The 57671-nt window shown below is 71.3% G+C and carries 49 protein-coding genes (1 of these 49 running past the window's edge); 18 read left to right on the forward strand and 31 right to left on the reverse strand.

Annotated features, from left to right (window positions below; translation table 11 throughout):
* The 3 genes from dnaG to dusB all read right to left on the reverse strand — a co-directional run.
* A partial coding sequence (gene dnaG / locus MR1_RS01170; RefSeq protein ID WP_067242633.1) for a DNA primase occupies window positions 1–1352 on the reverse strand: 1352 nt, incomplete at its 3' end.
* Window positions 1352–2740, reverse strand: coding sequence for a deoxyguanosinetriphosphate triphosphohydrolase (locus MR1_RS01175; protein ID WP_231820700.1), 1389 nt, complete (start codon window positions 2738–2740; stop codon window positions 1352–1354). The genes MR1_RS01175 and dnaG, both read right to left, overlap by 1 nt.
* A gap of 4 nt (window positions 2741–2744) precedes the next feature.
* On the reverse strand, window positions 2745–3905 hold the full coding sequence (gene dusB, locus MR1_RS01180; RefSeq protein WP_067242637.1) for a tRNA dihydrouridine synthase DusB: 1161 nt from the start codon (window positions 3903–3905) through the stop codon (window positions 2745–2747).
* A gap of 109 nt (window positions 3906–4014) precedes the next feature.
* Between dusB and MR1_RS01185 the strand changes: the two genes are divergently transcribed.
* Window positions 4015–4509: a glutathione peroxidase gene (locus MR1_RS01185; protein WP_067242639.1), complete on the forward strand. Its 495-nt coding sequence runs from the start codon at window positions 4015–4017 to the stop codon at window positions 4507–4509.
* Window positions 4510–4722: 213 nt separating this feature from the next.
* Here the strand turns inward: MR1_RS01185 and MR1_RS01190 are convergent, their stop codons facing one another.
* Window positions 4723–5430 carry a DsbA family oxidoreductase gene (locus MR1_RS01190; RefSeq protein ID WP_067242641.1) on the reverse strand — a complete coding sequence of 236 codons (708 nt, stop codon included), beginning with the start codon at window positions 5428–5430 and terminating at the stop codon, window positions 4723–4725.
* Window positions 5431–5483: 53 nt separating this feature from the next.
* Here MR1_RS01190 and MR1_RS01195 point away from each other — a divergent pair, with 53 nt between their 5' ends.
* Window positions 5484–6056: a P-loop NTPase family protein gene (locus tag MR1_RS01195; RefSeq protein WP_067242643.1), complete on the forward strand. Its 573-nt coding sequence runs from the start codon at window positions 5484–5486 to the stop codon at window positions 6054–6056.
* 2 nt (window positions 6057–6058) lie between these two features.
* Here the strand turns inward: MR1_RS01195 and MR1_RS01200 are convergent, their stop codons facing one another.
* Window positions 6059–6898 carry an isoprenyl transferase gene (locus MR1_RS01200; protein ID WP_067242645.1) on the reverse strand — a complete coding sequence of 280 codons (840 nt, stop codon included), beginning with the start codon at window positions 6896–6898 and terminating at the stop codon, window positions 6059–6061.
* On the reverse strand, window positions 6895–7623 hold the full coding sequence (gene recO, locus MR1_RS01205) for a DNA repair protein RecO (protein ID WP_067242647.1): 729 nt from the start codon (window positions 7621–7623) through the stop codon (window positions 6895–6897). Before recO ends, MR1_RS01200 begins: the two co-directional genes overlap by 4 nt.
* A gap of 36 nt (window positions 7624–7659) precedes the next feature.
* Here recO and MR1_RS01210 point away from each other — a divergent pair, with 36 nt between their 5' ends.
* Window positions 7660–8355: a trimeric intracellular cation channel family protein gene (locus MR1_RS01210; protein ID WP_067242649.1), complete on the forward strand. Its 696-nt coding sequence runs from the start codon at window positions 7660–7662 to the stop codon at window positions 8353–8355.
* A 135-nt stretch (window positions 8356–8490) separates the two neighbouring features.
* Here the strand turns inward: MR1_RS01210 and leuA are convergent, their stop codons facing one another.
* Window positions 8491–10245 carry a 2-isopropylmalate synthase gene (gene leuA / locus MR1_RS01215; RefSeq protein ID WP_067242651.1) on the reverse strand — a complete coding sequence of 585 codons (1755 nt, stop codon included), beginning with the start codon at window positions 10243–10245 and terminating at the stop codon, window positions 8491–8493.
* A 256-nt stretch (window positions 10246–10501) separates the two neighbouring features.
* Here leuA and thrC point away from each other — a divergent pair, with 256 nt between their 5' ends.
* Together thrC and MR1_RS01225 are read left to right on the forward strand one after the other, a co-directional pair.
* The gene (thrC, locus tag MR1_RS01220) at window positions 10502–11923 is read left to right on the forward strand and encodes a threonine synthase (protein WP_067242653.1); all 1422 of its coding nucleotides are present in this window, start codon (window positions 10502–10504) and stop codon (window positions 11921–11923) included.
* Window positions 11924–11960: 37 nt separating this feature from the next.
* Complete coding sequence (locus MR1_RS01225; protein ID WP_067242654.1) at window positions 11961–13739, forward strand: DUF2207 domain-containing protein; 1779 nt, start codon at window positions 11961–11963, stop codon at window positions 13737–13739.
* A gap of 16 nt (window positions 13740–13755) precedes the next feature.
* Here the strand turns inward: MR1_RS01225 and MR1_RS01230 are convergent, their stop codons facing one another.
* The 10 genes from MR1_RS01230 to MR1_RS01275 are packed head-to-tail and all read right to left on the reverse strand — an operon-like array spanning window position 13756 to window position 23148.
* Window positions 13756–14736, reverse strand: coding sequence for an NADP-dependent oxidoreductase (locus MR1_RS01230; RefSeq protein ID WP_067242656.1), 981 nt, complete (start codon window positions 14734–14736; stop codon window positions 13756–13758).
* 1 nt (window position 14737) lies between these two features.
* Window positions 14738–15703, reverse strand: a complete 966-nt coding sequence (era, locus tag MR1_RS01235) for a GTPase Era (RefSeq protein WP_084344268.1) — start codon at window positions 15701–15703, stop codon at window positions 14738–14740.
* Complete coding sequence (locus MR1_RS01240) at window positions 15693–17000, reverse strand: hemolysin family protein (RefSeq protein ID WP_067242658.1); 1308 nt, start codon at window positions 16998–17000, stop codon at window positions 15693–15695. Before MR1_RS01240 ends, era begins: the two co-directional genes overlap by 11 nt.
* Window positions 16997–17458 carry an rRNA maturation RNase YbeY gene (gene ybeY / locus MR1_RS01245; protein ID WP_067242660.1) on the reverse strand — a complete coding sequence of 154 codons (462 nt, stop codon included), beginning with the start codon at window positions 17456–17458 and terminating at the stop codon, window positions 16997–16999. The genes MR1_RS01240 and ybeY overlap by 4 nt, the downstream gene beginning before the upstream one ends.
* Window positions 17455–18495, reverse strand: a complete 1041-nt coding sequence (locus MR1_RS01250; protein ID WP_255218062.1) for a PhoH family protein — start codon at window positions 18493–18495, stop codon at window positions 17455–17457. Before MR1_RS01250 ends, ybeY begins: the two co-directional genes overlap by 4 nt.
* Window positions 18496–18547: 52 nt before the next feature.
* Entirely contained in the window at window positions 18548–18895 is a 348-nt protein-coding gene (locus MR1_RS01255; protein ID WP_067242665.1) for an HIT domain-containing protein, read from the reverse strand.
* A gap of 55 nt (window positions 18896–18950) precedes the next feature.
* Window positions 18951–19679: a 16S rRNA (uracil(1498)-N(3))-methyltransferase gene (locus tag MR1_RS01260; protein ID WP_067242667.1), complete on the reverse strand. Its 729-nt coding sequence runs from the start codon at window positions 19677–19679 to the stop codon at window positions 18951–18953.
* A gap of 12 nt (window positions 19680–19691) precedes the next feature.
* Window positions 19692–20792: a molecular chaperone DnaJ gene (gene dnaJ, locus MR1_RS01265; protein WP_067242669.1), complete on the reverse strand. Its 1101-nt coding sequence runs from the start codon at window positions 20790–20792 to the stop codon at window positions 19692–19694.
* A gap of 48 nt (window positions 20793–20840) precedes the next feature.
* Window positions 20841–21875: a heat-inducible transcriptional repressor HrcA gene (gene hrcA / locus MR1_RS01270; protein WP_067242670.1), complete on the reverse strand. Its 1035-nt coding sequence runs from the start codon at window positions 21873–21875 to the stop codon at window positions 20841–20843.
* Between the two features lie 43 nt (window positions 21876–21918).
* Window positions 21919–23148 carry a PucR family transcriptional regulator gene (locus tag MR1_RS01275; protein WP_157517847.1) on the reverse strand — a complete coding sequence of 410 codons (1230 nt, stop codon included), beginning with the start codon at window positions 23146–23148 and terminating at the stop codon, window positions 21919–21921.
* A 98-nt stretch (window positions 23149–23246) separates the two neighbouring features.
* Between MR1_RS01275 and MR1_RS01280 the strand changes: the two genes are divergently transcribed.
* From MR1_RS01280 to MR1_RS01290, 3 genes are read left to right on the forward strand one after another with little or no spacing between them, the layout of a single operon-like run.
* Window positions 23247–24611, forward strand: coding sequence for an MFS transporter (locus MR1_RS01280; protein WP_067242674.1), 1365 nt, complete (start codon window positions 23247–23249; stop codon window positions 24609–24611).
* Window positions 24608–27028 (forward strand): alpha-L-rhamnosidase-related protein, encoded by a 2421-nt coding sequence (locus MR1_RS01285; protein ID WP_067242676.1) that lies wholly within the window; start codon window positions 24608–24610, stop codon window positions 27026–27028. Before MR1_RS01280 ends, MR1_RS01285 begins: the two co-directional genes overlap by 4 nt.
* On the forward strand, window positions 27025–28449 hold the full coding sequence (locus MR1_RS01290; protein ID WP_067242678.1) for a carboxylesterase/lipase family protein: 1425 nt from the start codon (window positions 27025–27027) through the stop codon (window positions 28447–28449). Before MR1_RS01285 ends, MR1_RS01290 begins: the two co-directional genes overlap by 4 nt.
* Before the next feature lie 93 nt (window positions 28450–28542).
* On the opposite strand, the gene hemW is transcribed toward MR1_RS01290, so the two are convergent.
* The 5 genes from hemW to lepA all read right to left on the reverse strand — a co-directional run bounded on the left by hemW (window position 28543) and on the right by lepA (window position 34646).
* Complete coding sequence (gene hemW / locus MR1_RS01295; protein ID WP_067242680.1) at window positions 28543–29760, reverse strand: radical SAM family heme chaperone HemW; 1218 nt, start codon at window positions 29758–29760, stop codon at window positions 28543–28545.
* A 27-nt stretch (window positions 29761–29787) separates the two neighbouring features.
* On the reverse strand, window positions 29788–30441 hold the full coding sequence (locus MR1_RS01300) for a DUF1990 family protein (RefSeq protein WP_067242682.1): 654 nt from the start codon (window positions 30439–30441) through the stop codon (window positions 29788–29790).
* 175 nt (window positions 30442–30616) lie between these two features.
* Window positions 30617–32044: an HNH endonuclease signature motif containing protein gene (locus MR1_RS01305; protein WP_067242684.1), complete on the reverse strand. Its 1428-nt coding sequence runs from the start codon at window positions 32042–32044 to the stop codon at window positions 30617–30619.
* Window positions 32045–32299: 255 nt separating this feature from the next.
* Window positions 32300–32791, reverse strand: a complete 492-nt coding sequence (locus MR1_RS01310; RefSeq protein ID WP_067242686.1) for a DUF1990 family protein — start codon at window positions 32789–32791, stop codon at window positions 32300–32302.
* Window positions 32792–32795: 4 nt separating this feature from the next.
* Window positions 32796–34646 (reverse strand): translation elongation factor 4, encoded by a 1851-nt coding sequence (gene lepA, locus MR1_RS01315; protein ID WP_067242688.1) that lies wholly within the window; start codon window positions 34644–34646, stop codon window positions 32796–32798.
* A gap of 246 nt (window positions 34647–34892) precedes the next feature.
* On the opposite strand from lepA, the gene MR1_RS01320 reads away from it, so the two are divergent.
* From MR1_RS01320 to MR1_RS01340, 6 genes are all read left to right on the forward strand, one after another.
* On the forward strand, window positions 34893–35876 hold the full coding sequence (locus tag MR1_RS01320) for an ABC transporter permease (RefSeq protein ID WP_067242690.1): 984 nt from the start codon (window positions 34893–34895) through the stop codon (window positions 35874–35876).
* A gap of 1 nt (window position 35877) precedes the next feature.
* A complete protein-coding gene (locus MR1_RS01325) occupies window positions 35878–36798 on the forward strand; it encodes an ABC transporter permease (protein ID WP_067242692.1) in 921 nt (306 codons plus the stop codon).
* Window positions 36795–38852, forward strand: coding sequence for an ABC transporter ATP-binding protein (locus MR1_RS01330; protein WP_067242694.1), 2058 nt, complete (start codon window positions 36795–36797; stop codon window positions 38850–38852). The genes MR1_RS01325 and MR1_RS01330 overlap by 4 nt, the downstream gene beginning before the upstream one ends.
* Before the next feature lie 106 nt (window positions 38853–38958).
* Window positions 38959–40674, forward strand: coding sequence for an ABC transporter family substrate-binding protein (locus MR1_RS01335; protein WP_067242695.1), 1716 nt, complete (start codon window positions 38959–38961; stop codon window positions 40672–40674).
* A 207-nt stretch (window positions 40675–40881) separates the two neighbouring features.
* On the forward strand, window positions 40882–41034 hold the full coding sequence (locus MR1_RS19605) for a hypothetical protein (RefSeq protein ID WP_157517848.1): 153 nt from the start codon (window positions 40882–40884) through the stop codon (window positions 41032–41034).
* Between the two features lie 92 nt (window positions 41035–41126).
* Window positions 41127–41876 (forward strand): alpha/beta fold hydrolase, encoded by a 750-nt coding sequence (locus tag MR1_RS01340; RefSeq protein ID WP_067242697.1) that lies wholly within the window; start codon window positions 41127–41129, stop codon window positions 41874–41876.
* Here MR1_RS01340 and MR1_RS01345 read toward each other — a convergent pair.
* Window positions 41800–43080, reverse strand: coding sequence for an MFS transporter (locus tag MR1_RS01345; protein ID WP_067242699.1), 1281 nt, complete (start codon window positions 43078–43080; stop codon window positions 41800–41802). The genes MR1_RS01340 and MR1_RS01345 overlap by 77 nt on opposite strands.
* Window positions 43081–43300: 220 nt before the next feature.
* Between MR1_RS01345 and rpsT the strand changes: the two genes are divergently transcribed.
* A complete protein-coding gene (rpsT, locus tag MR1_RS01350; protein WP_067242701.1) occupies window positions 43301–43561 on the forward strand; it encodes a 30S ribosomal protein S20 in 261 nt (86 codons plus the stop codon).
* Between the two features lie 83 nt (window positions 43562–43644).
* Here the strand turns inward: rpsT and holA are convergent, their stop codons facing one another.
* From holA to leuS, 6 genes are all read right to left on the reverse strand, one after another.
* Window positions 43645–44694, reverse strand: a complete 1050-nt coding sequence (gene holA, locus MR1_RS01355; RefSeq protein ID WP_067242703.1) for a DNA polymerase III subunit delta — start codon at window positions 44692–44694, stop codon at window positions 43645–43647.
* A gap of 67 nt (window positions 44695–44761) precedes the next feature.
* On the reverse strand, window positions 44762–45427 hold the full coding sequence (locus MR1_RS01360; RefSeq protein ID WP_067242705.1) for a DsbA family protein: 666 nt from the start codon (window positions 45425–45427) through the stop codon (window positions 44762–44764).
* A gap of 145 nt (window positions 45428–45572) precedes the next feature.
* Window positions 45573–47852 carry a ComEC/Rec2 family competence protein gene (locus MR1_RS01365; protein ID WP_255218060.1) on the reverse strand — a complete coding sequence of 760 codons (2280 nt, stop codon included), beginning with the start codon at window positions 47850–47852 and terminating at the stop codon, window positions 45573–45575.
* A 104-nt stretch (window positions 47853–47956) separates the two neighbouring features.
* Window positions 47957–48607: a ComEA family DNA-binding protein gene (locus MR1_RS01370; protein ID WP_255218061.1), complete on the reverse strand. Its 651-nt coding sequence runs from the start codon at window positions 48605–48607 to the stop codon at window positions 47957–47959.
* Between the two features lie 118 nt (window positions 48608–48725).
* A complete protein-coding gene (locus MR1_RS01375) occupies window positions 48726–50516 on the reverse strand; it encodes a GDSL-type esterase/lipase family protein (protein ID WP_157517849.1) in 1791 nt (596 codons plus the stop codon).
* 4 nt (window positions 50517–50520) lie between these two features.
* Window positions 50521–53103 (reverse strand): leucine--tRNA ligase, encoded by a 2583-nt coding sequence (gene leuS, locus MR1_RS01380; RefSeq protein ID WP_067242708.1) that lies wholly within the window; start codon window positions 53101–53103, stop codon window positions 50521–50523.
* A 96-nt stretch (window positions 53104–53199) separates the two neighbouring features.
* On the opposite strand from leuS, the gene MR1_RS01385 reads away from it, so the two are divergent.
* From MR1_RS01385 to MR1_RS01395, 3 genes are all read left to right on the forward strand, one after another.
* On the forward strand, window positions 53200–53847 hold the full coding sequence (locus tag MR1_RS01385; protein ID WP_067242710.1) for a DedA family protein: 648 nt from the start codon (window positions 53200–53202) through the stop codon (window positions 53845–53847).
* A 225-nt stretch (window positions 53848–54072) separates the two neighbouring features.
* The gene (locus MR1_RS01390; protein ID WP_067242712.1) at window positions 54073–55101 is read left to right on the forward strand and encodes an App1 family protein; all 1029 of its coding nucleotides are present in this window, start codon (window positions 54073–54075) and stop codon (window positions 55099–55101) included.
* A 46-nt stretch (window positions 55102–55147) separates the two neighbouring features.
* On the forward strand, window positions 55148–56089 hold the full coding sequence (locus tag MR1_RS01395; RefSeq protein ID WP_067242714.1) for a 3-methyladenine DNA glycosylase: 942 nt from the start codon (window positions 55148–55150) through the stop codon (window positions 56087–56089).
* On the opposite strand, the gene MR1_RS01400 is transcribed toward MR1_RS01395, so the two are convergent.
* Window positions 56029–57222, reverse strand: a complete 1194-nt coding sequence (locus MR1_RS01400; RefSeq protein ID WP_067242716.1) for a glycoside hydrolase family 3 N-terminal domain-containing protein — start codon at window positions 57220–57222, stop codon at window positions 56029–56031. The genes MR1_RS01395 and MR1_RS01400 overlap by 61 nt on opposite strands.
* Window positions 57223–57254: 32 nt before the next feature.
* Window positions 57255–57671, reverse strand: the 3' portion of a protein-coding gene (locus tag MR1_RS01405; protein ID WP_067242718.1) for a hypothetical protein. It continues 111 nt past the right edge of the window; 417 of the gene's 528 nt are visible here — the last part of the coding sequence; the start codon falls outside the window, past its right edge — the gene reads right to left on this strand; it ends in the stop codon at window positions 57255–57257.

Genomic DNA, 57671 nt, shown 5'->3' on the forward strand with positions numbered 1-57671 from the left:
GGGCGCGCCCCCTGCTCGCGCCCCTCCGCCGCCCGGGGGGTCTGCCTGCGCACCTCCGCGTGGACGTCGTCCGGGTCCATCCCGAGGCGGCGCGCGAGAACGCGCTCGTACTCCGGGCGAAGGAGCCGATCGCGGATCTCCGCCACGATCGGCGCGGCGGCACGGAGAGCCCCGACACGCCCCTCGACGGTCGCGAGGTCGTAGGACGCGAGCCTCCGGTCGATGACGAACTCGAACATCGGCACCTTCGCAGAGAGGAGGGACCGCACCGCCGCGTCACCGCGCTGCAGGCGCAGGTCGCAGGGATCCAGGCCGTCCGGCGCCACCGCCACGAACGTCTGCGCAGTGAAGCGGTTGTCCTCGGCGAAGGCGCGCAGCGCCGCCTTCTGTCCGGCCTCGTCGCCGTCGAACGTGAAGACGACCTCACCGTGCGCGGAGTCGTCGCCCATCACCCGGCGCAGCACCTTGATGTGCTCCGCGCCGAACGCCGTGCCACAGGTGGCGATCGCGGTGGTCACCCCGGCCAGGTGGCAGGCCATGACATCGGTGTAGCCCTCAACGACCACGACCCGTCTCGGATCGCCACGGGAGATGTCGCGCTTGGCGAGATCGAGCCCGTAGAGCACCTGGGCCTTCTTGTAGATCGGCGTCTCCGGCGTGTTCAGGTACTTGGGGCCCTTGTCGTCCTCGTACAGACGCCGGGCGCCGAAGCCGATGGTCTGCCCGGTGACGTCGCGGATCGGCCATACGACGCGGCCGCGGAATCGATCGTAGACGCCCCGCTGCCCGGTCGACACCAACCCGGCCGCGCTCAGCTCGTCACGGGTGAAGCCCTGGGCGGTCAACGCCTTGAGCAGCCCGTCCCAGCCGCGCGGGGCGTATCCCACGCCGAAGTGCGCCGCGGCGCCCGCGTCGAACCCGCGCTCGCCGAGGAAGCGGCGGGCCGACTCCGCCTCGGCGCTGAGCAGCTGGCCGCGGAAGAACTCCGCGGCCGCGGTGTTCGCGGCGTACAGCCTGCTGCGCCCGCTCGTCTCCGGCGCAGCGCCGCCGTCCTCGTAGTGCAGGGTGTAGCCGATGCGCGCGGCCAGCCGCTCCACCGCCTCGGTGAAGCTGACGTGGTCCATCTCCCGCAGGAACGAGTAGACGTCTCCGGAGGCGCCGCAGCCGAAGCAGTGGTAGAAGCCCACCTGCGGCCGCACGTGGAAGCTGGGGCTCTTCTCGTCGTGGAACGGGCACAGGCCCTTCATGGAGCCCACGCCCGCGGACTTGAGCGAGACCCGTTCGCCCACGATGTCCGCGATGTTGGTGCGCGCCTTGACCTCGTCGATGTCGGCCTGGCTGATGCGCGGCATCAGTGCACCTCGACGGCGTCCGCGCCGCGTGCGGCGTGCGCCCGGCCCGCCGGCCGTGCATGCCGCGGCGTCCAGATGCCGACCTCGGCGGGATCGATGTCCCCCACCAGGCGGTTGTGCCAGTCGACCGCGGTCTGGTCCGTCAGGCTCGCGATCTGGTCCACGACCACCCGCGCTCGCTCCGCATCCGTCTCGGCCGCGAGGAAGTCCGCGGCGAACGCCGGCTCCAGCACGTCGGCGCCCGCACGCCAGAGAGTGTCCGTGGACCACAGTGCATCGGCCAGCCGCTTGAGAACGCGGCGCTGCTCCTTGTACACGCCGCGGCGCGCGTCGATCGTGACGATCGCCTGGCCCATGATCCCCTTCAGCACGGCGATCTCGGCCTCGATCACCGGAGGCACCACGACGTGCGCGCTGTACCGCGCCAGCCTCGGCCCCTCGTAGGCCTCCCGGGTCGCGGAGACCGCCGCGCGGGCGAAGCGCCCGATGAGGTCGCTGGTGAGGTTCTTCAGCCGCGCCAGGTCCCGGCGCGAGCGGTCGAAGGACTTCAGCCACATCGGCTGGCAGGTCAGCCGGTACAGAGCGTCGGCCAGGTCCTCGCGGGTGAAGTCGTAGCCCACCCACTGCTGGATGCGACCGATGAGCGCGTGGTGCTCGGCGGGATCGGCGAGCTTGGCCACATCCAGGTAGCCGTTGACGATCGCGTCCTCGAAGTCGTGGACCGAGTAGGCGATGTCGTCGGAGAGGTCCATGATCTCGGCCTCGATGCAGCGCAACCGCCCCGGGGCGCCCTCCCGCATCCAGCGGAAGACCGCCTCGTCCTCGGGGTACACCCCGAACTTGAGACGCCCTCCCGGATCCGGGAGCGGGTTGTCCACCGTCCAGGGGTATTTGCACGTGGCGTCCAGGCTCGCCCGAGTGAGGTTGAGCCCGACCGAGTGCTCGTCGTCGTCGAGCACCTTCGCCTCGAGGCGGGTCAGGATGCGGAGCGACTGGGCGTTCCCCTCGAAGCCGCCGATGGGCTCGGCCCACTCGTTCAGCGCGCGCTCGCCGTTGTGCCCGAACGGCGGATGGCCGAGGTCGTGGCTCAGGCAGGCCGTGTCCACCACATCCGCCGAGACGCCGAGCGCGATCGCCAGCTCTCGGCCCACCTGCGCGACCTCGAGCGAGTGCGTGAGCCGGTTCCGAGCGAAGTCGGCGGTGCTGGCGGGACTGAGCACCTGCGTCTTCGCAGCCAGCCGACGAAGCGCTGCGGAGTGCAGCACCCGCGCGCGGTCCCGCGCGAAGTCGTCGCGTTCGGAGCGGTGCGTCTCGGCGAAGAACCGGGCGGCGTCGTGGGCGTCGTAGCCGTCGCCGCGGGCCGCGCCCGCACGGACTGCGCCGCTCACCGTCTCAGCCGCCACTGTTCTCGATCTCCGCTCCGCGCATCATCGCCCCGGTCTCCGCAGCGATCTCGCGGGACTCCAGCCAGCCGTCCGGAAGAGCCGTCCGCTTCGGCGACCCCGCACGGCCGCGCTGCCCCTCGGCGGCAGCGCCCGGATAGGGCGCGTCCTCCAGCGTGCCGAGAAGGTCGTCGATCTCCGCGAGCGTGGAGACCCGGGCGAGCGCGGCCCGCAGATCCCCGCCGACCGGGTAGCCCTTGAAGTACCACGCGACATGCTTGCGGATGTCCTTGCACCCGCGGTCCTCGTCCTCGAAGAAGTCGACGAGCAGCTCGGCGTGCCTCCGGAACGCCTCGGACACGAAACGGAGGGTCGCGTCGACCGGCGGACCCGCGGAGCCCTCGGGACCGAGAGCCGCCGCGAGCTCGCCGAACAGCCACGGCCGCCCGAGGCAGCCCCGGCCCACGACGACGCCGTCGCAACCGGTCTCGGCCATCATCCGGACCGCGTCGTCGGCGGACCAGATGTCGCCGTTGCCGAGGACCGGGATCGAGGTCACCGCCTCCTTGAGCTCTCCGATGGCGCTCCAGTCCGCGTGGCCCGAGTAGTACTCGGAGGCGGTGCGCGCGTGCAGCGCCACCGCGGCCGCCCCGGCGTCCTCCGCCGCGCGCCCCGCGTCGAGGAAGGTCAGGTGGTCGCGGTCGATCCCCTTGCGCATCTTCACCGTCAGCGGCACGGAGCCCGCGGCCTTGACCGCCCGCTGCACGATGTCCGCGAACAGCGACCGCTTCCACGGCAGCGCCGCTCCCCCGCCCTTGCGCGTGACCTTCGGCACCGGGCATCCGAAGTTCAGGTCGATGTGATCGGCGCGGTCCTCGGCGACGAGGATGGTCACGGCCTCGGCGATCGTCGCAGGATCGACGCCGTACAGCTGCACCGACCGAGGAGTCTCGCTCTCGTGATGCTGGATGAGACGCATCGTGATGGCGTTGCGCTCGACCAGCGCGCGTGAGGTGATCATCTCGCTGACGTACAGTCCCGCACCGTACTCCCGGCACAGGCGCCGGAAGGCCGTGTTCGTGATCCCCGCCATCGGGGCGAGGACGACGGGCGCCTCGATCCGGATCGGACCGATCTGCAGCGGGCGGGCGGGAGCGGGAGCAAGAGTCATGGCCCCTCCATTCTCCCAGATGAGCGACCCCGGTGGCGGCGAGCGGCCGCCGCCGGGGAACCGCGCAGGATCGGGCCTCGAACACCGCCGCGCGCGTAGGCTGAGGAGCATGACGAGTGCCGATGTCCGCAGCATCCCGTTCACCGACGCCTCGGGCGCCCAGACGACCCTGCAGGATCTCGACGCCGATGTCGTCCTGGTCGTGAACGTCGCGTCGAAATGCGGTCTCACTCCTCAGTACGCGCAGCTCGAAGAGCTGCAGCGCACATATGCCGACCGCGGCTTCACGGTGCTCGGCTTCCCCTGCAACCAGTTCTTCGGCCAGGAGCCCGGCTCGATGGACCAGATCCTGGAGTTCTGCTCCACGACGTACGGCGTCACGTTCCCCGTCAACGACAAGGTCAAGGTGAACGGCCGCAACGCCGCCGAGCTCTACAAGGCGCTCACCCGGACTCCCGACGCGAACGGCAAGGCCGGTCGCGTGGAGTGGAACTTCGAGAAGTTCCTCGTCGGCGCGGACGGCTCGATCCAGCGCTTCCGGCCGAAGCAGCGACCGGATGACCCGGCAATCGTGTCGGCGATCGAGGCCGCGCTCACGCGCTGACCCCGTCCTCTCGGCCCCGCGAGGGGCCCGCCACGGGCAAGCCGAACGCGCGGGCGTCCGTCGTGCGGTTCCAGCCTGAGGGGACGTTCACGATCGTCCCCTTCAACGACACGCCCGCGCAGGAGGCCGTCTGGCCGGCGGGGCGGATCCTGCGCAGGCGTGAGCCCGGAGATCCGCGCCCACGCCGGCGTCATCCGGCGTCGGGACCGCGCGTCAGGCCGTCTCCGGCTCGCGCGCTCCGTCCGCAGTCGCTCCGTCCGCACGCTGAGCCCACAGGTCGCGGAGCAGGTTCTCGAACGCGGCAGGCGGCTGCGCCCCGCTGACGCCGTACTTGCCGTCGATGACGAAGAACGGCACGCCCTGGATGCCGTAGGCCCTCGCCTGCTCCTGATCCTGCCGCACGTCCGCGAGGTGACGCTCGGACTCCAGAGCGAGGCGGGTCTCGTCGGCGTCCAACCCGACCTCGGCGGCGAGGTCGACCAGATCGTCGATCCGCCCGACGTGGCGCCCCTCGGTGAAGTACGCCGCCATGAGCCGCTCCTCCATCTCGTGCTGGCGGCCGTGCGCCTTCGCGTGGTGGAGCAGCTCGTGCGCCTTCACCGTGTTCGTGTGCTGGAGCAGGTCGAAGCAGTACTCCAGACCCGCTTCACGCGCGACCCCGGTCACGCGCTCGAGCATCTGCTGGACCTGTTCGCGCGGCATCCCCTTGTGACCGGAGAGGAAGTCGATCTCGTCGCCGTCGAAGTCCACCGGCGTGTCCGGCGAGAGCTCGAACGAGTGGAACGTGATCTCCACCTCGGGGCTCTGGTCCCCCTCCGCGTCGCGGAGCGCCGCGAGGCCCTTCTCCAGGTTGCGCTTGCCGATGTAGCACCAGGGGCAGGCGATGTCGGACCAGATGTCGATCGAGATGGGGTTGCTCACATCTTCATGCAACCGCATCGAATCAGGATGTATTCCGTTGGTAGCATCCTCGGATGCCCTCGCCCCCGGACGCCTCGCCCGTCCCCCTGCGTATTCTGGTCGCCGGGATCACCGGCGCCGGGAAGACGACGTTCGCGCGGCGGGTGGCCGCCGCGGCCGGAGTGCGACACGTCGAGATCGACGCGCTCTTCCACGGCGCCGGGTGGACGCCGCGTCCCTCCTTCCTCGACGACGTCCGTGCGTTCGCCGCCGAGGAGCGCTGGGTGACGGAGTGGCAGTACACGTCCCAGGGCACGGACGCCGTTCTCGTGCCCCGAGCCGATCTTGTCGTCTGGCTCGACTATCCGTGGCGCATCGTGCGGGCACGGCTGATCCGCCGGACCCTCGCCCGCCGCATCCTCCGCACGCGACTGTGGAACGGGAACACCGAGCCGGCGATCTGGACCCGCGCCGCATGGACGGGCGAGGACGACATCCTCCGCTGGCAGCGGCGCACCCGTCACAAGTGGGACGAGCGGATGCCCGAGATCATGCGTGCGCACCCCGATCTGCCGATCGTGCGCCTGCGGCATCCGCGAGAGGCGCGACGCTGGCTGCGCGCTCTCTCCGCCGCCCGTCCGCGCTGAGATCAGGCCGGTGGGTCCGCCGTGTCCGGGGCGTCCACCGCGCCGCCGAAGCGACGATCGCGGGACAGATACACCTCGATCGCCCGCCACAGCTCGCGGCGCGAGAAGTCCGGCCACAGGGTGTCCAGGAACACCATCTCGGCGTAGGCGGATTGCCACAGCAGGAAGTTGGACGTCCGCTGCTCGCCCGAGCTGCGCAGGAACAGGTCGACGTCGGGCATGTCGGGCACGTAGAGGTGGCGGCGGATCGCCTTCTCCGTCACGGCGCTGGGCTTCATCCGCCCGGCCTTGACCTCGTCGGCGATGGCGCGGACCGCGTCCACGAGCTCCACCCGACCCCCGTAGTTGACGCACATGGTCAGCGTGAGCACGTCGTTTCCGCGGGTGAGCTCCTCGGCGAACTGCAGCTCCTTGATGACGCTCCCCCACAGCCGCGGCTTGCGACCGGCCCACCGCACCCGCACGCCCCACTCGTTGAGCTGATCGCGGCGCCGGTGCAGCACGTCCCGGTTGTAGCCCATGAGAAAACGCACCTCCTCCGGGGAGCGCGCCCAGTTCTCGGTGGAGAACGCGTAGACCGACAGGTGTCGTACGCCCGCCTGGATCGCACCGGCGACGACGTCGAGCAGGACCTCCTCACCGGCCTTGTGCCCCTCGATGCGGCTGAGCCCGCGGCGATTCGCCCACCGCCCGTTGCCGTCCATGACGATCGCGACGTGGTTCGGGACGGCGGGGAAGGCCGGCGGCTGCTCGCCGGTCCAGTCCAGAGGGCGGTACGGCACCGCATCACGGTGCGTGTACGGCTTGGGGGAACGGGGGTGCTGCTGCGCGCGAGGGGTCACCGCGCTCCTTCCACGTGGGCGAGCGAGCGGATGCCGCGCTCGAGGTGCCATTGCGCGTACGCGGCGATCAGACCGGACGCGGCGGACGCGTCGGCGGCGGCGGCCGCATCGACGCGGCTCCAGTCACCGGCCATCAGGGAGCGCAGCAGATCGAGCGCCGACGCCGCGATCCGGGCGCTGCCCGCCGGCGCGCAGTCCTCGCACACGAGCCCGCCCATCTGCGCGACGAACGTGGTGTGCGGGCCGGGTCGCGAGCACCGGGCGCAGTCGCCGAACGAGGGCGCCCATCCCGACAGCGCCATGACGCGGAGCAGATAGGAGTCGAGGATGCTGCGCGCGGCGTGCTCGCCGCGCGCCAGCGCCCGAAGGCCGCCCACGAGCAGCAGGTACTGCTCCGGCGTGGCCTCGGCGTCGTTGAGCCGGTCGGCGGTCTCGACCATGGCGTTCGCCGCCGTGAACCGTTCGTAGTGCAGCGCGATGTCGGCGCCGTAGGAGCCGAGTGACTCGGCCTGCTGCACGATGTCGAGCGAACGCCCTTCGTACAGCTGCACGTCCGCGACCATGAACGGCTCCAGGCGCGAGCCGAACTTCGAGGAGGTGCGCCGGACCCCCTTCGCGACCGCACGGAGCTTGCCGTGCCGTCGCGAGAGCATCGTGACGATGCGGTCCGCCTCACCGAGCTTGTGGGTGCGCAGGACCACCGCTTCGTCTCGGTAGGTCGGCATTGTTCGATTATCCCTCGCGGCGGGGACAATGGAGGGGTGACCGATCCGCTCTTCTCCATTCCCCTCTGGGCCGACCTGCTGGGCGTCGGCCTCGGCGGCGTCCAGGGCGCGATGTTCGCCTCGGGGTTCCAGGGACAGCGACGGCTCGATCTGCTCGGAGTGGCGATCATCGGCATCATGATCGGCATGGGCGGCGGTCTCATCCGCGACATCCTGATCGGCCAGCCGCCCGCGACGCTGCAGAGCAACTGGTATCTGCTCACCGCCGCCGGTGCCGCGCTCGTCGGGATGCTGCTGGCGGGCGTCTTCCAGCGGCTCAACGCGGTGATCGTCGGCCTGGACGCGGTCGTCATCGGGATGTTCGGAGCCTTCGGCACGAGCAAGGCGATCGCCTTCGGGATCCCGCCGGTGCCCGCGGTCTTCATCGGGGTGTGCGCGGCGGCGGGCGGCGGCATGCTCCGCGACGTGCTGATGGGCCTTCCGGTGGCCATCATGCACGTCGGCTCGCTGTACGCGGTGGCGGCCGGCGCCGGCTGCGCCTTCATCGTCGTGGCCCACGGGCTCGGGATGGGCATCGTCCCCGCGGCCGTCGTCGGCATCGCCGTCACGGCCGTCATCCGGGTGCTGGCGGTCGTCTTCGACCTCTCCCTCCCGGAGCAGCGACGCCTGCACCGCCGCAAGGTGGCGGCGGAGACCGGGCTCATCCCGATCATCAAGCCGTCCGCGGACTGATCCGAGCGACGCGCCGAGACCCCCTTTCCACGCCGAGACCCCCCGCACGCGCGCTTCCCCGGAGGGGTTTCGGCGGGCGGAGGGGGTCTCGCGAGAGAAGGATCGGATCAGAGGGACCGGATCGGACGGATCGGGTCAGACCGCGGCGAGCTCCGCCGCACGGGCCCGGATCGACCGGTTGACGCCCGACACGATCGCCTTGAGCGACGCGGTCGAGATGTCGCCGTCGATCCCCACGCCCCACAGGCGCTGGTCTCCCACCTGCAGCTCCACGTACGCGGCGGCCTGCGCGTCGCCGCCGGAGCTGAGAGCGTGCTCGACGTAGTCGTAGACGGTGATGTCGAAGCCTTGCGCGCGCAGCACCTCCACGAACGCCGCGACGGGCCCGTTGCCGGAGCCGGACACGGCGAGCTCCTGCTCGTCGTCGCGGAGCACGACGTCGAGCACCACCTCGCCGGACATGTCGCTGCGGGTCTGCGTCGCGAGGAGCTCGAACCGCCCCCACTTGTCCTCGGACGAGGCCGCCGGCAGATACTCGTCGGAGAAGATCGACCAGATCTGCTCGCTCGTGACCTCGCCGCCCTCCGCGTCCGTCTTCGCCTGGACGACGCCCGAGAACTCGATCTGGAGCTTGCGGGGCAGGTCGATCGCGTGGTCGGCCTTCAGGAGGTAGGCGACCCCGCCCTTGCCGGACTGCGAGTTCACCCGGATCACGGCCTCGTAGGAGCGCCCGAGGTCCTTCGGGTCCACCGGCAGGTACGGCACCGCCCACTCGATCTCGTCGACGGAGACGCCCTCGGCGTCGGCCCGGGCGGCCATCGCCTCGAAGCCCTTCTTGATCGCGTCCTGGTGCGATCCGCTGAAGGCGGTGAAGACCAGGTCCCCCGCCCACGGGCTGCGCTCGGGCACCGGGAGCTGGTTGCAGTACTCGACGGTCCGCTTGACCTGGTCGATGTCGCTGAAGTCGATCTGCGGATCGATCCCCTGCGTGAACAGGTTGATCCCGAGCGCGACGAGGTCCACGTTCCCGGTGCGCTCCCCGTTGCCGAACAGGCAGCCCTCGATGCGGTCGGCGCCCGCCATGTAGCCCAGCTCCGCGGCGGCGACCGCGGTGCCGCGGTCGTTGTGCGGGTGCAGCGAGAGGATGACGTTCTCGCGGTGGTTCAGATGACGGCTCATCCATTCGATCGAGTCGGCGTAGACGTTCGGGGTCGCCATCTCCACGGTCGCCGGGAGGTTGATGATCACCTTGCGCTCCGGCGTGGGCTCGAAGACCTCGAGCACCTGGTTGCAGATGTCCGCCGCGAACTCGAGCTCGGTGCCGGTGTAGCTCTCCGGCGAGTACTCGTAGTACACCGCGGTCTCGGGAATGCGCTTCTCGTACTCGCGGCACAGCCGGGCCCCGTTCAGGGCGATGTCGATGATCCCCTGCCGGTCGGAGCGGAAGACGACCTCCCGCTGGAGGACGCTCGTGGAGTTGTAGAGGTGCACGATGGCCTGCTTGGCTCCCGCGATCGCCTCGTAGGTCCGCTCGATCAGGTGCTCGCGCGCCTGGGTCAGCACCTGGATGGTGACGTCGTCGGGGATCAGGCCCTCGTCGATCAGCTGGCGGACGAAGTCGAAGTCCGTCTGGCTCGCCGACGGGAACCCGACCTCGATCTCCTTGTAGCCCATCTGCACGAGGAGTTCGAACATCACGCGCTTGCGCTCGGGCGACATCGGGTCGATGAGGGCCTGGTTGCCGTCCCGCAGGTCGACCGCGCACCAGCGCGGAGCCTGCGTGATGCGATTCGACGGCCAGGTGCGATCCGGGAGGTCGACCCGGATCTGCTCGTGGAAGGGCCGGTACTTGTGGACCGGCATGGACGAGGGGCGCTGCGTGTTCTTCATGAGGGGCGTTCTCTTCTCGGGTCTCGCGGGAGTCGGGCCAACGCGAACACCGCGACGAGGTGGGCCCTTAGAACGAGGACTCGTCGCGGCGGATAAGGAGAAGCAGAACGCCCGCGCGCATGCGGCCATGCTAGCACCGACGTTCCGCCGGGCGCACACTCCGCGTCATGGAGGCCCGGAGCGGGCGCGGTTCCTGCGAGAATCGAAGGGCGCGCCCGTCGCGCGGCCCGACACCCCGAACGATCGAGGAGCATCCGTGCACTACATCTCCACCCGCGGCGGCGGGGAGCCGAGGACGTACGTCGAGACGCTGCTGGAGGGTCTGGCCTCGGACGGCGGGCTGTCGGTGCCCGCTTCGCTGCCGACGGTGTCCGCCGAGGAGCTCGAGTCCTGGCGCGGGCTGGACTACGCCGAGCTGGCGACCGAGGTCCTGGGCCGCTTCGCGACGGACATCCCCCGCGAGGACCTGGCGGCGCTGTGCCGCGCCGCATATGCGCCCGAGGTGTTCCCGACCCCCGTGCCGCTGCGGGCGATCGACGGCGGGATCACGCTGGTCGGCCTCTCCGAGGGCCCGACCCTGGCGTTCAAGGACATGGCGATGCAGTTCCTCGGACACGCGCTGGAGTACGCGCTGGAGCGCACCGACGGCGTGCTGAACATCCTCGGCGCGACGTCGGGCGACACGGGCTCCGCCGCCGAGCACGCGCTGCGCGGCAAGGACAGGATCGGCGTCTTCATGCTCTCCCCGCAGGGCCGGATGAGTCCGTTCCAGCGCGCCCAGATGTACTCGCTCCAGGACGACAACGTCCACAACATCGCGGTCGAGGGGGTCTTCGACGACTGCCAGGACCTCGTCAAGCGCCTCTCCGGCGATCTGGCGTTCAAGCAGGCGCAGCATCTGGGCGCGGTGAACTCGATCAATCTGGCGCGCATCACGGCGCAGGTGGTCTATTACTTCTGGGCCTGGCTGCGTGCCACCGACGCCGTGCCCGCGCCGCACCGTGCCGACAGCGCGGTCTCCGTCACGGTTCCCTCCGGCAACTTCGGCAACATCCTCTCCGGGTACTACGCGAAGGGGATGGGCGTGCCGATCCGGCGGCTCGTCCTCGCGGCGAACGAGAACAACGTCCTGGACGAGTTCTTCCGCACCGGTGTGTATCGTCCGCGGTCGGCCGCAGAGACCCTCGCGACGTCCAGCCCGTCGATGGACATCTCCAAGGCCTCCAACTTCGAGCGCTTCGTCTACGACCTGTTGGACCGCGACCCCTCCCGGGTGCGCGCCGCGTGGGCCGAGCTCGCCGAGACCGGTGCGATCGACCTCTCCGCAGAGCTGTCGCGCCTCGACGGCGAGTTCGGCTTCGCCAGCGGGACGAGCACGCACGAGGACCGTGTCGCCACCATCCGAGCGGTCCACGCCGCCTCGGGCGAGGTCATCGACCCGCACACCGCCGACGGGGTGGCCGTCGCACGCCGCTTCGTCGAGGACGGGGTGCCGATGCTGGTGCTGGAGACGGCGAAGCCGGAGAAGTTCGCCGACACGATCCACGAGGCCCTGGGGATCGACCTGGACTACTCCCCCGAGCTGCGCGCCATGCTCGACGCCCCGCAGCGGGTGACCGAGATGCCGAACGACGAGCAGGCGCTGCGGACGTACATCGCCGAGCACGCCCGGCACTGACCCGGACGCGCCGCCCGACCGGGTTAGCCTGGCCGACATGGCGAAACGACTCCGAACCATCGTCCTGGCCGTCGCCGCCCTGGTGCTCGCCGCGGTCGCGGTCGCCGTGCCGTCGGCGGCGACGGCGGATGTGAACGACTTCCGCTATTCGTCGTGGGACGCGCGCTACGAGCTCGGCATCGACGACGCGGGTCGCGCCTCGCTGCGGGTGACGGAGACGGTGGTCGCCGAGTTCCCCGAAACCGACCAGAACCGCGGCATCGTCCGGGGCCTGCCGGAGAAGTACCGCGGCGTGCCGATCTTCCCCACCGTCGTCTCCGTGCGGGACGCCGACGGCGCGTCGGTGCCGTATGAGACCGACTCGGAGGACGACGTCCTCTTCATCGCGATCGGGGACGACTCCTTCCAGCACGGCTCGACGACGTACGTCATCGAGTACACGATGCGCGATGTGGTGCACCGGCCGGACGACGCGGACGTCGACGAGTTCTACTGGGATCTGCTCCCGCTCGACAGCACGCAGCCGGTCGACGCGTTCCAGGCCACGATCCAGTTCTCGGACGCGCTGGCGGGCCGCCTGACCGGCGATCGTTCGTGCTATCGGGGCGGCTACGGCTCGCGGGACACTTGCGAGATCGCCCCGGACGGAGCGGGCGGCTTCCGCGTCGGTGCCCGGGATCTGCCCGCGGGTGCCGGGATCACGGTCGCGTTCGCGATGGAGCCCGGGACGGTGGAGCCGTCGCCGGCGAGCAGGCCGGACGCGGTGACCGACGTCGTGCCGTACGCGGTCGCCGGCGGTGGAGCGCTCCTGGTTCCGGTCCTGGGGGCCGTCGCGCGCGGCGCGGTCCGCCGTCGCCACCGCGCGCAGGGACGCGGTGTCGTCGTCGCGCAGTACGAGGTGCCGGCGGCCCTTCCGCCGCTGCTGGCCGGCGAGCTCCTCGGTGCCGCCTCGCGGGCGACCGCCGCCGAGATCGTGCATCTCGGCGTGCACGGCGCCCTCCGGATCGAAGAGGGCGGGAAGAAGCCGACGCTCACGCTCCAGGATCCCGCGCGCATCCCTGACCCGCTGGACGGTGCGGCCCTCGCCGCGCTGTTCCCCGCTCGCGTCGCCGGGACGCGCCTCGACCTCGCCGAGCCCGACAACGCCGTGGCCGGACGCCTCTCCCGGCTGCCGAAGGCGGGCCGCGACGCCGCCGAGCGACGCGGCCTGATCCGTCGGGCGCGCTCGCGCACGGCCGTCGTCATCGGCATCGCGGGCGTCCTCGCCGGGCTGGTAGCGATCGGGCTGAGCGTCCCGGGCCTCGTCGTCCAGCGCGACGCCGCCATCGCCGCCTTCGTGATCTCGATCCTTCTCACGGCGGTGCTGATCGTCATGGCCGTGGTGATGTCGCAGCGCATGAGCCTGCTGACCCCGGCGGGAGCGGAGGCCTGGGAGCACCTCCAGGGCGCACGCGAGTACATCCGCCTCGCCGAGGCGGATCGGATCCGGATGCTCCAGTCCTACACGGGTGCCGAGCGGCGCCGGGACGGCCAGGCGGACGTGATCGTGCTGTACGAGCGCCTGCTCCCGTACGCCATGCTCTTCGGGATGGAGAAGGAGTGGGGCCGCGTGCTGGCCGTGCACTACGAGAGCGAGGACGCCGCCCCGTCCTGGTACACGGGGTACGCCATCGGGTCGCTGGGGTCCTCGCTGTCGCGCATGGGATCCTCGCTCCACGCCACGCCGGTCGCGTCCTCCTCGTCCTCCTCCAGCGGATCGTTCGGCGGAGGCTTCTCCGGCGGCGGAGGAGGCGGCGGCTTCTCCGGCGGACGCTGACCGCCCGAGGGCGGAGCTAGGGGGTCAGGGCGAAGGCACCGCCCGGGTGCCCCTGGGCGAGCAGGCGCAGCGCCGCCGGCGCCTCGGCCAGGGGGAAGGTGCGCGACACCGGCACCTCCAGCTCGCCGCGTTCGGCGAGCTCCACGAGGCGCCCCCGCGCGTCGTCGCGGAACCGGGCGCTGTCCGGCCGGGATCCGGCGATCCACCGGAACCCCTCCGCCGACGCGCGATCCGCGGCGGCGATGGTGACGATCCGCGCCCGATCCTGCACGAGCGCGAGCGACGCCTCCACGGCCTCGTCCGTGCCGACGGCATCCCACGCGGCGGACAGGGGGCGTCCGATCTCGGCGGCGATCGTCCGCACCCGGTCGATCAGGCCCGGCCCGTAGACGACGGGATGCCCGCCGAACCGGCGCACCCGGTCCGCTCCCGCAGCGCTCGAGGTCCCGATGACGACGGCGCCGATCCGCCGGGCCTGCTGCAGCGCGCTCATCCCGACCGAGCCGGACGCGCCGTGCAGGAGCACGAGGTCGCCGGCCGAGACCTCCGTCACCGCCAGCATCTCGGCCGCCGTCGTCCCCGCCAGCAGCAGGTTCGCCGCCGCGGGATGGTCCATCCCCGCCGGCTTCCGGAAGGCCTTCTCGGCCGGGATCGTGAGCGCCGAGGCGTAGCCGCCCCGGACCCGGAAGGCGATGACCTCGTCCCCCTGCGCCGCCGGGCCGGAGCCGATCCGGGTGACGGGCTCTCCGGCCGTCCCCGGACCGAGGGCGACGATCTCTCCCGAGACCTCGTAGCCGATCGGCACCGGCCACTCGACAGCGGGACCGGTGGAGCGCGGTGCCGCGACGTGCTTCGCGTCCGCGGGGTTGACCCCCGCGGCGCGGACCCGGATGGTCACCTCGCCGGGTCCGGGGTCGCGCACCGGGGTCTCGATGAATCGCCAGGTCTCCGGAGCTCCCCAGGACGGGGCGACCCACTGTCGCGCCGTGCCCGCCATGTCAGAACCCGAGCCGGCCGAGCTGCTTCGGATCGCGCTGCCACTCCTTGGCCACACGCACGTGCAGCCCCAGGAACACCCGCGTCCCGAGCATCTCCTCGATCCCGACCCGCGCGCGCGAGCCGACGTCCCGCAGACGCGCGCCCTTGTGCCCGATGATGATCCCCTTCTGGCTGTCCCGTTCCACGACGATGCTGGCGTGCACGTCGAGGATGTCCGAGTCCTCGCGCGGGGCGACGTCGTCGATCGTGACGGCGATCGAGTGCGGCAGCTCATCCCGCACGCCCTCCAGGGCCGCCTCCCGGATGATCTCGGCCATGCGGTCCTCGTCGGACTCGTCGGTCACCGTGTCCTCCGCGTACAGCGCGGGCCCCTCCGGCATGAGGGCGAGAAGCTCGTCGGCCAGCACGTCCAGCTGCAGACGGGTGAGCGCGGAGAGCGGGATCACCGCCGCCCAGTCCTCGCGGAGGGAATCGACCTCCATGAGCCGCTCGGTGATCTCGTCCCTCGCGGCGGCATCCGCCTTGGTGACGATCGCGACCTTCTTCGCGCGCGGGTAGCCGTCGAGCGATGCCGCGATGCGGCGGTCCCCGGGCCCGACCTTCTGGTCCGCGGGCACACAGAAGCCGATGACGTCCACGTCTCCCAGGACCTGCTCGACGAGATCGTTCAGCCGCTCCCCGAGCAGGGTGCGCGGGCGATGGATCCCCGGGGTGTCCACGATGACGAGCTGGCCGTCCGGGCGCGTCACGACCCCTCGGATCGCACGGCGCGTGGTCTGCGGCTTCTCGCTGGTGATCGCGATCTTCTCGCCCACCAAGGCGTTGGTGAGCGTGGACTTGCCGACGTTGGGCCTGCCGACGAACGTGACGAACCCGCTGCGGTGCGGCGATTCCAGGCCGGCTCCCTCCGGGCGGGCCTGCTCGAGACCGGCCGGCTCAGCCCCCGCGTCGTGCTCAATGTCCATGCTGGTCCTCCTCCTGCTGCTGCGCCTCTTCGCCCGGGGGCTCCTCCGCGCGCTCGACGAACACCGTCGCGAGCCCGCGGCCCCGTCCTCGGGACGTCCCCCCGGTGAGGACCAGCCCCCGAACGTTCGCGGTCGAGCCGGGTTGCGGGATCCGGCCCAGCTCCTTGGCGAGGAGACCCGCGATGGAATCGACGTCGTCGTCCTCGAGCTCCACGCCGAACAGGTCGCCCACATCCTCCAGGCTCGTGCGCGCGCTCACCCGGTATCGTCCGGGCGCGACGGCCACGACCTCCGCGATCGGCTGGTCGTACTCGTCGGCGATCTCCCCGACGAGCTCCTCGATGAGATCCTCCAGCGTGATGAGCCCGGAGATGCCGCCGTGCTCGTCGACCACCAGGCACACGTGCACGGCATCCCGCTTCATCTGCTGCAGCAGCGTCTCCGCGCGCATGGACTCCGGCACGAAGGCCGGCGGGCGGGCGATCTCGCGCATCGTGGCGTTGCGCCACCCGGTCTCGTCGCGGAAGGCGAACTGGACGAGATCCTTCAGGTACAGCACGCCGACGACGTCGTCGGCATCATCGTCGACGACCGGCACCCGGGAGACGCCGCGGTCCAGGAACAGCGACATCGCCTCCGTCGGCGTGGCATCCGCATCCACGGTGACCATGTCGGTGCGCGGCACCATCACCGCCCGCACGAACTGATCGGTGAAGTCGAACACGGAGTGGATGAGCGCGCGGTCGTCGGCCTCGATGAGGTCATGGGACGCGGCCTCGTCGACCATGCTCAGCAGCTGCTCCTCGGAGGCGAAGCTCGTCCGCCCTCCGCCGGGGGTCACGCGCGCACCGAGCACGGCCAGCCCCTGCGCGAGCGGCCCCATGATGATCCGCAGGCCGCGGATCACCGGCGCGCACCCGCGCAGCATGGTGTCGGCGTGCCGCCGCCCGAAGGAGCGCGGGCTGGCGCCCACGAGCACGAAGGTGATGCCGGTCATCAGCACCGCGGCTGCCAGCATGGCCCACCAGATCTCGTCCAGCAGCAGCACGAACGCGACGGTCACGAGGACCGCGGCGGTGGTCTCGGACAGCACGCGGATGAAGGCGACGGCGTTCGCGTGCGGATCCGGATCCTGCGCGATGCGCTGGAGGGCCACGGCGTTTCGCCCTTCGCCGCTCATCTCGACCAGGTCCGAGCGAGAGGTCACGGAGAACGCGGCGTCGATGGCCGCCATCAGCCCGCCGAAGCCCACGAGCAGCACGGCGCCGGCGAGGAGGAGGAGCGCGGTGACGGTCATCGGCGGCGACGTTCGGCGGCCGCGAAGCCGACGATCAGCTCCTTCTGGAGCCCGAACATCTCCCGCTCCTCATCCGGCTCGGCATGGTCGAAACCGAGAAGGTGCAGGAGACCGTGCGTGGTCAGCAGGATCAGCTCGTCCATGAGACTGTGGCCGGCGGTGACGGCCTGTCCCTCCGCGACCTGGGGACACAGCACGATGTCGCCGAGCAGCCCCGGGGGCGTCGGGCGGTCCACGGTGCCCGGCCGCAGCTCGTCCATCGGGAAGCTCAGCACATCGGTGGGACCGGGCTCGTCCATCCACTGCACGTGGAGGGCCTCCATGGCGCCCTCGTCCACGAGCACGATCGCGACGTCGGCGTCCGGGCTCACGTTGAGCTGGGCGAGGTTGTGCTCCGTCAGCCGCAGCAGCACCGTCTCGTCGACGTCGATGGCGGACTCGTTGTTGATCTCGATCATGAGCGTCCTCGTTTCGGCATGCGGTCCCGCGGCCCGCCCTGTGTCCCGTGCGCCCGCAGGGAGGATCGCCGCTCCGCGCGATTGGCGAACTCCGCGGCCTGCTCACGCTCGGTCCGCGCCGCCAGGCGCTGCTCGTCGTACTCGCTGTACGCGTCCACGATGCGGCCCACGAGCGTGTGCCGGACGACGTCGTCGCTGGTGAGCCGGGAGAAGTGGATGTCGTCGATGTCCTTGAGGACGCGCGTGACGAGCCGCAGACCGGAGGCGCCCTGCGGCAGGTCGACCTGCGTGATGTCGCCGGTGACCACCATCTTCGTGCCGAAGCCCAGCCGGGTCAGGAACATCTTCATCTGCTCCGGCGTGGTGTTCTGCGCCTCGTCGAGCACGACGAAGGAGTCGTTGAGCGTGCGGCCGCGCATGTACGCGAGCGGAGCCACCTCGATCGTCCCCGTGGCCATCAGCCGCGGCACGATCTCGGGGTCCATCATCTCGTTGAGCGCGTCGTAGAGCGGGCGCAGGTACGGATCGATCTTGTCGGTGAGCGTACCCGGGAGGAACCCGAGCCGCTCCCCCGCCTCCACCGCGGGGCGCGTGAGGATGATCCGCTCGACCTCCTTGCGCTGCAGCGCCTGCACGGCCTTCGCCATCGCGAGGTAGGTCTTCCCCGTGCCGGCGGGTCCGATGCCGAAGACGATCGTGTTCTCCTCGATCGCGTCGACGTACTCCTTCTGTCCGAGCGTCTTCGGGCGGATCACGCGTCCTCGAGAGGACAGGATGGCCTCGCCGAGCACCTCGCTCGGGCGCGGACCGTCGCCGCGGCCCAGGATGCGGGCGGACTGCGTCACGTCGGCGGGACCGAGATCGTGCCCGGACCTCGTCATCGCGATCAGCTCCTCCACGAGGGCGCGGGCCGCTGCCACGGCCTCCGAAGCGCCGGTGAGCGTGATCTCGTTCCCGCGCACGAGCACCTCCACCTCCGGGTGCTCCTTCTCCAGCACGCGCAGGAGCCGGTCCTGGGGTCCGAGCAGCTGGACCATCGCGATGCCGTCCGCCTCGATGCGCGCGGTGATGCGGCGCTCTGCCGATTCGTCAGAAGCCAACGAGCTTGTTCTCCTCGATGTTGCCGAGCACATGGGCGTGCACGTGGAAGACGGACTGGGCGGCGCTCGCGCCGTTGTTGAAGATCAGGCGGTACTCGCCGTTCGCGTGCTCATCGGCGATGCGCTTCGCGGCCGCGACGAGCTCGGCGAGCAGACCGGGGTCGCCCGCCGCCAGCTCCGTGACGTCGCGGTACTCCTCGGTCTTCGGGATGACGAGCGCGTGCAGCGGCGCCTGCGGGTTGATGTCCCGGATCACGAACACGCGGCCGGTGTCGAGCAGGATCTCGCCGGGGATCTCGCCGTTCAGGATGCGTGTGAAGATCGAGGGCTCGGTCATGCGTGCCAGTCTATCCGCGCCGGTGGGCCCGCGTCCGTCGTCGCGGCGCCTCTCCTCACCAGCGTCCGAGCGCGGACGAGAGCAGGGCGATCGCGGCCGGACCCGCCGTGGAGGTGCGCAGCACGGTGTCGCCGAGCCGGACGCGCTCGGCTCCCGCGTCGCTGAGCCGCTCGAGCTCCTCCGGTGCGATTCCGCCCTCCGGGCCGACGACGAGGACGAGGTCGCGGTCATCGACCTCGATGGCCGAGAGCCGTCCGGGCGCGGTGGGGTCGAGGAGCAGCACGCGCTGGGCGGCCGCCCGCGCGACGAGGTCGGCGGTGCGCTCCGGGGCGGCGACGTCCGGGATCCAGGCGCGATGCGCCTGCTTCGCGGCCTCGCGCACGATGCTGCTCCAGCGCTCGCGCCCCTTGACCGCCTTGGCGCCCTCCCAGCGGGACACGCTGCGCGCGGCCTGCCACGGCACGATCTCGTCGGCCCCGAGCTCGCACGCGGCCTGCACGGCGAGCTCGTCCCTGTCCCCCTTCGCGAGCGCCTGCGCCAGCACGATCCGCGGAGCCGGACGGGGCACCTCCTGTCGCCCGGTGATGCGCACGTCGACCCGCCCGGGCTCGACGTGCTCGGCGCGGCCTTCGAGCCAGACGCCCTGCCCGTCGCCGAGGGTCACGACCTCGTCGGGACGCACGCGGCGGACCACCGCCGCGTGCTTGGCCTCCGCCCCGGTGAGCGAGACGACCGCGCCCGGTTCGGCGCCCGCGGCGTCGTCGGTGAGGAAGTGCAGCGCCATGGCCAGCCCCGATCAGCCGTTGCGGAAACGGTCGCGAAGCTTGGAGAAGAGCCCCTGATGGAACTCCGACAGCCGCGGGGACGGCGCCTTGGCGCGCTTGGCGAAGTCCTCGATCAGCGCGCGCTGCTTGCCGTCGAGCTTCGTCGGGGTGAGCACCTGGACGCCGACGCGCAGGTCTCCGCGCTGGCTGCCGCGCAGCGGGGTGATCCCCCGCCCCTTGATCGTCAGCACGTCGCCGGACTGGACGCCCGGGCGGATCTCCAGATCCACCGGCCCGTCCAGGCCGTCGATCGTCGTCGTGGTCCCGAGGATCGCATCGGTCATCGCGACCTCGAGCGTGGCGAGCAGATCGTCGCCCTCCCGGCTGAACGTCGGATGCGGCGTGACGGTGACCTCGATGTACAGGTCGCCGTTCGGCCCGCCCGCGCGCCCGACCTCGCCGGACCCGGGAAGCTGCAGCCGGAGCCCGGTCTCGACGCCGGCGGGGATGTCGAGGCCGACGGTGCGCCGCGAACGGACACGGCCCTGGCCGTTGCAGGTGGCGCAGGGATACGGGATGGTCGTGCCGTAGCCCTCGCAGGATCCACACGGCGCCGTCGTCAGCACCGTGCCCAGCAGACCGCGGACCTGCTGCTGCACGTGGCCGGTGCCGCGGCAGATGTCGCAGGTGACCGGAGAGGTCCCCTCCTGGCAGCACGAGCCCTGGCAGGTCTCGCAGAGGACCGCAGTGTCGACCTCGATGTCCCGGTGGACGCCGAACACGACGTCGCCGAGGTCGAGGGTGATCCGCACGAGCGCGTCCTGTCCCCGCTCGCGCCGGGAACGCGGACGTGCGGAGCGCCCGCCGCCGGCCGCTCCGAAGAAGGTCTCGAAGATGTCGCCGAACCCGCCGAATCCGCCGCCGTTCTCGTCGCCGCCCATGTCGTAGCGGCGCCGCGCATCGGCGTCGCTGAGCACGTCGTACGCGTGCGTCACGAGCTTGAACCGCTCGGCGGCCTCTTCGCTCGGGTTGACGTCCGGGTGGAGCTGGCGCGCCAGCCTCCGGTACGCCTTCTTGATCTCCTCCTCGCTCGCGTCACGGGACACGCCGAGGACCTCGTAGTGGTCAGCCACAGTCACCTTTCCGGACGGGCGTGCTCCGCCTCGTCCCCCGCGCGTCGCTCAGCGACCCGCCTCATCCTCGTCGAGCAGCCGCGACAGATAGCGGGCCACGGCCCGCGCCGCCGCGAGGTTGCTCGGATAGTCCATGCGCGTCGGGCCCATGACGCCGACGCGCGCCGTCCCGCCCGGCGACATGTAGTTGCTCGCCACGATCGACGCCTCGGGCAGCCCGAAGGCCTCGTTCTCCGCGCCGATGCTCGCGGCGAGCCCCTGCTCGTCCGTGACCATCTCGCTCATCAGACGCAGCAGGGTCACCTGCTCCTCGATCGCCTCCAGGAGCGGGTGGATGCTGCCGCGGAAGTCGTGCTCCCGGCGGGCGAGGGTCGCCGCGCCCGCCATCACCAGCCGTTCCTGGCGGAACTCCTCCAGCTCCTCGGACACGGCACGGACCAGCGCGGCCTGCGCGATCCCGAGCGGAGTGGTCTCGGGGGCGTCCTGGAGGGCCGCGATCCCTTCGAGGCCCCGACGCACCGAACGGCCCGTGAGCAGGACCGTGAGACGTGCCCGCACGACGGCGATCTCGGCGTCGTCGAGGTCGGCGGGAAGGGTCACGATGCGCTGCGAGACCCCACCGGCATCCGTGACGAGCACGGTCAGCAGGCGGTTCGGCGCGAGGGCGACCAGCTCCACGTGCGTGACGTGCGCCCGTGCGAACGACGGGTATTGCGCGAGCGCCACCTGGCCGGTCAGCCGCGTCAGCACCCGCACCGTCCGCACCATGAGGTCGTCGAGATCGGCGGGATCCGTGAGGAACGCGGTGATCGCGGAGCGCTGCGCGCTCGAGAGCGGGCGCAGCTGCGCCAGGTGGTCGACGAAGACCCGGTACCCCTTGTCGGTCGGCACCCGGCCCGACGACGTGTGGGGCGCGACGATCAGGTCCTCGTCCTCCAGCTGCGCCATGTCGTTGCGGATCGTGGCCGCGGACACGCCGAAGGCATGCCGCTCGACGATCGACTTGCTGCCGACCGGCTCGTTCGTCTCGACGAAGTCCTCCACGATGGCGCGAAGGACCTGGAGGCCCCGTTCACTGACCATCCCGCCCTCCTTCGCTGGCACTCGCCCGTACTGAGTGCCAATTCTACTCGGTTCCGCCGGAAACGCTCCCCGCCGCACCGCCGCGGGCGTCCTCCTCCCGCCGCGCCGCGATCAGCGCTGCCCGCAGCTGCGCGGCCCCGGTGGGCGTGGTCGCGTCCCATCCGCACAGGACGGCGATGCGGCCGAGACGGTAGTCGACCGTGTTCGGGTGCACGTGCAGAGCCGCCGCCGTCCTCCTCCTGTCCCCCTCCAGCGCCAGATAGCGCCGCGCCGTGAGGACGAGATCCTCGCTCAGGGGATCCAGGGAGCGAGCAAGGGCCTGCCGCGCAGGCCCGGGACGGGAGTTCTGGTAGTCGAGCAGCATCGCGTCCAAGGTCGCGACGCGACCGGTCCCGCCGACGTCGTCCCGGACGAGCGCGAGGGCGAGCAGCTCCTCCGCGACGCCGACCGCGTCGGCCACCCCGGCCGGCGACGCGTCGCTCCAGCCTGCTGCGGACCGGTCTCCGAATGCCGCCGCCAGACTCTCGCCGATCCGCTCAGCCACGCCCGGTCCCCGCACCGGAACGAGGGCCGTGCCGCCCGCGGACGTGAGCACCGCGAGCACTTCCTCGCCCGGGACCGCGGCGTCGATCGCCGCGCGGAGCCGTTGGACGTCCCGTCGCGCGGCGACGCCGTCCGGCGCCCCGCCGGGCTCTCCCACGATCCGCACCGCCAGCACGCCGTACCGATCGGCGAGCGGCCGCCCGGACCGGTGCGCCGCGGAGACCGCGTCCCCACCCTGGGTCAGCGCGGTGAACAGGGCGAACCGCCCCTCCCTCTCCCCCGCATGCACGACGGTCCAGACGCGTTCCTGGTCCTCCGCGAGAGCGCCGCCGATCCGCTCCAGCAGGCGCATCAGCCGCTCGCCGGCGTCCGCCACCGCCGACGCCTCGTCCGACGCTGCGCGCTCGCGCACGAGCGCCCAGACCTCCTGGATCCCGCGGTGGTACGCGGTCATGACCGAGGCGAGGGAGGCGCCCTCTTCGAACCGGCGGATCGCGGAGGCGCGGATCAGCTCCAGGTCCGCCTCGCGCCCGGCGAGGACATCGGCGACCGCCCGGAGGCTCTGCGCCACGGACCACCGGATGTCCGCGGCGATCGACGTCGCGCCCATGCCGTGGGCCGCCGGGTCGGTCGGCGCGATCGCTGCGATCACCCGGTCGACGAGCTCCCGGGAATCCCTGACCTCGGCAGAGAGGTCGCGCCCGGAGAGTCGGATAGCGGATGTTGTCATACATCACAAACTACGCCCCGCGAGTTCCGGGAGTCGCCCACTGGTCCGAGGGAGGGCTGTGACCGACCATGAGAGAAACCCCCGAAGAAAGGTCGACGATGACCGCCTCCGCGCTTCCCACGGCCCCGGCCGCCGCCGACGTCCGACTCTCCGAGAAGGCGGGCTATCTCGCCGCCAACCTCGGCAACATCGTGCTGTCCACCGTGATCGGGTCCTTCCTGCTGATCTACCTGACCGACCACGTCGGCATCGGCGCCGCCGCGGTCGGCACGCTCCTGCTGGTCGCGCGCGTCGTCGACGGGGCCACCGACCCGCTCATGGGGTACCTCGTCGACCACCTGCCGCGGACGCGCTGGGGCCGCTTCCGGACGTATCTCCTCCTCGGGGGCGGGGTCGCCGCGGTGAGCTTCGCGGCGCTGTTCCTCGTGCCGGGGTGGGCCGGCGGCGCGCTCCTGGCGGCCTGGATCACGTATCTCGTCTGGGGCATCGCCTTCGATCTCATGGACATCCCCTTGAACGCGCTCCTGCCGACCATGAGCGCGTCCCCGCGCACCCGAGGTCGTCTCGCGGCGATCAAGGGCGCGACCTACCTGCTCGGCACCGTACTGGTGATCGGCGTGTCCCTCCCCCTCGTCTCGCTGCTCGGCGGAGGTGCTGCGGGGTGGCAGGTCTACGCCGTCGTCGTCGCCGTCGTCTCGTTCGCGCTCACCGCGACGGGCGCTATCCTGACCCGGGAGCGAGTGACGCCCGTCCATAGCGAGAGGTACGGCCTCCGCGACCTGCGGGCGCTGTTCTTCTCCTCCCGTGCCGTCCCGGTGCTCCTCGTCTCCAAGCTCGCCACGAGCGCCGGCAACGCCGCCCTGATGGCCGGAATCCCGTTCTTCTTCACGTACTACGCGGGAAGCGCCGGGCTCGTCAGCGCGGTGGCCCTCGTGATGGCCGCGCCGATGGTCATCGGCAGCATCGGCGGCCCGCTCATCGGCCAGCGGGTCGGGTTCAAGCCCGCCTATCTCGCCAGCCTCGCCGTCGCCGCCGTCGGGATCGGCTCGATCCTCCTGCTCCCCGGTCTTCCCGGATCCGTCTACCTCGTCTGTTTCGGCGCGGCCGGACTGGGCTTCGGCGGCGCCGTCGCCCTCAACTACGCGCTGCTGGCCGAGCTGACCGACCACGTGGAGCTGCGCGGCGGGTTCCGGACCGAAGGCGCACTCGCCTCGATCGGCTCGTTCGCCGCCAAGGCCGGCGCCGGGATCGGCGGCGCCCTGGTCGCCTACGTCCTCGCCGTCACCGGCTACGTCCCCGGCGGCGAGCAGACGCCGCCGTCACTCATGGGGATCGCTCTGGCCCAGTCGGGGGTTCCCGTGGCGCTCGTCCTGCTCGGAGGTCTCGTGTTCCTGGCCTACCCCATCACCCGCGACGAGGCGGCGCGCACCCGGGCCGCCCTGGCAGAGAGGAATCGCCCATGAGCACCGCGACCTGGCCACGGCAGACGACGGCGCGCCCGTGGCGCGGCCGGTGGATCTGGTCGCGGACCACGGGCCTCGTCGTCCCCGGACCCGAGGAGCCCCTCGGGGCTCTCGACCCCGGGACGTCGGACCAGCGCGTCCTGCTGCGCCGGTCCTTCAGCCTGCCGTCGACCCCCGGCCGCGCGACGCTGTTCGCCACGGCCGACGCGCGCTACGCCGCCTGGATCAACGGGGAACGGGTCGGCTCGGGGCCGGCACGTCATGACGCCGACGCGCTCACGTACGACGAGTGGGACGTCACGGCCCTACTGCGCCCCGGCCTGAACACCATCGCCGTCCTGGCACGCTTCTACGGCCACTCCGTCCCGTGGTGGACCCCGTCCCGGGCGTCGCACACGATGGGCGCCGGAGCCTTCGCCGCGGAGCTGGAGGCCGACGGCGAGGGAATCGTCGCGACCGACGCGGAGTGGATCGCCTGCGACGCGGACGCGTGGACGCCCGCCGCGCCGCAGGGCGTCCTCGCGTCGCAGCCTGCCGAGCTCTTCGACGCGCGCCGTCTGGACCCGGACTGGACCACGCGACCGGATCCGTCCGGTGCGTGGCACCCGGCGAGGGAGATCCGCGAGCAGTCGATCATCGGCCCCCGCGGCCGCACCACGCCGGGCGGTGAGCCGTACGGCGCGGTGCTCCCGCGGCAGGCCCCCGCCCTCGCGGAGACGCCCCTGGCGCTGCCGACCGGCGAGCTGGCTCGCAGCGGGAGCGACGCTGTCGCCGCGACGACCGCGCAGCTCGTCGCCGCGCTCGCCGACGACATCTCCACCGGACGCGTCACCGTCCTCGACGTCGGCCGCATCGTGTCCGGCCGGCTGCGGCTGACGTTCGCCGGGACCGCCGGCGACATCGTCCGCGGCGGTCTCCTCGAGGCGGTGGGACCGGCTGCGTTCGAGAGCGCCGCCCCGCTGCAGCTCGTGCTCCGCGACGGCGAGACCGTGATCGAGCCCTTCGATCTCGTGGCCGGACGCTTCCTGGTCCTCAGCGCCTCGGCCGCCGAGGCGCTGCCGCGACTCATCCGTGCGGAACTCGTGGAGACGCACCGACCGCGCCACGGTGCCTCGTTCTCCAGCAGCGACGAGCTCCTCAACCGGATCGTGGCCGTGAGCCTGCGCACCGTCGACCTCAGCGCGGCGGACGCGTACCTCGACTGCCCGACCCGCGAGCGCCGCGCCTGGACAGGGGACGCGGTCGTCCATCAGAGCGTCGATCTCGTCGCCAACGCGGACTGGTCCCTGGCGGTGTGGAACCCTCAGCTGCTCGCGCGGCCCCGTCCGGACGGAATGCTCCCGATGGCGGCGGCGGGCGACTTCGCCTCACCCCGGATCCCGCCGATCCCGGACTGGGCACTGCACTGGATCGCATCCGTCCACAACCTCTTCCGGTACACCGGCGACCGCGGGCTCGTCGGCGGCCTGCTGCCGACGGTCGAGGGTGTCCTCCGCTGGTTCCTGCCCTATCTGCGGGACGGACGGCTCGTCGACGTGCCCGGGTGGGTGCTCATCGACTGGTCTCCCGTCCAGGTGCGCGGCTCGAGCGCCGCGCTCACCGCGCTGTGGGCGCGTGCGCTGCGGCAGTTCGCCGAGATGGCCTCGTGGCAGGGTGACCGGGGACGCGCCGACTGGGCGGACGGGCTTCACGCCGACGTCCGCGACGGGTTCGAGGCGTACTGGGACGAGGCCCGTGGCGCGTATCGCGACAACATCCTCCCCGACGGGTCCCTCGGCTCCGGTGTCAGCGAGCACGTCGCCGCGGCGGCGGTCCTCGCCGGCATCGTCCCGGCAGATCGCCGCAGCGACGTCCGCCGCCTCCTCACCGACCGCGCCGTCATGTTCACCCGGAGTCCGCTCGCCGACCATGGCGCCGATCAGCGGGGCCCGAGCGCGGGTTCGCCGGTGTGGCGCCGCGATGAGCCGGACTGGGACACCGAGCGTTTCGTCGTGGGCGCGCAGCCGTTCTTCCGCTCCCTCGTGCATGCCGCCGTCGCGGAGCTCGGCGGCGATCTTCTGCCCCTGTACCGGGACTGGGATCTGCTCCTGGCGACGGGACCGACCGCTCTCCGGGAGTGCTGGGAGGGCGGGTCGTACTGTCACGGCTGGTCAGCGACGGTCGCACACGACGTCATCGTGCACACCCTCGGGGTGACGCCGGAGCTCCCCGGATACGAGCGGGCGCGGGTCGCACCGAGGCCCGAGACGCTGGAGCGTGTCCGCGCGGTCGTTCCGACTCCGCACGGCGCCATCGACGTGCGCGTGGAGGGCGACGCACTGACCCTCGCGACGCCCGTGCCCGCCACCGTCCGGTGGAACGGCGAGGAGCACGACCTCAGCCCGGGAACGCACGTACTGTCCGGAGCCGTACGATGACGAGCGTGAGCGATGCCGTCGAGGTCCGTCTGTCCCCGGGTACCGTACGCGGCGAGGAGATCGCCGGAGTCCACCGATTCCTCGGGATCCCCTATGCCGCGGCCCCGTTCGGCGAGAACCGGTTCCGCTCCCCGCAGCCGGCTCCCGCCTGGGAGGGCGTCCGGACGGCCACCGCCTTCGGCGCCACCGCCCCGCAGTCCCCGTACGGGGGTGCGACCGCCGAGCTGCTCGGATCGGTCCGGATCGAGGGCGACGAGATCCTCACCGCGAACGTGTGGGCCCCGTCGTCGGCGTCCGGGGCGCCCGTCGTGCTCTGGATCCACGGCGGGGCGCTGGAGCGCGGCACCGCCGCCCTGACGATCTACGACGGCACTCCGTTCGCCCGCGCCGGCATCGTCTTCGTCTCGATCAACTACCGGCTCGGCGCCGAAGGCTTCTCCATCCTGGACGATGCGCCTCGCAACCTCGGCCTCCAGGACGCGGCGGCCGCCCTGCGCTGGGTCCACCGCGAGATCGCGGCATTCGGCGGCGACCCTGCGCGGATCACCCTGATGGGCGAGTCCGCGGGCGGCGCCCTGGTCGCCGCGCTGCTGGCCCGCGACGACACCCGCGAACGCGTGGCCGGAGCCATCATCCAGTCCGGGCCGCTCGACGCCCAGACGCCGCAGAAGGGCGGACGCGTCACCGCACAGGTCGCACGGCTGCTGGGTGTCGGGACGGATCGCGCGTCGTTCGCCGCGGTGTCGCCGGAGCGCCTGCTCGACGCTCGCCGCCGCCAGTCCGCGGGATCGTCCCCGCTCGGAGGCGCGCCGGGCTATCAGCTCGTGATCGATCCGGAGACGCTCCCCCGCCAGCCGCGTGAGGCGGTGGCGGACGCGGGAATCCCCGTCCTGATCGGCACGAACACCGACGAGTACCGGCTGTGGTTTCCCCCGGAGTCCCTCGCGGCGATCCGTCCGGCGAAGCTGCTCCTCGCCCGCCTCGCGCTGCGGATCCCCGGACGCGCCGTCCGGGCGTACCGCGCGGATGCGCCCGGCGCCTCGACCGGTGAGATCTTCGGACAGCTCGCGACCGACGTGCTGCTGCGCGCCCCGATGACCCGTGCCGCACGGGCCCGCCGCTCCCCCACCTACGTCTACGAGTTCGCGTGGCGCAGTCGCATCCGCGACCTTCGCGCCGCGCACGCCCTGGAGCTGGGCTTCGTCTTCGATGCGCTGGCGGATCCCGAGTCGCAGCGCATGACCGGCCCGGAGGCCCCGCAGGAGCTGGCCGACGAGATGCACTCGGCCTGGGTACGGTTCATCCGCGAGCAGGATCCGGGGTGGCCCGCGTTCGACGAGCGCCGCACGACCCGGCTCTTCGACGCGGCGTCCGCCACCGTGCCCCAACGGCGCACGTCCGGTCTCGATCTGCTTCCCTGAGCGGCTCGGCCCGCCCTGCTCGCCCGTCAGTCGGTCGGCGGCCGGTCAGTCGGCCGCCCGGTCAGTCGGTCAGCCGGTCAGTCGGCCGCCCGGTCAGTCGGTCAGGGTGCGCACGACCGCGTCCGCCAGCAGGCGCCCGCGCCGCGTGAGCACGAGCAGCCCGCGCACGGCGGCGCCGCCCTCGACGAGACCGTCCGCGATGAGTCCGGCCACGCGTGGCCGCACGGCTTCGGGCAGGACCTCCAGCGGCAGTCCCTCGGCCAGGCGGGATCCGAGCAGGATGCGCTCCAGCAGCGCCGCCTGCGCGTCGGGCCGTTCGGTGCCGGCGGCCGGCGACTCCCCCGCCGCCAGGCGCTGGGCATACGCGGCCGGGTGCCGCACGTTCCACCAGCGCAGGCCCGCGACGTGACTGTGGGCGCCGGGACCGAAGCCCCACCAGTCGGAACCGCGCCAGTACGCGAGGTTGTGCCGGGAGCGCTGGTCGGCGCTGCGCGCCCAGTTGCTCACCTCGTACCAGCCGAGACCCGCCGCTGCCAGCCGCTCGTCGGCCAGCTCGTACATGTCCGCCTGAAGATCGTCGTCGGGAGCGGCGACCTCACCACGGCGGATCTGGCGGGCGAGCTTGGTGCCGTCCTCGATGATCAGGGCGTAGGCCGACACGTGGTCGGGCGCGAGCGCGACCGCCGCGTCCACCGAGGCGCGCCAGTCGTCCAGGGTCTCGCCGGGGGCGCCGTAGATGAGGTCGACGCTGACGGACAGGCCCGCTTCCCGCGCGGCCTCGACCGCCGTGCGCACGTTCTCCGGGCGATGGGTCCTGTCCAGCGCCGCGAGCACGTGCGGTACCGCCGACTGCATGCCGATCGACATCCGGGTCACCCCCGCGGCCGCGAGCTCCCGCGCGACCGGAGCCGTGACGGTGTCGGGGTTCGCCTCGACGGTGACCTCGGCGCCGGCGCACAGGCCGAACGCGTCCACGGCGCCGGCCAGCATCCGGGCGAGGTCGCCGGGCGGCAGGAGCGTGGGCGTGCCACCGCCGAAGAAGACCGTGTCCATGGGCCGCAGCGCGCCCCGCTCCGCCAGAATGCCGCGGGCGAGCGCGACCTCCTGGAGCAGCGTGTCCGCGTACGTGTCCTGGCGGGCGCCGCGCAGCTCGGAGGCGGTGTAGGTGTTGAAATCGCAGTATCCGCAGCGGACCCGGCAGAACGGCACGTGCAGGTACGCCGAGAAGGGCGTCGACGCGTCGATCGGCAGGTCCTCCGGCAGACGGCCGTCGGCCGGGGCGGGATCGCCGAGCGGAAGGGGTCCGGCCATCAGCGCCGACCCCTCATCGTACGGCGCTCACAGCGGCGTCGTGTACAGCGGCGAGATGGCGCGCAGGTAGCGGGCGAACAGCTCGCGTCGACGACGGCGCACGAGCGCCGGGATCGTCCGGTACAGGAAGGCGTTGGGCCGGTCGAAGGCGCGGACGGTGAACCAGACCTCGTCGGTGTCCTCGCGCCAGTCCAGGTCGAACGACTCCTCGCCGCTCACCACGGACCCGCCGACGGTGCCGAGCACGAAGCCCACCCGCCGCGGCTCCTCCGTCACGGAGATGACGCGCAACTCAGCGTCCGCACGCATCCCGCCCGCTCGCCCGCGCACGCGCAGCGTCATGCCGGGGCCGACGAACGGCGTGCCGTCGGCATCGAAGCGCTGCTCGATCTCGTTCTTGCTCGGCGCGATGGGCGTGCCCTCGGCGTCGAAGCTGACGCCCGCGTAGGCGGGGCCGGACGCCGGGCGCAGATCCTCGATCTCGAGACCCGCGGCCCGCTGCGCGGTCCATGACAGCAGCGCCTCGCTGGCGACGCGGAAACGCTCCTCGCCACTGCCGATGCGCCACGACTCCTCGGCGGGAAGACTGTGCTCCGGCGGATACTGCATGAGGTCGGGGGCGTGAGTGGCCCCCACGGCGGCATAGTCCACCGTGCCTTCTCGGAAAGTCCCGCGACGCATGAGACCAGCCTACTTGCCGACCTCTCGGCGCTCACTCAGGTTCTCCACATTGTGCGCCGTTCGCGTCGCCGACGGTCCTCGTCGCACGTCTCCGGCGCAGCGTCCGCGGCGAACATGGCCCCTTCTCCCAGGCTGCGCCCTCTGCGGCCCTGCGTCCGCTGGTGGCAATGCTCCTCTAGGCGAACATGATGCGTCGGGGTGGTGGGTGGGCGTAGGTGCGTTGGAGGGGGCTGGTCCATTGGATGGTGCCGTCGGGGTGTTGTCGTGCGGTCCATCGGTGGGGGTCCGGGACGTCGGGGTGTTTGAGGGTGTGGTGGGTCGGGCAGAGGTGGGCGAGGTTGGTGAGGGTGGTGGGTCCGCCTCGGGCGTGGTCGTGGGTGTGGTCGATGTCGCAGTGGTGCGCGGGGGTGGTGCAGCCGGGGAATCGGCAGTGTTGGTCGCGGGCGCGGAGGTGGCGGCGCATGGGGATGGTGGGCGTGTAGGTGTCGGTGTGGGTGAGGATGCCGTCGGGGCCCAGGAAGAGGCGGGTCCATCCGGTGTGTCGGCCGGCGAGGGCGCGGGCGAGGTCGGGGTGGAGGGGGCCGTGGTCGTCGAGTTCGGCGGGTCGGTCGTCGTGTCCGGCGAGGGTGGTCGCGGCGAGGGTGGTCGCGGCGACGGTGACCTGGATGTGCGCCTGGATGCGGTCCAGCCCTGTGCCGTGGACGGGGGTGGGGTCGGCGGCGAGGAGCAGGTCGGTGAACAGGTCCGCGCGGACCTGATCGGCTGTCCGCCCATCCACGACATCGGCGGTGTCCGCGGTGCCCGTGGGTTCTGCGACATCGGTGGTGTCCGCGGTGTCCGTAGGTTCTGCGGTGTTGTTGGAAGCGGAGGGAACGGTGGGTTCCGTGGGTTCAGTGGCGTCCGTGGTGCTGCTGGTTTCGTTGCCGGGGGTGGTGCCCGGTGCCGGACGGCGGCGGATGTGGTGGGACATGCGGGTGAGGCGGTCCATGATCGCGACGGCGTAGACCTCGGGGATCACCGCGGTGATCAACGCGAGACCGTCATCGAGGGACCGGATCGTGACGCACCGGTCCGGCCAGGCCGCACGATGCCGCTCCACCACCGCGGCAGGCGCCAGGGCGGCGGCGACCTGCCGCGCCAACACCCGGGTCCGTGCCGGGGACTCATGCTCCGCGACCTCCAACACCGCCGCCTGATAGAGCCTCAGCACGTCCGCGTCGACGGACCCGGACGCGATCGCGTCGCGCAGGATCCGCGACGCGTGCACGATCTCCCGCACATGCGCAGCGGTGATCGTCCCTTCCGGCCACCGCTCCTTCACGTCCGGCAGTTGCGCGGCCAGGACCTCCGCGTCGGCGAAGGCCCGCTCCACCGTCCCCCGCGACACCCGCCCCGCCGCGGCATACTCCGCGACCATCGACCGACGAATACTGTCACGATGCACCGGCTGAGCCCGCACATCCCCCTCGAACAGGGTCACCCGCCCCGCCAACAACGCCGACGCCTCCGCCTCCAACCGGGCGATCTGCCGACGCGTCGCCACCCACGCATCCAACAGCCCCTCCCGCGAACGAGCGGTAGACGACGGGGCCGAGGTGAACATGACCCCAGAGTAGAACAAATGTACGACACTCGGGTGGAGGTGTGGACAACCACAGCGACCGGGAACATGCCGAGGCGTGAGCGCGTTTCGACTCGCTGCGCTCGCTCAACGACCGGGAGGAGGCGGACCGAACAGGTGAGCGCGTTTCGACTCGCTGCGCTCGCTCAACGACCGGGACGGCACTCGCACAACGACCGGGGGCGCGCAACGACCGAGGGCGGGCGCAGGAGAAGTCCTTCCTTGCCGGGCGTTCCGTCAGCGTCTCGTCGACGCCGATTCACGGACCGCGTCGTTCACCACGCGCACGTACGCGGCCATGGTGCGATGCTGCAGGATCCGCAGGGCCGGGGTGACGACGCGCCAGCGCCACGTGGCGGGGCACGAGATCGAGCGGGCGGTGAAGCGGCCCGACTCATCGAGGACGAACGACTCCTCGCCGTACAGCGGGTGTCCCGGCATCGCCTCGTAGCCGAAGCCCGAGGCCCCCGCCCACACCACGCGCACCGGCTCGTCGAACCGCTTCCCGCACACACGGAGGGACAACGTGCCGACCTGCCCCGGCGCGGGCACCGCCTCGGGCGCACCGAAACCGACCCGGCGCTTGAAGTCCCACGTCGAGATCAACGACGCCACCGCGGTCCGCGCCGCGGGCGGAACCTCCGTGGAGCGCTCGATCAGCCGCATCCCCCGGGGAACGCGCTGCACCGGCTCACGTGCGATCCCGCGCGGATACGCCGGTCGGCGCATCGGACTACTTCTTGTCCTTGCCTTCGACGTCCCCGGACAGCGCGGCGATGAACGCCTCCTGGGGGACCTCGACGCGCCCGACCATCTTCATGCGCTTCTTGCCCTCCTTCTGCTTCTCCAGGAGCTTGCGCTTACGGGTGATGTCGCCGCCGTAGCACTTCGCGAGCACGTCCTTGCGCATGGCGCGGATGGTCTCGCGGGCGATGATCCGGGCGCCGATGGCGGCCTGGATCGGCACCTCGAACTGCTGGCGTGGGATGAGCTTGCGCAGCCGTTCCGCCATCATCGTGCCGTAGGCGTAGGCCTTGTCCCGGTGGACGATGGAGCTGAACGCGTCCACCTTGTCCCCCTGAAGCAGGATGTCGACCTTCACGAGGTCCGCTTCCTGCTGCCCGGACGGCTCGTAGTCGAGCGAGGCGTACCCCTGGGTCTTGGACTTGAGCTGGTCGAAGAAGTCGAACACGATCTCGCCGAGCGGCATGTTGTAGCGCAGCTCCACGCGCTCCTCGGAGAAGTACTCCATCCCGAGCAGCGATCCGCGGCGCGACTGGCACAGCTCCATCACCGTGCCGACGTAGTCCTTGGGCAGCAGGATCGCGGCCTTGACCATGGGCTCGGCCACCGAGGCGACCCGCCCGTCCGGGTACTCGCTGGGGTTGGTGACGGTGACCTTCTCCCCCGTGTCTGTGGTGACCTCGTAGATCACGCTCGGCGCCGTCGTGATGAGGTCCAGGCCGAACTCACGGGACAGGCGCTCGGTCACGATCTCCAGGTGCAGCAGCCCGAGGAACCCGCAGCGGAAGCCGAAGCCCAGCGCGACCGACGTCTCCGGCTCGTACTGCAGCGACGCGTCGGAGAGCTTCAGCTTGTCCAGTGCCTCGCGGAGCTCGGCGTAGTCGCTCCCGTCGATCGGGTACACGCCGGAGAAGACCATGGGCTTGGGGTCGGTGTAGCCCGCCAGCGCCTCGGCGGCGGGCTTGCGGGCGTTCGTGACGGTGTCGCCCACCTTGGACTGGCGCACGTCCTTCACGCCGGTGATCAGGTAGCCCACCTCGCCCACGCCGAGGCCCTTCGTCGGCACCGGCTCCGGGCTGGACACGCCGATCTCCAGCAGTTCGTGGGTCGCCCCGGTGGACATCATCTGGATCCGCTCGCGCGGCGACAGGCGGCCGTCGACCATCCGGACGTAGGTCACCACGCCGCGGTACGAGTCGTACACGGAGTCGAAGATCATCGCCCGCGCCGGCGCCTCGGCGTCGCCGACCGGGGCGGGGATCTCGGTGACCAGGCGGTCCAGGAGGTCCTCCACGCCGACGCCCGTCTTGCCCGACACGCGCAGCACGTCCTCCGGGCGCCCGCCGATGAGGTCGGCGAGCTCCTTGGCGAACTTGTCGGGGTCCGCGGCCGGAAGATCGATCTTGTTGAGCACCGGGATGATGTGCAGGTCGTTCTCGAGGGCGAGGTAGAGGTTCGCGAGCGTCTGCGCCTCGATCCCCTGCGCCGCGTCGACGAGGAGGATCGCGCCCTCACAGGCCGCGAGCGACCGCGACACCTCATAGGTGAAGTCCACGTGGCCCGGGGTGTCGATCATGTTCAGGGCGAACGTCTCGCCGTCGAGCTGCCACGGCATCCGCACCGCCTGGCTCTTGATCGTGATGCCGCGCTCGCGCTCGATGTCCATGCGGTCGAGGTACTGCGCGCGCATGTCGCGATCGGCGACGACGCCCGTGATCTGGAGCATGCGGTCGGCGAGGGTCGACTTGCCGTGGTCGATGTGGGCGATGATGCAGAAGTTGCGGATCTGCTCAGCGGGCGTCGAGGCCGGCTGGAGAGGGGTGAGGGCGCGGGGTGACATGGGTTCCTGAGCGGGTCGAAGGGATCCGGACGATTCTACGTGAGGCCCGCCTCATCGCGATCCGGCGGCGGCGGTGATAGTCTCGCGAAGTTGCCGCGGGGCGAAACCGAGTTCCGCACGCGACTGTGCTCCGTCTCATCCGATTGCGCTCCCACCCCCGGAGCGCGGACGGCGTGAGAACGGCTTCGACCCAGCGCCGCGTCGGAGAACCCGTGCGGCGACTGCGAAGAGAGAAAGAACACCGTCTTGATCAAGTATCTGCTCCGCCGACTTCTCGGCTGGCTCCTCATGATCGTGGTGGCGACGAACATCACCTACTTCCTGGCGTGGGGGTTCCTCGATCCCCGCAACAACTACGTGGGTCGTCGTCCGCCGCTCTCGCCCGAGGAGATCACCCGGGTTCTCGAGCCCCGAAACCTCAGCGACACGGTGCCCCTCATCCAACGCTGGTGGAACTGGCTCACCGACATCGTTCTCCACTGGAACTGGGGTGTGAGCCCGGTCGGACAGTCGGTGAACGAGCAGATCGCCTATCGCATCTGGGTCTCGGCGGAGCTGGTGCTGGGGGCGACGATCATCGCCGCGATCCTCGGCGTCGCGCTCGGCGTCTACACCGCCTCCCGGCAGTACAAGCTCGGAGACCGGATCGGCCAGGCCACCTCGATCATCACGATGAACATCAACATCGTCGTCGCCGCTCTGGGTCTCGTCCTCCTCGCCATCTCCTTCAACGAGTTCGTGGGTGCTCGCGTGTTCTTCGTGACCGGCGCCGGCGGGAAGGACGTCGAGGGCTTCTTCCCCTACATCGTGGACAAGCTCCAGCACCTGACCCTGCCGACGATCGCGCTCGTGATCATCAGCTACGCCCAGTACCACTTCCTGCAGCGCTCCCTGCTCCTCGACAACATCAAGGCCGACTACGTCCGGACGGCACGCGCGAAGGGCCTCACCAAGCCGCAGGCCGTGCGCAAGCACGCGCTGCGCACCTCCCTGATCCCCGTCGCGACGCAGCTCGCGTTCACGATCCCCGGGGTCTTCACCGGAGCGATCCTGACCGAGTCGATCTTCGGCTGGAACGGGATGGGCAAGTACTTCATCGACACGATCAACAAGAACGACGTGCACGGCGTGGTCGCCGTCGCCGCCGTCGGCGCGGTGCTGACGGCGATCGGCGCGATCCTGGCCGACATCGTCGTCGTGGTCCTGGATCCGCGAGTGAGGGTGAGCTGAGATGACGACGAACACGATCCAGCCGCCCGTGGGCCCGGACACGACCGCAGCACGCCTTCCGCGCAAGCGGATGTCGACGATGGAGCTCTACTACCGGCGCTTCGTCCGCAACAAGCCCGCGGTCGTCGGAGTCTTCATCTTCGTCGCTCTGGTGCTCTTCTCGATCATCGGTCCTCTCGTGGCGAAGTACGACCACATCTTCCTCGACTTCCTCAACCTCGGCACACCGCCGTCCGGAGAGCACTGGTTCGGGACCACTGCATCGGGCAACGACCTGTTCGCCCAGGTGGCGATCGGCACCCAGCGCTCCCTGATGATCGCGGTCACCGTCTCCGTGGGAACGACTGTGATCTCGGCGATCGTCGGCACGGCGGCCGCCTACTTCGGGGGCTTCTTCGAGCGGACCACGCTCCTCGTGATCCACTTCCTGATGGTGATCCCGACCTTCCTGATCCTCGCGCTGGTGTCGAACAGCGCCGGCGGCGACTGGCGGGTCATCTCCATCGTGATGATCTTCACCGGATGGTTCTTCCCTGCCCGGGTCATCTGGACGATGGCGCTGTCGCTTCGCGAACGCGAGTACGTGCACGCCGCCCGCTACATGGGCGTCCCGGGCATGCGCATCGTGCTGCGGCATCTCCTCCCCAACATCGGGTCTCTTCTGGTGATCAACTTCACCCTCGGCATCGTGACCGCCGTCATGGCGGAGACCGGGTTGTCGTTCATCGGCTTCGGCGTGAAGATCCCCGACGTGTCGCTCGGGTCTCTCATCGGCACGGGCGCCAACTCCATCAGCAGCGCCCCGTGGCTGTTCTACTTCCCTGCCGGCGCGCTCACCTTGCTGACCGTCTCCATGGCCCTCGTGGCGGACGGCCTGCGCGACGCCCTCGATCCCACCTCTGCGGCGGGAGGCCGCGCATGACCGCTCCTCTGCTCTCCATCCGGGACCTCCACGTCAGCTTCGCCTCGGAGGCCGGCCGCGTCGACGCCGTCCGGGGCGTCTCCTTCGACCTCGAAGCGGGACGCACGCTCAGCATCGTCGGCGAGTCGGGATCGGGCAAGTCCGTGACCTCGCTGGCGATCATGGGTCTCCTCGACGACAACGCGAAGGTCACCGGGTCGATCCGGTTCGACGGGCAGGAGCTCGTCGGCAAGACCGACAAGCAGATGTCGTCGCTGCGCGGCAACGGGATCGCGATGATCTTCCAGGATCCGCTCACCTCGCTGACCCCGGTGTTCACCGTGGGCGACCAGCTGATCGAGGCGCTCACGGTGCACCGCAGCATGTCGGCCGCGCAGGCCACGGAGCGCGCGATCGAGCTCCTCCGCCTCGTCGGGATCCCGAGTCCCGAGCGGCGGATGAAGTCCTTCCCGCACGAGTTCTCCGGCGGTATGCGACAGCGCGTGGTGATCGCGATCGCGATGGCGAACAACCCGAAGCTGATCATCGCCGACGAGCCGACGACCGCGCTCGACGTGACGATCCAGGCCCAGATCCTCGACCTGATCGGCACCGCGCAGCGGGAGACCGGTGCCGCGGTGATCATGATCACGCACGACATGGGGGTCGTCGCCAAGACCGCCGACGACGTGCTCGTGATGTACGCGGGCCGCCCCGTCGAACAGGCCCCGGTCCGGGAGCTGTTCCACCAGACGCGCATGCCCTACTCGATCGGGCTCCTCGGCGCGATCCCCCGGATCGACAAGGCCGAGAAGGAGCCGCTGGTCCCCATCAAGGGCAACCCTCCGCTCCTGGTCAACCTCCCCGACGCCTGCCCCTTCGCGAATCGCTGCCCGATCGCGGTCGAGGCGTGCCGGACCGCCGAGCCTCCGCTCGAGACGATCGCGACCGCAGGCGGGGCCGAACACCGGGTCGCCTGCATCCGCGCGCACGAGATCGACGATGACGGGATGATCGGCGGACGTCCGGTGTTCCCCGTGCCGGAGATCCCCGAGGCGGCGATCGACCGCGTCCCTCGCGAGGAGCGCCCGGTCACCCTCGACGTCCAGAACATGCGCAAGACCTTCCCGCTCCTCAAGGGCGCGATCCTGAAGCGCAAGGTCGGCGAGGTGCACGCCGTCAAGGGCCTCACGTTCGACATCCGTGAGGGCGAGACCATGGCGATCGTGGGCGAGTCCGGATGCGGCAAGACCACGACCCTGCTGCAGATCATGGACCTGGTGAAGCAGACCGACGGCGAGATCACCATCGCCGGGACGAAGGTCTCGGAGCTGCAGGGCGGTCGCGCCGAGCGCCAGCTCCGTCGCGACATCCAGATCGTGTTCCAGGACCCCATGGGCGCTCTCGATCCGCGCATGACCGTCACCGACGTCATCGCTGAGCCGCTGCGCGCCATCGGCGTCTCCCGCGACGAGGCGAACGCCCGCGTGGACGAGCTGATGGACCTCGTCGGGCTCGACCCGGCCCACGCCAACCGCTTCCCCGGTGCCTTCTCCGGCGGTCAGCGCCAGCGCATCGGCATCGCCCGCGCCCTCGCGACCAATCCGAAGATCGTCGTCCTCGACGAGCCGGTGTCGGCGCTGGACGTGTCGATCCAGGCGGGTATCATCAACCTGCTGGACGAGCTCAAGGTGAAGCTCGGACTGTCCTACCTGTTCGTGGCGCACGATCTCTCGGTCGTCCGCCACATCGCGGACCGCGTCGGAGTGATGTACCTCGGCGAGTTCGTCGAGCACGGAGACGTCGACGCGGTCTTCGACGACCCGCAGCACCCGTACACGCAGGCGCTGCTGTCGGCCATCCCGATCCCGGACCCGGACATCGAGCGCAACCGCGACCGGATCGTCCTGCAGGGCGACCTGCCGAGCCCGACGGAGAAGCTCACCGGCTGCCCGTTCGTGACCCGGTGCCCGCTGTACAAGATCCTTCCCCCCGAGCAGCAGACTCGCTGCGAGACGGTGGAACCCGCCCTGACCGGCGGGCCCGACCACAGGAACGCGTGCCACTACCGCTGAGAAATCGGAACGGTAACGGTTTGCGATCCCTACCCCGGATCGTCCGTGGCACGTGGTTATCCTGCCCTCATCCCCTGAAAGAGCCGAAAGGCAACGAAGGAGCACCATGAAAAGGCACCAGAAGCTGATGGGCGTCGTCGCCCTCGGCGGCGCCCTCGCACTCGCCATCAGCGGTTGTGCGTCGGGCAGCAACACCGGCGGCGGTAACGGCGGCGACGAGAAGCCGGCCGAGACCAAGAGCGCGGACTACAACCCGCAGCCGCGCGAGAACCTGAAGGAGGGCGGCGAGGTCCACTTCGAGATCAACGAGATCCCGCCGCAGCTGAACGCGTTCAACAGCGACGGCAGCGCCGACACGCAGCGCCTCGCCTCGTGGTACACGCCCCAGGTGTTCCTGATGGACCCGGACGGGACGGTCAAGCCGAACCCCGCCTACGTCTCCGACTACAAGATCGGTGTCGAGGGCGGCAACACCACGGTCTCGTTCACGGTGAACGAGAAGGCGACGTGGAACGACGGCACGCCGATCGACTACACCGCCTTCGAGACCACCTGGAAGGCCAACAACGGCACCGACGAGGCCTACGCCCCGAACTCGACCGACGGCTACAAGGCCATCACCTCGGTCACGCAGGGCGCGACGCCGAAGGACGTCGTCGTGACGTTCGACGGCGAGTTCGCCTGGCCGCAGATGCCGTTCCTCACGGGGATCATGCACCCGGCCGTCAACACCCCGCAGATCTTCAACGAGGGCTTCATCAGCAACCCGCACCCCGAGTGGGGCGCCGGGCCGTACAAGATCGACAACTTCGACGCGAACGGCCAGACGGTCACGTTCGTCCCGAACGAGAACTGGTGGGGCGACAAGCCGCTGCTGGACAAGGTCACCTTCACCGGGATGGACGCGTCGGCATCGATCAACGCGTTCAAGAACGGTGAGGTCGACGAGGCGCCGACCAACAACAAGGACCGCCTCGCGCAGGTCGCCGACATGAAGGACGTCGTGACCTACCGCGCCCAGCGCACCTCGAAGACGGTTCTGCTCGTCGACTCCGAGAAGCCGCAGTTCCAGGACATCAAGGTCCGCCAGGCGTTCTTCATGGGCGTCGACCGCGAGCAGCAGAAGCAGATCGCGTGGAACGGCCTCGGCTACGAGGAGCCGGACGCCGGTTCGCTGAACCTCTACGCCTTCCAGGACGGCTACAAGGACTCGTTCGCCGAGGCGGGCCTGAAGCACGACGTCGACGCGGCCAAGAAGCTGCTCGACGAGGCGGGCTGGACCGAGGGCAAGGACGGCATCCGCGAGAAGGACGGCGTCAAGCTCTCCGTCACCTACCCGGTGTTCAGCGACGACCCGACCATCGAGGCTCTGGCCAAGGCGCTCCAGCAGCAGCAGAAGGCGATCGGCATCGAGATCAAGATCGACAAGCGCGCGTCGGCGGACTTCTCCAGCGACTTCACCTCGAAGAACTGGGACACCGTCTCGCTGCAGTTCACCGATTCCGACCCGTTCGGCCCGCTGTGGTTCTGCCAGCTGTACTGCTCTGACAGCAGCCTGAACCTGTCGGGGACCAGCACGCCGGAGATCGACGAGAAGATCAAGGCGGAGGTCGAGTCCCAGACGACGGCCGAGGCCTGGACCGAGGCGTCGATGAAGCTCGAGCCGGAGATCATCAAGGAGACCTGGGGCGTCATCCCGCTCTACAACGGTCCCTGGATCGTCACCGCGAAGAAGGGGCTCGCCAACCTGACCCCGGAGCCCTACGTGGGCCTCGACGGCTACGGCGTCACCCCGGTGGAGAACGTGGGCTGGGAGAAGTAACCCTCTCCCTCCCTCGCGAGCGGGGTCGGCGGATTCGTCCGCCGGCCCCGCTTTCTCGTGCTCGGGCCACCGGCATGGCGCGTTGCCGCTCATCGTCCGCCGACATAGGGTCGTGACCATGGATCGCTCGGGGGGAGCGATGCACCGCACTCCCCGTCGATCGTTCGACCCACAACGGATGTGGGCGACGACACGGAAGGAAGTTCGATGAAGATCTCTCTCACGAAGAAGACCGCCGGGGTCCTGGCGGCGTTCGCGCTCGCGCTCGGCGCGGTGGGCGTCGCCGCGTCCGCATCGCAGGTGGAGACCTCCTCCCCGCAGGCGCTGCTGATGATCTGCAACGGCGCGAACCTCTGCTGAGATCGACACAGGCGGGGCCGGCGGATCCCTCCGCCGGCCCCTTCTCGTCATGTCTGCGAAGTCTCCTTCCGGGGGCCTCTTAGGCTGGTGCCGTGACGGTGAGCGTGGTGCTGGTGCATGGGATCCGGACATCGGCGACGATGTGGCGCTCCCAGCTGGCGTATCTGACCGAGCGGGGGACTCCGGCCGTCGCCGTCGACCTGCCGGGACACGGTACCCGCATGGACGAGGTCTTCACCCTCGACGAGGCCTTCGCCACGATCGATTCCGCTGTCAGAGACGCTGCGGCGGCCGGCCCGGTCCTCCTCGTGGGGCACTCGATGGGCGGGCTGCTCTCCACGGTCTACGCAGGCAGCGACGCGACCCCGCCCGTCGCCGGGTTCGTCGCGGCGTCCTGCACCGCCGTGCCGCGGGGAGCGGGCCTCGCCGCCTACCGGATGCTCGCCGGGGCGATGAACTCACTGCCGGACCAGGGCATGTGGCTGAGCCAGCGCGTGCTGGCAGCCACGCTGCCCGAGCACACCCGGGAGGATTTCGGAGCGGGCGGTTACGCGCTGCGTGCGCAGGACGTCGCCCTGGGCGCGCTGCGGACGCTCGATCTGCTGACGGCGGTCGAGCGTCTGACGATGCCGACCTGGTTCGTGAACGGGCAGTACGACCAGCTGCGCATCCATGAGCGGCTGTTCCTCGGGATCGCGCCGAACGCCGAATTGATCCTCGTCCCCCGGACGACCCATCTCGTCACCGCGATGCGTCCGCGCGTCTTCAACGCCGTCCTGGGCCTGGCGCTCGCGACGCTGGAGTCGGAGGGCGCCCGCCCGCCCGTATCGCCCCGGTCATGAGAGCTCCCCCGAGCGACAGCACGGCAGCGCCGACGAACAGGAGCCAGAAGCCGCTCACCGCGGCGACCAGTCCCGCACCCAGCAGCGGCCCCACGAGCTGGCCGAGGGCCGCGGAGACGTTCACGAGCCCCAGGTCGCGGGCGTGGTCGTCGGGATCCCGGAGCAGGTCCGTCGCGAACGCCAGGCTCACCGCCATGTAGGCGCCGTAGCCCGTGCCCATGACCGCCGCCGCCACCGAGGTCACCACGAGGTCGGGACTCAGGAGGATGACGACGCCCGAGGCGGCCTGCACGACGGCCGAGAGCACCGTCAGAAGCCGGCGGCGGCCCCACCGGTCCGAGAGGATGCCCACCACCACCGAGGCGGCCACGACGAAGGCCGTGTACACGACGATGAGCAGCAGCAGGTCGTCCTCGGCCTCCGCGGCGGGCACGCCGATGCCGTATCGAAGGAAGAACAGCAGGAGGGAGGTGCCCAGGGCGTTTCCGACGTTGACCACGAACCGGCTCGCGAGAAGCCAGAGAAAGTCGCGGTCGTGCAGGGAGGACCGTCGTGCGCCGGGCGCGTCGACCGTGCCGCGTGTCGCCGGCCGGTCCGGGAGCAGCGCTGCGGCGCCCACCCCGACGACCGCGATGATCCCGGCGAGGAGCGCGTACGCCGCCCCGGTGCCGAGCCCGAGCACCACCACCGCCCCGACGCCGACGACCACCCCCGCGGCCTGCGCGGCGCTGGCCGCCGCGGACGCGCTCCCGCGCTGCGTGTCGAGCTGATCCGCGATGAGCGCGGTGAACGCCGCCCCCGCCGTCGAGACGCCGACCGACACGACCACCCACGAGGCGCCGATCCCGAGGGGCCCCTCCGCGGCACCTGTGAGCAGGAGGCCGACGGCGGCGACGAGCGATCCGCCCGCCGCCCACGGGCGCCGTCGTCCCCATACGAGCCGGGTGCGGTCGGACATCCGGCCCGCCAAGGGTGCGGCCAGCACGCCGGCGAGCCCGCCGGCGGACAGCACCACGCCGGCGCGGACCACGCCCTCGATCCACCCGTCGCCGGGGGTGTCGAGCTGAAGCGGGAGCAGCAGCTGGATCGGAGTCAGCTGCACCGTCCACACCGCCAGCCATGCCAGGGTGAACAGGAGGAACCATACTCCCCCGACCCTGCGTGCCGTGGGGCGGGCGGGATCGGGCACGGACGACTCGGGCATGGAGGACTCCTTCGACTCCTCCGCCCAGCATGGACCCGCGAGCACGACGGGACGCGGCACGACGCGCACGCGACACGGCCGAACGCCGTTCGGCGCCGATACGGAGACCTGTTAGACTCGGTGATTGGCTTGCGTGTGGGTTTTGCCCTCACGACCGCCGCTCAACGCCCCTCTCCCGTTGACGGCACACCATCCGAAACACGAACGAAGGTTCCCGCACGTGGCAAACATCAAGTCGCAGATCAAGCGCAACAAGACCAACGAGAAGGCGCGCGAGCGCAACAAGGCCGTCAAGAGCGAGCTGAAGACCGCCGTGCGCACCACGCGCGCCGCGATCGCCGCCGGTGACAAGGCCGCCGCCGAGGCCGCCCTGAAGAAGGCGTCGAAGAAGCTGGACAAGGCCGTCAGCAAGGGTGTCATCCACTCCAACCAGGCCGCGAACCGCAAGTCGTCGATCGCCAAGCAGGTCGCCGCGCTCTGACGCCTCGCCGCATCACGAAGGCCCGTCTCCTCGGAGGCGGGCCTTCGTCGTCGTCCGGCACGGCGTCGGCCGTTCCGACGTGCTCAGCCGCCGAAGGGACGACGCGTCGCGACCACCGTGATCATGCGCTCCAGGGCGAAGACGGGATCCCGCGCGGCGCCCTTGACCTCGGCGTCCGCGCGCGCCGTCGCCTGGATCGCGAGCCCGAGGGAGCGCTCGTTCCAGCCGGACAGATCGCGACGGGCGCGATCGACCTGCCAGTCCTTCATCCCGAGCCGTGAGGCCAGAGCCGCCGCCGGTTCCCGGGACCCGGCGACGCGCGCCATCGTGCGCAGCTTCATCGCGAACGCCGCGACCATGGGCACGGGGTCCGCGCCGGAGGACAGGGCGTGGCGGAGCGCCACGAGCGCCTCGCCGTAACGGCCCGCGATCGCCGTGTCGGCCACGACGAACGCCGACACCTCGACCCGTCCCCCGTAATACCGTTCCACCACGGCGGGCGTGATCTCTCCCTCGACGTCGCCGATGAGCTGCTGGCACGCCGCCGCCAGCTCGGTGACGTCATCCGAGAATGCGGAGACGAGAGCTCGCAGCGCCTGGGGGGCGATGCGCTTGTCGGCAGCCTTGAACTCCCCCGCCGCGAAGTCGAACTTGTCGCTGTCGCGCTTGATCGCGGGGCACGGGATCTCGATCCCCTCGCCGGTGCCGGCGCGCACGGCGTCGAGCAGCTTCTTGCCCCGCACCGACGCCCCGGTGTGGCGGAGGATCACCGTCGCGCCCTCCTGAGGATGCTCCAGGTACGCCACGGCCTCCTGGATGAAGGCGTCCGTCGCCTTCTCGACGCCGGCCACGCGCACCAGGCGCGGCTCGCCGAACAGGGACGGCGAGGTCAGCGCGAGAAGGGTGCCCGAGGCGTAGTCGTCAGCGCGGACGTCGCTGACCTCCAGCGCCGGGTCCTCCAGCCGCAGGTAGTCGCGGACTCCCGCGATCGCGCGCTCGGCGCAGATCTCCTCGGGCCCCGAGACCAGGACGATCGGCGCGGGCCGGGGCTCCCGCCAGGACACCTGCGGAATGCTCGCGGCCTTGCTCCCGCGCTTGGCGCCGCCGCGGGCAGAGGAACGGGGGGCAGCCATGCGTCCCAGCCTACCGGCGGGCGCCGACGTCCCCGCCGGTGCCGGGGACACCCCGTGACGATCCGGGTCAGCGCCCGCCCACGGCATCGCGGACGGCGTCGCCCAGGTCGTCGAAGCGCTGCAGGGCGACCTGCTCGCCGTTGAGGAAGAACGTCGGGGTGCCGGTGATCCCGAGCGCACGGCCGTCCTCGACGTCCCGGTTCACCCGTTCCGTCGTCGCGGGGTCCGCGACCGCCCGGTCGTACGAGGCCATGTCCAGACCCAGCTCCTGAGCGTAGGCGCGGAACACCGCGGGATCGGGCGTCGACGCCTCGCCCCACTCCGCCTGCGTCCGGAACAGCAGGTGGTACATGTCCTCGAATCGCCCCTGCTGCGCCGCGGCCTCGACGGCGACGGCCGCGTTCATCGCGTTCACGTGGCCCGGGAGCGGGAAATAGCGCACGACGTAGGTGATCTCGCCGGCGTACTCGGCGCGGAGGTCCTCGACCACCGGATAGAAGGCGCCGCAGGCCTCGCACTCGAAGTCCAGGAACTCGACGACGGTGACCCTGCCGTCGCTCTCCTCCCCCAGCACATGCGAGTCGTCGCGCACGACCGCGGCGGTCGGGTCCGCCGAGGGATCCGTCGCCTCCGGCGCGGCGCCGCGGGTGGCGAGGACGAAGAGCAGCCCGCCGAGCAGCAGCACCACCGCCGCGCCGACGGCGACGAGGATCGCCCTGAGTGTGCGGTTCATCGGACCCTCCAAAGGAACGGGATCGGGATCGGGATCGGGATCGGGATCAGGGATCAGGAGCCGGGGATGAGGACGGTGGACGGATCGCGGCCGAGGGTAGCAGTGTGTGCCATGCACCCCCTGGGGAGGCGTCGTCCGTTCTCCGTCACGGCGCGCGCTCGGCCCACAACCGGAGGCCGCCGGGCGTGCCTCTGACGAGGATGAGGCCCGACTGGTCCGTGCGCGCGACCCGTGACCCGGTGGCGTGCAGCAGCTCCAGCGTCTGCGCCCGGGGATGCCCGTAGTCGTTGCCGGCGCCGACGGAGACGATCGACAGGGACGCGGAGAGCAGACGATAGACATCCGGATCCTGGTCCGCACTGCCGTGGTGGGCGACCTTGACGACGTCGTACGGACCGCGCAGGGTCTGCGTCCGCGCCATCATGCGCTGGGAACGGGCCGAGGTGTCCCCCAGCAGCAGTGTGCGCGGCATGTCGGGACCGGAGACCTCCATCACCACGCTCGTGTCGTTGCCCGCCGGGAAGACACGCTCGTCGCGCCGGGGCCACAGCACCCGCCAGGAGGCGTCCCCGAGCATCCCCGAGTCTCCGGCCGCTGCGGCGGAGGCGTGTGCTCCCGCATCGGTCAGGGCAGCGAGGATCCGCTCGTCGCCCCCGTCGGCGGGGACGCCGTGCAGTACGGCGTCGACCCGGCCGATGACGGCCTCGGTCCCGCCCACGTGGTCCAGGTCGAAGTGCGTGAGCACGAGGAGGTCCACCCGGTCGATCCCGAGCTCCCTCAGACAGCGTTCGAGGGCGTCGGGATCCGGCCCGGTGTCCACGAGCAGGATGTCGCCGGCGCTGCGGACGGCCACGGCGTCGCCCTGGCCCACGTCGCAGGCGGCCACCGTCCAGTCGCCGGGGCGCGTCATCGGCGCGACGGGGCCGCCCAGCAGCGCCAGGCCCGTGCCCGTGCCGATCACGACGGCGAGGACGACGACCGACGCGGTGGACACCGCGGCGTTCGGGGAATGCGGGACGAGGATCCAGATCACCGCCGCACCCAGGACCGCCGTCATCAGCGCGGTGAGCGGACCCGGCGGTACCTCGACCGCCGCTCCCGGCCACGACGCGGTGGTCTCCGCGGTCGCCGCGATCCACGCCGAGGGCAGCCACGCGCAGGCCGCGAGGAGGTCCGCCAGCGGCGGAACGGGCAGCGCGAGGCAGGCCAGCAGTCCGAGCATCGTCGCCACCGGGGCCGCTGGCTGGGCGATCAGGTTCGCGGCCACGGAGACAAGGGACTGCTCGGTCGCGAACAGGGCGATGACGGGTGCGCACGCCAGCTGCGCCGACAGCGGCACGGCGAGCACCAGCGCGACCGGAGAGGACATCCATCGCGACAGGCCCCGTGCGAGCGGCGGAGCGAGCACCAGCAGCGCGGCCGTGGCCGCTGCGGACAGCACGAAGCCGATGGACGTGCTCAGCCAGGGGTCGACGACGAGCAGGAGCGAGACCGCGAGCAGCAGGATCGACAGCCCGGCACGGGGCCTGCCGCGGAGGACCGCGAGCATCGCGAGCCCGGACATCGTCGCCGCACGCACGACGCTCGGCTCGGCGGTGACGAGCACGACGAACGCCGCCAGCGCAGCAAGGGCGCCGAGAACGCGCAGGGCGCGACCGCGGCGCAACAGCACGACCAGCCCATACCCGGCTGCGGTGACGATGGCACAGTTGCTGCCGCTGACCGCGACCAGATGCGACAGTCCGCTGGCGATCATCGCGTCCTCCAGCTCGCCGGGAACCGCCCTGGTGTCCCCGATCGCGAGGCCGGGAAGCAGCGCCGCCCCGGGCCCGGGAAGCCTCGACGCCCGGTCGGCGAACGCGCGGCGCACGTCCGCCGCCATCCGGACGATCAGCGGCCCGCGCGACAGGATCTCGGGAGGCTCCTCGACGAAGAGCACCAGGGCGGCGCGCTCTCCTCCGTCCGTCGCCACGGCCCGTCCGCGGACGCGGATCACCGTGCCCGGGTCGATCCCCTCCTCCGTCTCCGGGACGCCCAGACGCACCGGGACGTGGATGGCTCCCGGACGGCCCGGCGGTCCTAGGCTCCGCGAGTCGGCGTCCGCCCACAATCGCCCGTCCGCGCCGCCGGTCGGCGACGAGGAGACGACCGCGACCGCTTCGAGGACCCGGCCCTCGAATTCTGCCGCGTGCACCCGAGAGGGGGACGACATCAGGAGAGTGCTCGCCACCGCGCACACGGTGGCGCCGCACAGCAGCGCCAATCCGGCCGGGCCGTCCGGCCGACGCCGCGCACGCCGGAGGAACCACCGGGAGAGGGCGAGAGCCACGATGAGTCCCCCGAGGACGAGGAGCGGGAGCGCAGCGGCCGGGACGGTGACGCCGAGCAGCGCCGCACCGCTCGCGCATCCCGCCACCGGGAGCATGCGCAGATCCCGCCTGGCCCGTCGCGGGATCGATCCGTCCGCGACGGAGGAGGCTCCCTTCTCCCCCGACCGGTGACCGTTCGAGCCTGCCCATGCGGCGCCGGTCACACGCGGACCCGGTCCCGCAGCCCGGCCAGGAGCTTCTCCCCGATGCCCGGCACCGCGAGGAGATCGTCGACGGCGACGAAGCGACCGTTCTGCTCCCGCCACTCGATGATCCGTGCCGCGAGGGCGGGACCGATCCGCGGCAGCTCCTCCAGCGTCGCGGCGTCAGCGGTGTTGAGGTCGATGAGCCCGCCGGCACCGGGCGCCCCGCCGACCCCGCCCGGGGCCTGCGCGACGGCGCCGGGCGCCGCGACCATGATCTGCTCCCCGTCGGAGACGGGCCGCGCCAGGTTGATGCTCCCCAGATCAGCGGAGGCCAGGGTGCCGCCCGCCGCGGCCACCGCCTCGGCGACGCGCGCACCGTCTCCGAGCACGTACAGCCCGGGGCGCTCGACCTCGCCGAGCACGTGCACGTAGACGGACGCGGCCCCGGGGGCCGGCACCCCGCCCCGTGATGCTCCGGGGGCCTCGGTCGTCACCGGCAACGGCTCGTCCGGGTGCAGCGCGCCCTGTCCGCGGACCAGCCCGATGCCCACGGTCACGGAGAGGACGACGATCGCGACGATCACGGCGGCGCCGATTCCGAGACGGAACCGCGGCGTGGCCGGGCGCAGTCGAGAGGTGGGGCGAGGCGGAGGTTCTGGGGTCACACCGCGACGCTACGAGCCGGGCGCGGTCGCTGGATCGCGAGTCATGCCTTCCGTGGACAAGCGCCTCGGGGGCGAGCCCGTGCAGGACGAGCGGGGAACGCGAAAGGCCGTGATGCCGTCATCGCCCGAGGACCGCGCGGAGCGCGTCGGCGTACGGGCCGGCGACCCGGTCGTGCCCGGCCTGGGACAGATGGATCGGATCCGCCTGCGGGGCGCGGCGATCCGTGATCCAGCCCGCCACCGAGATCGTCGGGAAGCCCATCGCCTGGGCCTCGGGCAGGATGAGCGCCTCCACGGCGCGCCGCTCCGCGTGCGACGCGTCCCGCCGGCTCATCACGCCGTTCACGACGATGCTCGCCTCCGGGTAGGCCGCGCGCACCTGTTCGAGAAGACGCCGCTCCGCCGCGACGATCTGATCGCCCGGCACACCCTGGGTCGCATCGTTCCCCCCGAGTGTGATGCTGACCAGTCCCGGGTTCCCCTCGGGGAGGAGCACGAGGTGGGAATCCAGCGCGTCCGTCACGCTCATGCTTAGGGCGCCGGAATGCGCGACGTATCCGCCACCGCCGTAGGAGCGCTCCACGATGTCGGTGAAGCCGTTGGCGCGGGCGCCCTGTTCGACCCACGAGGAGCCGTCGCACTGCGAGTCGCACAGGAGCACCGCCGTCTGCGGTCCCACCGGCTCCGCGCTGTAGAGGATGCCGTCCCGCTGGATCGTCTCCACCCGCTCGAACGCCGTATGGGACCCGCGCTCGTCGCTCCAGGCGTCCTTGACGGGCCAGCCGAACCGGTCGGGAAGCCGCGTCCACTGGTCGAAGGTGGTGCGGTCCAGCACCGACGTGCCCCGCGGCGACGACAGCAGCACCCCGCCGGAGAACGCCTGATACCAGGCGTCGGCGAACGCGGTGCGTTCGCCGACGGGCAGTCCCAGGGCCCCGCCGGCGTCGCCGAGCTCGCGATAGCGCGCCTCGATATCGCCCGGCCACGTCGCGTGGACAGCGCCGTCCTCGTCGGCGCGGTAGAGCACGCCGTTCTGGAACGTCTGCCGGGCTCCGCCCTTGACGGCGGTCTCCGCCGCCGTCGGCCAGCCCAGATCTCCCTCCTGCGCGCCGCGCCGGAGATAGTCCCCACGCATCCCGTCCAGGACCGGGACGGCACCGGTCGCCTCGGACCACCAGATCGCCCCGTGCTCGAATCGCTGCACGCGCCCGTCGCCGGCGGCCTCCTCGGGCAGCCGGGGGTACCCGAGCGGCCCCTGCTGCGCGCCCGAGTCGGCGTAGGCGCGTGCGATGTCCTCCCGCACCGCAACGGCGACGCCGTCTCGCAGGTAGACGGAACCGCGCCGGAACTCCTGGATCCCCACGCCGTTGGCGTCCCGTCGCACGCCGGACCGCGGCTCGCCGAGACCTCCGCGGTCCTCACGATGCCGCAGCCACGCGCCCCACATCGGCCCTCGGACGGCGGTCACCGCGTCGCCGCCGCGCACGAAGAGCCCGCCGCGCTGGAACTCCTGCCACCGCAGCGAGCGGTCCGCGTCGCGCTGCACGTCGTCCACAGGCAGGCCGAACGCGTGCTCCGCGCCCGCCTCGGCGAAGGCCGTTCCGAGAGCGCCGTCATGCACGGCGTGAGCCCCCGTCCCCCGTGACCAGTACACCCACCCGTGGTCGAAGCGCTGCGAGCACTCGCTCCCCCGGGAGACGCACGTCTCGGGCGTCCGGGCGGTGCCGAGCTCCTCCTGCGCTGCCGCCCAGGCGCGACCGATCGGACGCGTCAGATCCACGGGAGCCGCCAGCTGCGCGACCATGCCGAGCAGCAGACCCGCCAGAGCGCCGCCGGTCAGGAGCACCGTGGACAGACGCCGGATCACCCTCAGGGCGCGGGCACGCACCCGGCGGGGCGATCCGCGCACCGGTTCAGCCCTTGACGGCGAAGTTCACGATCTTCGGCGCGCGGACGATCACGCGGACGATCTCCTTGTCCGCGAGGGCCCGCTGCACGCGCTCGTCCGCGCGGGCGAGGGCTTCGAGCTCGGCGTCGCCGATCCGTGCCGGGACCTCGAGCGTCGCACGCACCTTCCCGTTCACCTGCACGGCGGTCGTGACGGTGTCCTCGACCAGCAGCACCGGATCCGCCTGGCGCCAGGGCACCAGTCCCACGGACGGCTCGTGTCCGAGGATCTCCCACAGCTCTTCCGCGGTGTGCGGCGCGACGAGGTCCAGCATCACCGCGATGGTCTCCGCCGCCTCCCGCACCGCCGGGTCGGCCCCTCCGGCGCCCGTGTCGATCGTCTTGCGGGTCGTGTTCACCAGCTCCATCAGCCGCGCGACGAGCACGTTGAACTTCGTCTGCTCCACCAGACCCGGAGCCTCGGCCAGGAGCCGGTGGGTGGCGCGGCGCAGGGCGGCGTCTCCGCCGTCGAAGGGGACGCCGACGGGGGACGTGACATCCTGCGCAACGCGCAGCGCGCGGGAGAGGAACTTCTGGGCGCCGGTCGTCGAGACGTCCGCCCAGTCCTTGTCGTCCTCCACCGGGCCGGCGAAGGCGAGCGCGACGCGCAGCGTGTCCGCGCCGTGCGCGTCCAGCTCCTCCTGGAACAGCACCAGATTGCCCTTGCTCTTGGACATCTTGGCGCCGTTGAGGATGACCATCCCCTGGTTGATGAGGCTGGAGAAGGGCTCGGTGAAGTCGATCAGCCCGATGTCGAACAGGACCTTGGTGAGGAACCGCGCGTACAGCAGGTGCAGGATCGCGTGCTCCACACCCCCGATGTAGGAGTCCACCGGCGCCCAGCGCCGCGCCTCGTCCACGTCGAAGGCCACGGCGTCCGACGTCGGCGACAGGAAGCGCAGGAAGTACCAGGAGCTGTCGACGAACGTGTCCATCGTGTCGGGATCCCGAAGGGCCGGCTCGCCGGTGGACGGGTCGACGGTGCGGACCCAGCCCTCGGCGGCCCCCAGCGGCGACGATCCCTTCGGCGACAGGTCCAGCCCGTCGACGCTGGGCAGGCGGACCGGGAGCTGGTCCTCGGGCACCGGGACGATCCGGCCGTCCGTCGTGTGCAGCATCGGGATCGGCGTCCCCCAGAAGCGCTGCCGAGAGATCAGCCAGTCGCGCAGACGGTAGTTCTTCGCGGCGCGTCCGTTCCCGGACGCCTCCAGCTGCTCGATCGCGCGGGCGATCGCGTTGCGCTTGGAGAGGCCGTTCAGCTCGCCGGAGTTGATCATCCGACCCTCGCCGGTCAGAGCGATCCCGGTCGTGGCGGGGTGCTGGTCGTCCAGGGTCCCCGCAGGCTCGATCGGGACGCCGTCCTCGTCGACCTCGATCACGGGCATCGCCCCGGTGATGGGCGCCGTCGTGTCGACGACGACCTTCACGGGCAGATCGAACGCCCGCGCGAAGTCCAGGTCGCGCTGGTCATGGGCGGGAACCGCCATCACCGCGCCGTGACCGTAGTCGGCGAGCACGTAGTCGGCGGCCCAGATCGGCAGCCGTTCGCCGTTGACCGGGTTGATCGCGTAGTGCTCCAGGAACACGCCCGTCTTCGGCCGCTCCGTCGACTGACGGTCGATCTCGCTCGTCTTCTGGACCTGCGTCAGATAGTCCTGGAAGCGCATCCGCACCTCCGGCGAGGCCGACGCGGCCAGCTCGGCGGCCAGGTCCGAGTCCGGAGCGACCACGAAGAACGTGGCCCCGTGCAGGGTGTCCGGACGCGTCGAGAACACCGTGACGACGCCCTCGCGCCCCTCGATGCGGAAGTCGACGTCGGCGCCCACCGACCGGCCGATCCAGTTGCGCTGCATCTGCAGCACCTTCTGCGGCCAGGAGCCCTCCAGCTGGTTCAGGTCGTCCAGCAGCCGGTCCGCGTACTCCGTGATCCGGAAGTACCACTGCGTCAGCTTCTTCTTGACGACCTCGGCGCCGCAGCGCTCGCACCGCCCGTCGACGACCTGCTCGTTCGCCAGCACGGTCTGATCGTTCGGACACCAGTTGACCGGGCTCTCCTTGCGGTACGCCAGCCCCCGCTCGTACAGCTTCAGGAACAGCCACTGGTTCCAGCGGTAGTACTCGGGGTCCGACGTGTGCAGGACCCGGCTCCAGTCGAAGGAGACGCCGTAGTCGCCCAGGCTCTCCCGCTGCTGGGCGATGTTCTGATACGTCCACTCCCGCGGATCCGCTCCCCGGCGGATCGCGGCGTTCTCGGCGGGCAGGCCGAAGGAGTCCCACCCGATCGGGTTCAGCACGTTGTGCCCGCGGTGACGCCAGTACCGCGCGACGATGTCCGAGTACAGGTAGTTCTCGGCGTGCCCCATGTGCAGGTCGCCGGACGGGTAGGGGAACATCGCCAGGACGTACTTGCGCGGGCGGGTGTCGTCGGCGCCGCCGGCGCGGAAGGTCTCGTTGTCGGCCCAGTACTTCTGCCACTTGGCCTGAAGCGCGTGCGCCGTCAGCGGCTCCTCAGCGGACACGGCGGCGGTGGGCGACAGGTTCTCGGACAACGAAACGACCAATCTCTGCAGAACGGAAGGACCCGGAGTTCGGGATATTCCAGGTTATCCCAGGCGGCGCCATATCCCGGCCCGTATCCTCGTGGGGTGGACGACATCCTGGGCTGGCTCCTCGACGCCGTGCAGTCCGTCGACCCGGTGCTGCGCACCGTGCTCGCCGGCATCGCGATCATGCTGGAGACGAGCATCCTGATCGGGCTGATCGTTCCCGGAGACACCGTGGTGATCGTCGCGGCCATGGGCGTCGCCAGTCCGGTGGAGGGCGTGGTCCTGGCGCTCGTCGTCGTGATCGGGGCGCTCATCGGCGAGAGCATCGGATTCTGGCTCGGGCGCTGGCTCGGGCCCCACATCCGCCATTCCTGGGTCGGTCGCCGGGTCGGCGAGCAGAACTGGATCCGTTCGGAGCGCTACCTCCAGCGCCGTGGCGGCATCGCGATCTTCCTGTCGCGGTTCCTGCCCGTGCTGCACTCCCTCGTGCCGCTCACCGTCGGGATGAGCGGGTACTCCTACCGCCGGTTCCTCGCCTGGACCGCCCCCGCGTGCATTATCTGGTCCGCCGCCTACGTCAGCGTGGCGTCCCTCGCCGCGGGCAGCTACCGGGAGCTCTCGGAGCGGGTGCACTTCGCCGGTTACGTGTTCGTCGGCGTCATCGCCGTCTTCCTCATCGCGATCTTCGTCGTGAAGAAGGTGCTGGAGAAGCGCGAGGCCCGCCACATGCACGACGACCCCGCCTGATCCCTCCTTTTCGCTCCCGCGTTCTGTCCTGCGCGCGCGGGGACTCCCTCTCGAGATCAGGCGAACGCGCCGCATCAGGCGTGTTTCCGCCGGATCCGCCTGATCTCGCGCGATCGCCTGAACTCACGCGCGCGAGAACAGGCGATCGCGACGGTGCGCGCGGCGGACGTCGCGGGCGGCAGGGGGCTGGCAGCGGGGCACCGCGAGACGTGAAAGACTGAAGCGATGCCCTCAGCCCGCCGCCGACCGGCACGGATCCACTGGTTCGCCCGCCTGGAGCACCGCTTCCACGCGTGGCGCGAACGTCGTGCACGTCGGCGCGGCCGCACCGCGACGATCCTCCCGTTCCCCGGTTACGGCGGAGAGGGGTGGGTCCGCGTCGTCGGGCGCGTGCTCATCGTCCCGCCGCGGCGGCGCACCCCGTCCGGCGAGTACGCGAGCGTCCGCGGCTGGCGGAGCTTCGTCGGGATCCCGGTGAGCTTCGCGACGGTCCAGATCACGATCGACGGCCGCACGCACGACGTCACCGCGGACCGCGGCGGCGTGGTTGACAGCCGGATCGAGGCGGACCTCGCGCCCGGATGGCAGACGCTGACCATGAGCGTCGAGGGGCAGGAGCCCGTCGAGGCCCGCGTCTTCGTGGTCTCGGCGGACGTGCGCTTCGGGGTCGTGTCGGACGTGGACGACACCGTGATGGTCACGGCGCTGCCTCGCCCACTGATCGCCGCGTGGAACTCGTTCGTGGTGACCGAGCACGCCCGGCTCCCGGTCCCCGGCATGGCCGTCCTCCTGGACCGGCTGATGCGAGAGAACCCCGGCGCCCCGATGGTGTACCTCTCCACGGGCGCCTGGAACATCGCCCCGACGCTGAGCCGCTTCCTCACCCGCCACCTCTTCCCGGCGGGCGCGATCCTGCTCACGGACTGGGGCCCGACCCACGACCGCTGGTTCCGCAGCGGGCGTGAGCACAAGCTGACCAACCTCCGTCGCCTCGCCGCGGAGTTCCCCCAGGTGCGCTGGCTGCTCATCGGCGACGACGGGCAGCACGACGAGGCCATCTACTCGGAGTTCCTCGCCGAGCACCCCGACTCCGTCGCCGGGGTCGCGATCCGCCGGCTCCTGCCGGCCGAGGCCGTCCTCGCCGGCGGGCGGGCCGCCGGCGACGATCATTCCGAGGACGCGGTGCCCTGGGTGAGCGACGAGGACGGGGCGGGCATCCTGGAGAGGCTGATCGCCGAGGGGATCGTACGCTGAGGCCGGACGACGGCGTCACGCAGGACTCGGGTCGTATCCTCGAAGGATGCCCGTGATCCGTGCGACGCTCGACCCCGCCGTCTGGCGTGACCGGGCAGCGGCGCACGCGGAGCGGGCCGACGCCCTGACCGCCGCGCACCGCGACCGCGCGCGCCGCCGAGAGAAGCACCCGGTCTGGGACTTCCTCTTCACCTACTACGGGTACAAGCCCGCGCAGCTGCGCCGCTGGCACCCGGGAGCGGGCATCGCTCTGGCGGACGCCGCCGAGCGCGCCTCCTGGCGCTGGTATGCGAGTACGCCGGCGGACGCCGTGGTCCCGGATGCCGCCCGCTTCGCCGCCGAGAAGCCCGAACTCGCCGCCCTCGTCGAACGGATCCTCCGCTCCACCGCCGTCCGGCCCGCACGGTTCGGCTGTTTCGGCCTGCACGAATGGGCCATGGTCTACCGGACCGAGGAGCATCGTCACCCCGTGCCGCTGCGCCTCGGCCAGGCGGGCACGGACGCGGTCGTCGAGGCGCACGAGCTGCGCTGCACGCACTTCGACGCCTTCCGGTTCTTCACCCCTCCCGCCGTTCCCCGCAACGAGCAGACGCTGGATCGCGCGTCGCAGCCACGACACGAACAGCCCGGCTGCCTGCACGCGGGCATGGACGTGTACAAGTGGGCCATGAAGCTGGGGCCGCTCGTCCCGGGCGAGCTGCTGCTGGACGCCTTCGAGCTCGCCCGCGACATCCGGCTGCTGGACATGGAGGCCGCCCCGTACGACCTGTCGGAGTGGGGCGTCGTTCCCGTCCGGATCGAGACCGCCGAGGGAAAGGCGGAGTACGTCCGACGCCAGCGCGCCTTCGCCGAGCGGGGGACGACCCTGCGGCAGCGGATCCTCGACGCCTGGTCACCGGGATCGGCGCACGCGGAGACCGACACCGGTCAACCGGCCGGGGTGCACTCCGGACACGGCCGCCACGTCGGCGCCGCGGCCGCGATCTGAAGCCGCAGGGCCATGACGCGCTCCGCAGCCTCCGTGAGCCGGTCGCCGGGAATGCGGCCGTCCTTCACGGCGGCGGCGATGCCCTCCGCCATCCGCCCGGCGGTGGACGCGTCGGAACCCACGACCATCAGCACCATGTCGCTTCCCGCCGCGATGGCGGCCACGGCGTTGCCGACCGGGTCGGCGTAGGCCGGATCCCCCGAGGAGACCAGCATCCCGAGATCGTCGGTGACGCTGACGCCGTCGAATCCCAGCTCGTCGCGGAGGATCCGGTGCCAGACCGGGGACAGCGAGGCCGGCACGCGGTCGACGGCGGTGTAGGCGAGATGGCCGAACATCACGAGGTCCGCGCCCGCGTCGACCCCTGCCGCGAAGGGAGGCGCCGTCGTCCGCCGCCACTCCGTCATGCTCATCGGCGTGGCGGGGATGACCCGATGCGAGTCCCCTTCGGCCGCCCCGTGGCCGGGGAAGTGCTTCAGCGTCGACATCGCGAAGGGCGCCTCCCCTCGGACGGCCGCCGCGACCCGCGCCGCGGCGTCGTCCGCGGTGGTGCCGAGCGCGCGCGAGAAGATGAAGGACGCCGGTCCCGTGGCGACATCGGCGACCACGCCGAAGTTCACCGAGGCGCCACCGGCCGCGACCAGCGCGCCACGGCCGGCGAACGCGGCCTCCGCGGCGGACGACGGCCCCGCGGCCAACGCCGACCCCGCAGGAAGGCCGTCCCAGGGCAGGCGCGTGACGTCTCCCCCTTCCTCGTCCACGGCGATCAGCGGCGGCATCGCGGGGTCACGGACGAGCGCCGCCGTCACCGCACGCAGGTCGGTCGCGGAGGCGGGGACGTTGGATCCCATCAGGATGAAGCCGCCCAGGCCCGACGCCATGTAGTCGCCCAAGGCGGACGCGTCGGTGGTGGGGATGTGCCCCATCACGACGCTCCGCGCTCGGGCGCCGACGTCCATCGCGGCGACGATCCGCTGCGCCTCCGCCGTGATCGAGGACCCCTCCGCGGCGACGACCTGCACCGCCGGCTTCTCCGCCGCGTGTGCCGGTGCCGCAGCGGGTGCGGCCACCAGGGCGGCACCGAGGCTCCCGAGCAGCGCGGGCACGGCCAGCAGGCGTCCGGTTCGTCGCATCCCCTCCAGGGTACGGGGTCCCGACGGCGCGGTCAGGAGGTTCCGGACGCGTCCGTCGCGATCACGAACGCCTGGGGGTGCTCGCGCAGGTAGTGCACGACGACGGGATCGCCGCTGCCCACCCATGCACGGGAGTCCGGGTACGCGGCCGGGGTGAAGAAGGGGTTCTCCAGCGTGTAGGTCTTCCCGTCCTCCGCCGTGAACGTGACCCAGTCCCCGTCCACGGTCGCCTCCGCGGCGACGCCGTTCGCGTGGATGTAGGCGTTGGTGACGGGCACGCCGACCAGGGACAGGATGCCGACCGCGCCACCGGTGAGCATGACGAGCAGCAGGATCCGGAAGAACCACTGACGCAGCCGACCGCGGATCCGTCGGGCCGCCTCCCCGGTGTCCGCCACGGCCAGGCCCTCCCTCGCGCGGATCACCGCGAGAGCGTCTCGCCCGGCCGG

This window comes from Microbacterium resistens NBRC 103078, from assembly GCF_001552355.1.
In the GTDB taxonomy this organism is placed as follows: domain Bacteria; phylum Actinomycetota; class Actinomycetes; order Actinomycetales; family Microbacteriaceae; genus Microbacterium; species Microbacterium resistens.

What these genes read in the sequence shown, in the direction of transcription:
- lepA (WP_067242688.1), bottom strand. Translation starts at nt 34,646, where the DNA reads ATGTCACCCCGCGCCCTCACCCCTCTCCAGCCGGCCTCGACGCCCGCT.
- MR1_RS01300 (WP_067242682.1), bottom strand. Translation starts at nt 30,441, where the DNA reads ATGCGTCGCGGGACTTTCCGAGAAGGCACGGTGGACTATGCCGCCGTG.
- MR1_RS01400 (WP_067242716.1), bottom strand. Translation starts at nt 57,222, where the DNA reads ATGCGACGAACCGGACGCCTGCTGGCCGTGCCCGCGCTGCTCGGGAGC.
- MR1_RS01250 (WP_255218062.1), bottom strand. Translation starts at nt 18,495, where the DNA reads ATGGTCCAGCTGCTCGGACCCCAGGACCGGCTCCTGCGCGTGCTGGAG.
- MR1_RS01285 (WP_067242676.1), top strand. Translation starts at nt 24,608, where the DNA reads ATGAGCACCGCGACCTGGCCACGGCAGACGACGGCGCGCCCGTGGCGC.
- MR1_RS01365 (WP_255218060.1), bottom strand. Translation starts at nt 47,852, where the DNA reads ATGCTCCCGGTGGCGGGATGCGCGAGCGGTGCGGCGCTGCTCGGCGTC.
- dusB (WP_067242637.1), bottom strand. Translation starts at nt 3,905, where the DNA reads ATGACTCTTGCTCCCGCTCCCGCCCGCCCGCTGCAGATCGGTCCGATC.
- era (WP_084344268.1), bottom strand. Translation starts at nt 15,703, where the DNA reads ATGGACATTGAGCACGACGCGGGGGCTGAGCCGGCCGGTCTCGAGCAG.
- MR1_RS01195 (WP_067242643.1), top strand. Translation starts at nt 5,484, where the DNA reads ATGCCCTCGCCCCCGGACGCCTCGCCCGTCCCCCTGCGTATTCTGGTC.
- MR1_RS01335 (WP_067242695.1), top strand. Translation starts at nt 38,959, where the DNA reads ATGAAAAGGCACCAGAAGCTGATGGGCGTCGTCGCCCTCGGCGGCGCC.
- MR1_RS01345 (WP_067242699.1), bottom strand. Translation starts at nt 43,080, where the DNA reads ATGCCCGAGTCGTCCGTGCCCGATCCCGCCCGCCCCACGGCACGCAGG.
- MR1_RS19605 (WP_157517848.1), top strand. Translation starts at nt 40,882, where the DNA reads ATGAAGATCTCTCTCACGAAGAAGACCGCCGGGGTCCTGGCGGCGTTC.
- MR1_RS01255 (WP_067242665.1), bottom strand. Translation starts at nt 18,895, where the DNA reads ATGACCGAGCCCTCGATCTTCACACGCATCCTGAACGGCGAGATCCCC.
- MR1_RS01360 (WP_067242705.1), bottom strand. Translation starts at nt 45,427, where the DNA reads ATGAACCGCACACTCAGGGCGATCCTCGTCGCCGTCGGCGCGGCGGTG.
- hemW (WP_067242680.1), bottom strand. Translation starts at nt 29,760, where the DNA reads ATGGCCGGACCCCTTCCGCTCGGCGATCCCGCCCCGGCCGACGGCCGT.
- MR1_RS01305 (WP_067242684.1), bottom strand. Translation starts at nt 32,044, where the DNA reads ATGTTCACCTCGGCCCCGTCGTCTACCGCTCGTTCGCGGGAGGGGCTG.
- hrcA (WP_067242670.1), bottom strand. Translation starts at nt 21,875, where the DNA reads ATGGTCAGTGAACGGGGCCTCCAGGTCCTTCGCGCCATCGTGGAGGAC.
- MR1_RS01225 (WP_067242654.1), top strand. Translation starts at nt 11,961, where the DNA reads ATGGCGAAACGACTCCGAACCATCGTCCTGGCCGTCGCCGCCCTGGTG.
- MR1_RS01230 (WP_067242656.1), bottom strand. Translation starts at nt 14,736, where the DNA reads ATGGCGGGCACGGCGCGACAGTGGGTCGCCCCGTCCTGGGGAGCTCCG.
- MR1_RS01390 (WP_067242712.1), top strand. Translation starts at nt 54,073, where the DNA reads ATGCCCTCAGCCCGCCGCCGACCGGCACGGATCCACTGGTTCGCCCGC.
- leuA (WP_067242651.1), bottom strand. Translation starts at nt 10,245, where the DNA reads ATGAAGAACACGCAGCGCCCCTCGTCCATGCCGGTCCACAAGTACCGG.
- holA (WP_067242703.1), bottom strand. Translation starts at nt 44,694, where the DNA reads ATGGCTGCCCCCCGTTCCTCTGCCCGCGGCGGCGCCAAGCGCGGGAGC.
- MR1_RS01260 (WP_067242667.1), bottom strand. Translation starts at nt 19,679, where the DNA reads ATGGCGCTGCACTTCCTCACCGACGACGCCGCGGGCGCCGAACCGGGC.
- MR1_RS01325 (WP_067242692.1), top strand. Translation starts at nt 35,878, where the DNA reads ATGACGACGAACACGATCCAGCCGCCCGTGGGCCCGGACACGACCGCA.
- MR1_RS01275 (WP_157517847.1), bottom strand. Translation starts at nt 23,148, where the DNA reads ATGACAACATCCGCTATCCGACTCTCCGGGCGCGACCTCTCTGCCGAG.
- MR1_RS01310 (WP_067242686.1), bottom strand. Translation starts at nt 32,791, where the DNA reads ATGCGCCGACCGGCGTATCCGCGCGGGATCGCACGTGAGCCGGTGCAG.
- MR1_RS01290 (WP_067242678.1), top strand. Translation starts at nt 27,025, where the DNA reads ATGACGAGCGTGAGCGATGCCGTCGAGGTCCGTCTGTCCCCGGGTACC.
- ybeY (WP_067242660.1), bottom strand. Translation starts at nt 17,458, where the DNA reads ATGATCGAGATCAACAACGAGTCCGCCATCGACGTCGACGAGACGGTG.
- recO (WP_067242647.1), bottom strand. Translation starts at nt 7,623, where the DNA reads ATGCCGACCTACCGAGACGAAGCGGTGGTCCTGCGCACCCACAAGCTC.
- MR1_RS01280 (WP_067242674.1), top strand. Translation starts at nt 23,247, where the DNA reads ATGACCGCCTCCGCGCTTCCCACGGCCCCGGCCGCCGCCGACGTCCGA.
- MR1_RS01395 (WP_067242714.1), top strand. Translation starts at nt 55,148, where the DNA reads ATGCCCGTGATCCGTGCGACGCTCGACCCCGCCGTCTGGCGTGACCGG.
- MR1_RS01240 (WP_067242658.1), bottom strand. Translation starts at nt 17,000, where the DNA reads ATGACCGTCACCGCGCTCCTCCTCCTCGCCGGCGCCGTGCTGCTCGTG.
- MR1_RS01330 (WP_067242694.1), top strand. Translation starts at nt 36,795, where the DNA reads ATGACCGCTCCTCTGCTCTCCATCCGGGACCTCCACGTCAGCTTCGCC.
- MR1_RS01185 (WP_067242639.1), top strand. Translation starts at nt 4,015, where the DNA reads ATGACGAGTGCCGATGTCCGCAGCATCCCGTTCACCGACGCCTCGGGC.